Here is a 55,039-nt window from a genome sequence, read left to right on the forward strand (position 1 = left end):
TGGTAGTGTGGCATTCGCCATGCGAGAGTAGGACACTGCCAGGCACCCAACACGAGAAACCCCGCTCATCTGAGCGGGGTTTTTTATTGTCTGAAATTCGTCTTATCTCACCCCTGAAATATCCTTTCGGATGGAGATCCTGTGCTGCTTTCTACCCTGTTGTTCACTCGGCTCTCTCGTGCCGAAACCCGGCGTCAGCCCTGCAATTAGGGTTGTATCTGCCTCATAACTCGGTAGAGTAAAGGCATCTTGGGTTGGCCCGTACTTTCTCATGTTGGTTTCTTTAGTACGGATGCAACTTGGCCTGCTTTTATCAACCTTACGTCAGTGGTATCGATATGGAACAAGTAAACAAGTCCACCTTCAGTGATGTACTGGAATATGTGCGTATGTCCCGTCGTCAGAACAAACTCAAGCGTGAAATTGCGGACAACGAGAAGAAGGTCCGTGACAACCAGAAGCGTGTGCTGCTGCTCGACAACCTGAGCGATTACATCAAACCGGGTATGAGCATCGATGAGGTGCAAGCCATCATCGCCAACATGCGGGCTGATTATGAAGAGCGTGTGGACGACCACATCATCAAGAATGCCGAGCTGTCCAAAGAGCGTAAAGAGCTGAGCACCAAGCTCAAGGCGATGAGCTCCAGCAAATAAGCCTGCTCCCAGTCTTATCAAAACACCGGCCATAGGCCGGTGTTTTGCTTTCAGTCATCAGCTCGGATCTCTCACCGCGCTGCAACAATCGGCTCCCCTTTTTATGATCGCCCTGTTACCATCACTACAAAGCGGTCAATAGTTTTCAAGCCATTGACTTGAAACGACTAAGCTTGAGTGAAACACAATAAATTGCGCAACCATGGTGGGGCTGATATGGGCGCATCAGAACAGACGGATTTGAACAAAGTGGCATCTCAGGATTCATCTGTCCCAAGCGCGGACGGCAAGTACAAGCGCAAGCGTCGTTCCTGGTGGCGCTGGTTGTTCTGCTTTTTCTTTTTGCTGTGCCTGGCTGCGGTGATTGCTCTGGTCGGTTATGAGATGCAGACTTCCCGCCTGCAGTCGCAGGAGATCTCCCGCTATGCGGCCAAGCTGACCTATCAGGTTGAACCGGGCCCCAGCAAGCAGATTGCCTTCCCCGAAGACGGTCCCTTCGACAAGCGGCTCGGTTATGTGCTGTTGCCCATGATGCAGGAGCGCTTGCTGCAACGGGGTTATCAGGTCAGCGAGCAGGTACATTTCTCCGATGCCTTGTATGACTATGCCAGTCGCGGCTTTTTCGTGCCTTATACCGAGAAGGTGCAAGCCGGCCTGACTCTGCACGACTGCCGGGCGGAGCCCTTCTATCAATTCAAGTATCCGACCCACTATTACCCGGATTTTGCCTCCATCCCGCCGCTGGTGATCCAGTCGCTCCTGTTCATCGAGAACCGCGACCTGCTCAGCAATGAACAGCCGCTGGCCAACCCGGCCGTAGATTGGCCCCGTTTTGCCAAGGCGGCCATGTCCCAGGTCGGCAAGGCGCTCGATATGCAGGATCAGTCGGCCGGCGGCAGTACGCTGGCGACTCAGGTCGAGAAGTATCGCCACTCGCCGGATGGCCTGACGCTGTCACCCACCGAGAAGATCCGCCAGATGGCGTCCGCCAGTGTGCGGGCCTACCGGTTGGGGCCCAAGACGCTGGAGGCGCGCAAGCTGGTCGCTTGGGCCTATCTCAACTCGGTCCCGCTCTCTGCAGCTCCTGGCTATGGGGAGGTACACGGCCTGGGGGATGGTCTCTGGGTATGGTTTGGCGCCAATGTGGACGAGGTAAACCGGCTGCTGGACCCTGCGCGCAACCAGGATGCCTCTTTGGCGGAGCAGGGCCTGGCGCTGCGCCAGGTGGTCTCGCTGATGATTGCCCATCGCCGCCCCTCCTACTATCTGGCGCAGGGGCGCGATGCACTGGCGACCCTGACCGACAGCTATCTACGGCTGTTTGTACAGGAAGGGATGATCACGCCGCCGCTGATGGAGGCCGCGCTGAAGGCCAGGGTCTCGTTCCGTGACTTCCTGCAGTCCCCGGCGGTGACCAAGGTCAACAACAACAAGGGTCTGCAAGTTGCCCGCACCCGTCTGAGCCGCCAGCTCGGGGTGCAGCTCTATGATCTGGACCGGCTCGATCTGACGGCCGACACCAGCCTCAACATGCCGCTGCAAAACGAGGTCTCTCGCTACCTGCAGCAGCTGGCCGATCCGACATTTGCAGCCCAGGTCGGGCTGTTTGGTGAGCGCCTGCTCTCGCCGGAGAAGACGGGAGACGTGAAATACAGCTTCACGCTGTTCGAGAAGTCCCCGCAGGGCTTCAAGGTGCGGGTGCAGACCGACAACACGGATCAGCCGTTCGATATCAACGAGGGTAGCAAGCTGGAGCTGGGGTCAACCGCCAAGCTGCGGGTGTTGACCACCTACCTGGAGATCGTCTCCGAGCTGCACGACAACTACGCGGACATGTCGGCCGAGAGCCTGCGCAAGATAGAGGTATCGGAGCAGGACAACATCAGCCGCTGGGCCGTCTCCTACCTGATGACCGCCAAGGACAAGAGCCTGCCACCCATGCTGGAGGCGGCGCTCGATCGCAAATACTCCGCCAGTCCGAACGAGGGATTCTTCACCGGTGGCGGCATGCACACCTTCAACAACTTCCGGCGTGAGGACAATGGCCGCATTCCGGCCATTCGCGACGCGCTGCGCGAGTCCATCAACCTGCCCTTCGTGCGCCTGATGCGTGACATCGTCCGCTACAGCCTCTACCGGGAGGGCAACCGTGCCCAGCTGCTCAAGGATGACAAGGATCCGCGCCGTACCGAGTATCTGGCCAAGTTTGCGGATAAAGAGGGGCAGACCTATCTGCTGCGCTTCTGGCGCAAATACCGTGGCAAGACTGCGGATGAACAGCTTGATACCTTCCTGGATGGTCTCAAGCCCAGCGCCGTGCGCCTGGCCGCCGTACACCGCTACCTGATGCCGGATGCGTCGCAGGAGACTTTTGCGGCCTTCCTGGCGAAGCGTCTGCCGCGGGAGAAGCTGAGCGATCGTCGTATCGAGCAGCTCTATACCAGCTATGGTCCCGGCAAGTATTCGCTGCCGGATCAAGGCTATATCGCCCGGGTGCACCCGCTGGAGCTGTGGCTGCTCTCCTATCTCAAGGAGTTCGACAAGGCGACCTTCGCCGATGCTGTCGAGGCGAGCCGGGACGAGCGGCAAGAGGTCTACAGCTGGCTGTTCAAGACTCGCCACCGCAGCGCCCGCGACAGCCGGATCCGCACCATGCTGGAGGTCGAGGCCTTCCTCGACATCCATCAACGCTGGGCCAGACTGGGCTACCCGTTCGATCACCTGGTGCCGTCGCTGGCAACGGCCCTGGGCAGCTCGGGTGACCGCCCTGCTGCGTTGGCCGAGCTGATGGGGATCATCCAGAACGGCGGCATTCGTGCACCGACCCTGCGCATCGAGCATCTGTCGTTTGCCAAGGGCACGCCGTTTGAAACCGAGTTCCAGCCAGCGCAGACCGAGGGGACCCGGGTACTGCCGGTCGAGGTGGCCACCGCGCTGCGCAACGCGCTGTCGAAGGTAGTGGAAGGGGGCACGGCCAGACGGATTGCCGGTGCCTTCGCCCTGCCGGACGGTACCGTGCTGCAGATGGGGGGAAAGACGGGGACGGGCGACAACCGGATTGAAACGGTCGGCCGCTACGGCAACGTGACCAGCTCGCTGGCTCGCAACCGGACCGCCACCTTCGTCTTCTATCTGGGAGAGGATCACTTCGGCACCCTGACGGCCTATGTGCCGGGTAGCCAGTCCGACAAGTTCCGCTTCACCTCGGCCCTGCCGGTGCAGGTACTCAAGGGGATGGCCCCGCTGCTGATGCCGTATCTGCAGCCAGGCACTCACACCCAGTGCATGGCGGGCAGCTGAGCTGCGGCGACACGAAAACGGGGCCATATCGGCCCCGTTTTATTTCGTACTGTTCATCGCCGGTCGGCGAAGGTGAGTCATCACTTACAGCAGATCTTCGATCTCGCCGCGCAGATACTGGTACATCTCGCGATAGGCCACCGGCGGCTTGTTCAGCTCTCGCTCCTTGTTGGCGGTGCGGATCAGCTGGCGAAGCTTCTGGCGGTCCAGCTCGTGGAACTGGGACATCAGCTCGTTGAGGGCGCTGTCACCTTCATTGATCAGCCGCTCACGCCACTGTTCCAGCCGGTGCAGGCGGGCGTTTACGGTGGAGTGGCGATTCTTGATGATGGAGAGCGCCTCGACGATGGGCTCCACATCGCGGCTGCGCATCAACCGGCCGATGAACTGCAGGTGGCGACGGAAAGACTCGTCTTTCTTCGGCTTGAGCTTGCGGCCCAGCTCGACTGCTTCGGCCAACTCTTCATCCAGCGGGATCTTCTCCAGCTCGCTGTGGCTGAGGGAGACGATCTCTTCCCCCATCTTTTGCAAGGCTTCGGCGTCGCGCTTGAGCTGGCTTTTGCTGGGGCCCCAGTCTTCCCACTCGTTGTCGTCTTGATATTGACTCATCGGTCTCTTGATTCCTGTCATTCACGTTTGGTGGATATGTTACCAGCTTCTCCCGCTGGGCGCAGGGGTCTGATATGCTTAGCCCCTTTCCTTCCTTCATACAGATGTGAGTTATGGATCAGCAAGACCAAATCCGCCAGGATCAAGCCCATCTTGAAGCCGTAGTTGCCGAGGCCCTGGAGATTGCCAAGGGACTGGGGGCCGGGCTTGCCGAAGTCTCCATCAGCAAGCAGACCGGGTTGTCGGTGAACACCCGGGGTTGTGAACTGGAAAGCATCGAATTCAACAAGGACGGGGCGCTCGGCATCGCCGTCTATCGCGATGGCTGCAAGGGTTCCTCCTCCACCACGGATCTGAGCCCGTCGGCCATTCGTGCCGCCGTCGAAGCGGCCATGGAGATTGCCCGGCACACCTCGCCGGATGCGTGCGCCGGTCTGGCTGATGCCGAGCTGCTGGCCTGGGATGCCCCGGATCTGCAACTGTGTCATCCGATCGAGCTGGATCCGCAGCGCGGCATCGAACTGGCCATCGAGTGTGAGCGACTGGCGCTGGGCCGCGATGCCCGCATCAAACACTCCGACGGCGCCGGTTTCTCCAGCCATCTTGGCATCAAGGTGTATGGCAACAGCCATGGCTTCGTCAAAGGCTACGCGGCATCGCGCAACTCCCTGAGCTGCGTGCTGATCGGCGAGCAGGATGGCGACATGCAGCGGGATTACGGCTACTCCTCCAGCCGTACCCTGGACGGACTCTGGAGCCCGCAGCGCATCGCCGACGAGGCGATGGAGCGCACCCTCTCTCGCCTGGGGGCCCGCAAGATCAGCACTCGCCACGCTCCCGTGCTGTTCCATCCCGATACGGCGGCCGGTCTGTGGGGTCATCTGGTGATGGCCATCAGCGGTGGCAATCTCTACCGCAAGTCGAGCTTCCTGCTGGACAAGCTGGGCAAGCAGATCCTGCCCGAGTGGCTCACCATCCAGGAGTTTCCCCACCTGCTGGGGGGACTCGCCAGTACCCCGTTCGATGGTGAAGGCGTGTTGACCCGCGACATGGACATTGTGCGCAATGGCGAGCTGATGAGCTGGCTACTTACCTCCTACTCGGCCCGCAAGCTGGGGCTCACCACCACGGGCCACACCGGCGGCATCCACAACTGGCAGGTTTCCAGCACCGGCCAGGATTTCAATGGCATGCTCAAGGAGATGGGCACCGGCCTGCTGGTGACCGAACTGATGGGGCAGGGAGTCAATATCGTCAATGGCGACTACTCCCGCGGCGCTGCCGGTTTCTGGGTGGAGAACGGCGAGATAGCCTATCCGGTCGAAGAGATCACCATCGCCGGCAATCTGGCCGAGATGTTCAGCCATATCGTGGCGGTGGGCAGCGACGAAGATGAGCGCTCCAGCCTCAAGACCGGCTCGGTGCTGGTCGAGAGCATGAAGCTGGCCGGTCACTGATCCCGGCATCAGCGAATTGCAGCCATGAAAAAGGCCCCTCGCAGTGCGAGGGGCCTTTTTGTATCGGCGTGTTCAGGGGCGGCAATCAGCCCTTGATGCGCTCGATGCGGCCGCCAAGGCCTTGCAGCTTCTGCTCGATGTCTTCGTAGCCACGGTCAATGTGGTAGATGCGATCGACGATGGTGGAGCCTTCGGCGACGAAGCCGGCCAGCACCAGACTGGCGGAGGCGCGCAGATCGGTCGCCATCACCTGGGCACCCTTGAGCTGCTGGGTGTCGCGGCAGATGGCAACATTGCCCTGCAGTTCGATGTCGGCGCCCATCCGGACCAGCTCAGGCACGTGCATGAAGCGGTTCTCGAAGATGGTCTCGGTGACCATGCCGGTGCCCTTGGCTACCGCGTTCAGCACGGTGAACTGGGCCTGCATGTCGGTCGGGAAGGCCGGGTAGGGGGCGGTCTTGATGGTGACCGGCTTGAGGGTACGACCGGTCATGTCGAGGGTGATCCAGTCTTCACCCTTCTCAATCAGGGCGCCAGCCTCTTCCAGCTTGACCAGTACCGCTTCCAGCAGGGTCGGATCGGTCTTGCGGCAGGTGATCTTGCCGCCGGTGACCGCTGCACCCACCAGGAAGGTACCGGTTTCGATACGGTCTGGCTGGACGCTGTAGCTGCCTCCATGCAGACGCTCGACACCGTCGATGGTCAGGGTGTCGGTGCCCGCACCCTGGATCTTGGCGCCCAGCGCATTGAGGAAGTTGGCCAGATCGACCACTTCCGGCTCGCGTGCGGCGTTTTCAATCACAGTGCGGCCGTCAGCCAGGGTGGCGGCCATCATCAGGTTCTCGGTACCGGTGACGGAAACCATGTCCATCAGGATGTGGGCACCCTTCAGGCGGCCGTCGACACGAGCCTTGATGTAACCATCTTCGATGGCAATCTTGGCGCCCATCAGCTCCAGACCGTGCACGTGCAGGTTGACCGGACGGGCGCCGATGGCGCAGCCACCAGGCAGGGAGACGTCAGCCGCGCCAAAGCGGGCGGCCAGCGGGCCCAGCGCCAGGATGGAGGCGCGCATGGTCTTCACCAGCTCGTAGGGGGCGACATGGTTGTTCACCGCGCCGGTCAGTACGGTGACGTTGCCATTCACCTTGGTGGTGGCGCCCAGCATCTCCAGCAGCTTGATGGTGGTGCCCACGTCTTTCAGACGCGGCACGTTGGAGAGGTGGATCTCCTCATCACACAGCAGGGTGGCGAACAGGATCGGCAGAGCGGCGTTCTTGGCGCCAGAGATGGTCACTTCGCCGTTGAGAGTACAACGACCATCGATCTTGAATTTGTCCATTTACGTTTGATACCAAATCAGGAGGGCAGTAGGAATTTACGTTCGCGTTTCCACTCGGCATCGGTAAAAGCCTTGATGGAGAGTGCGTGAATGGCGTTGCTGGCGATCTTGTCCATCAGCGGGGCATAGATGGCCTGTTGCTTCTTGACCCGGCTCATGCCGTCAAACATGTCGCCGACGGCGATCACTTGGTAGTGACTGCCGTCCCCTTTGACATGGACTTCGGACAATGGCAGAGCCTCGAGGAGTATCGCTTCAATTTCAGAGACTTGCATTATGCGTCCTCAGTTGTGAGCGGGGTTGACTGAAACAATCCGGCCACCCCGTACAGGTTGGCCAGAGTATAAAAATCAGTGGAGGCGCCCACCAGTTGCGGTGTGGCGCCTCGTGCCAGAGCGGCTTTGGCCCATTTGACCAGCAGGGCAAGCCCTGCTGAATCCAGGGTGGTGACGTCGCCGAGCTCGATCTGGTCTTCCTGCCACCAGTCGGCCCGCCGTTGCCACAACTCAACGACCTGGGCCGCCTGCAGCTCGCCGCTCAGTCTCATTTCTTGAGTACCAGCGGCTTGGCATTGTGGGCGCGCAGCTGGGCGATCACCGCATCGATGCCGTTCTGGCGGATGAGGCCGCCCAGCTCGTTCTGCTTGGCAGAGAGCAGGCTGATCCCTTCGGCGACCATGTCGAAGGCTTTCCATTCGCCGGTCTTGTTGTTCTTACGCAGTTTGAACTCGAGGAAGATGTCCGGCTTGCCGGCCTCTTTCACGCTGACGTTGACGGCGGTGATGTTGCTGTCACCGGCGGCCTTGCCCGGCTCGACCTTGACGGTCTGCTTGTCAAAATGGGCCAGGGCGTCGGCGTAGGAGCTCACCATGTACTCGGTGAACACCTCGACAAAGGCGTCGCGCTGGGCCGGGGTGGTCTGCTTGATCTGGTTGCCAAGCACCTTGTAGGCGGCGAAGCGGTTGTCCACGTAGGGCAGCAGCTCTTCGCGGATGATCACCCGCAGGTGATCCGGATTGCTCTTCACCTGAGCCTGATCAGCCTTCAGGCGGGCGAAGGTCTGCTTGGCCGCCTGATCCACCAGGGCATAGGGGTCGGTGGCATCGGTGGCTTGTGCTGTCAGGGAAAACAGCATGCTGGTCATCAGGCCCAGCAGCAGGGCGATCTTCTTGAACATAGCTACTCCTTACTTGCTGTCTGATTTGGTGTCGGAAGACTGGCTGTAGAGGAACTTGCCAATCAGATCTTCCAGCACAATGGCGGATTTGGTGTCTTCAATCATGTCGCCATCCTTGAGCATGCTGGTGCCCATCTCCTCATCGGTAAAGCCGGGCATCAGGCCTATGTATTGCTCGCCGAGCAGCCCCGAAGTCAGGATGGAGAGAGTACTGGTCTCGGAGAACTCACCGGCGCTCTTTTGCATCTGCAAAGAGACGATCGGCACTTGGCTCTTGGCGTCCAGAGTGATGTCGCTGACCCGACCGACGACCACGCCGCCCACCTTGACCGGTGAGCGTACTTTCAGGCCGCCGATATTATCGAAATGGGCGCGCAGGGTATAGGTTTCTCCTTCCGGTTTGAAACTCAAACCTGCCACTTGCAGTGCCAACGCCAGAATGGCACCGATGCCGGCCAGCATGAAGGTGCCAACCAGGAATTCTACTTTGCTGAACTTCATCTTTACCTTATCCAAACATGACTGCGGTGAGTATAAAATCCAGGCCGAGCACGGCCAGGGAGGAGTGGACCACGGTACGGGTCGTGGCCTGACTAATCCCGGCCGAGGTCGGCTTGGCATCATAACCGTTAAAGAGCGCAATCCAGGTGACCACCAGGGCAAAGATCAGGCTCTTGATGGCGCCCTGCATGATGTCATCCTGCCAGTCGACGGAGGCCTGCATGGCGGACCAGAAGCTGCCTTCGTCCACCCCCAGCCAGTCGACGCCGACCAGCTTGCCGCCGAAGATGCCGATCAGGCTGAACATGAAGGCCAGCAGCGGCATGCTGATGACCCCGGCCCAGAAGCGCGGCGCGACGACCCGGCGCAGCGGGTCTACCGCCATCATCTCCAGGCTGGAGAGCTGTTCGGTGGCCTTCATCAGGCCAATTTCGGCGGTGAGGGCCGAGCCGGCGCGTCCGGCAAACAGCAGCGCGGTCACCACGGGGCCCAGCTCCCGCAGCAGGGAAAGAGAGACCAGCGGCCCCAGACTCTGCTCGGCACCGAAGTCTTTCAGTACGTTGTAGCCCTGCAACGAGAGCACCATGCCGATGAACAGCCCCGACACCAGAATGATGGCGACCGACTGCACCCCGACCACATACAACTGCTGCACCAGCAGCGGGAAGTGCTTGCGCGGCGCGGGTTTGCCCGCCAACGCGTGAAACAACATGATGGTGGCGCGGCCGATGGCGCTGATGAATCGCACCCCGCTTCGCCCCAGTTTGCTTACCTGGCTTGTCAACATCAGAGATCCTGTAGCAGGTCGCCTGCCGGAAAATGAAACGGAACAGGACCGTCGGGCAATCCTTTCAGGAACTGCTCGACCTCGGGATTGTGCTCCTCGCGCAGCTGGGCCGGCGTGCCGTGCGCCACCACCTTGCGGTTGGCGATGATGTAGGCGTAGTCGGCAATGCTCAGCACCTCTTTCACGTCGTGGGTGACGATGACGGAGGTGATGCCGAGGGCATCGTTCATATCCTTGATGAGCTTCACCAGCACCGCCATGGTGATGGGATCCTGGCCGACGAACGGCTCGTCATACATGATGAGGTCCGGATCCAGCGCGATGGAGCGGGCCAGCGCCGCGCGCCGGGCCATGCCGCCGGAGAGCTCGGACGGCATCAGTCTTGCCGCGCCGCGCAGGCCCACCGCCTGCAGCTTCATCATGACGATGGTGTGGATCAGCTCTTCCGGCAGGCCGGAGTGCTCGCGCAGCGGGAAGGCCACGTTGTCGTACACCGTCATGCCGGTAAACAGGGCGCCGCTCTGGAACAGCATGCTCATCCGCTTGCGCACCTCGTACAGGCGCGAACGGGAGAGGGTGGGGATATCTTCCCCGTCAAACAGGATATGACCGGATTCGGGCTTGAGCTGGCCGCCGATCAACCGCAGCAAGGTAGTCTTGCCGATGCCGCTGGGGCCCATGACCGCAGTGACCTTGCCACGGGGAATGGTCAGGTTTATCCCGTCGTATAACAGCCGATCTCCGTGACTGAAGGTCAGGTCGGAGATGGTGATCAGGTCATCGTTCAAACAATTGTCCATCCGGTGTAAATGAAGAGCGAATTTTATGGGCTAGTCTAGGTCTAAGCAACAGCAAGGAACAACTATTGAACAGCCTGCCTGTCCAGACGCGCGACAGTTTTTTGTAACCAATTGTCTCTCTTTTCCGGTCGGGAAGTATCCGATTCGCTTATCTCGACAGACTTTTTTATAATCCCGCAGCAAATTTCAGCCCGGAGCTGTGCCTTTATGTCTGTAAAGTCTGAAAAAGTGTCTGAACTGTTCGATTTTCGTCGCAGCGCCCGTACCGTGCTGGACATCGAGAAACAAGCGATTGATGGACTCTACCAGTACCTGAACGATGCCTTCGATCAGGCGTGCGAGATGATACTGCGCTGCAGTGGCAAGATAGTGGTCACCGGCATGGGCAAGTCAGGTCATGTCGGAAGCAAGATTGCGGCCACCCTGGCCAGCACCGGTACTCCCGCCTTCTTCCTCCATCCGGGTGAAGCCAGCCACGGCGATCTGGGGATGATTTCCGGCGGCGATCTCATCATCGCCATCTCCAACTCCGGTGAGAGTGACGAGATCCTGGCCCTGTTGCCAGTGCTCAAGCGCCGCGGCATCCCGCTCATCTGCATGACCGGCAACCCGGCCTCCACCATGGCGAAAGAAGCCAACGTGCACCTGTGCATCAAGGTAGAGAAAGAAGCCTGCCCTCTGGGGCTGGCGCCCACATCCAGCACCACGGCAACTCTGGTAATGGGAGATGCGCTGGCGGTGGCCCTGCTGGAAGCCCGCGGCTTTACCGCCGACGATTTCGCCCTCTCTCACCCGGGTGGTTCCCTTGGCAAGCGGCTGCTGCTGCGGGTCGGCGATCTGATGCACAGCGGTGAGCTGTTGCCCCAGGTGGGGATAGATGCCACCATCAGCCAGGCACTGCTGGAAGTGAGTCGCAAGGGGCTCGGCATGACGGCTGTGGCCGATGCCAATGGCCGCCTGGCCGGCCTGTTCACCGATGGCGACCTGCGCCGCATTCTGGACTTGCAGGTGGATATCCACCACACCCCGATCAGCCGCGTGATGACGGTCAACTGTGTTACCGTGGGACCGGAGATGATGGCTGCCGAGGCCGTCAAACTGATGGAAACCAGAAAGATCAACGGATTACTGGTTGTGGATGGCGACAAGCGCCCGCTGGGGGCCTTCAACATGCATGACCTGCTGAAAGCCGGAGTAATTTGATGCAAAACGTACCGACCCTCTATGGTCCGGTGACGCGCAGCCAGTTTGAGAAGGCGGCGCAGATCCGCCTGCTGGTGTGCGATGTGGACGGGGTGCTCTCCAACGGCCTCATCTACATGGGAAATGACGGCGAAGAGCTGAAGACCTTCTGTACCCGCGACGGTGCCGGCATGCGAGCGCTGCTCAACGCCGGGATCGAGATTGCTATCATCACCGGGCGCAACTCCCGCATCGTCAGCGATCGGATGAAGAGCCTGGGGGTGCAGCATCTGGTGCAGGGGGCGGATCAGAAGCTGCCCCACTTCGAGGCGCTGCTGAGCAAGCTGGCACTGACCCCCGAGCAGGCGGCCTACATCGGCGATGACACCATCGATCTGCCGGTGATGCAGGCCTGTGGCCTCGGCATCGCCGTGGCCGATGCCCATCCGCTGGTGCTGGCGCGGGCCGACATGGTGACCCGGCTGGCCGGCGGTGTTGGCGCCGTGCGCGAGGTGTGCGATCTCATTTTGCAGGCCCAGGGGCTGGGTGACTATCAGCCAGAGGCCTCGGTATGAGCAGACAGACCCTGTTGTTCGCCCTGCTGTTCTTGGTTGCGCTGGCCGCCTGGCAGCTCGGCGACATCGAACTGGCGCCGGAGCCGACCACCAAGGTGGAGAATTATCAGCCGGACTTCACCGCCAAGAATCTGGTGACGACCCGCTTCGATGTCGAAGGCCGTCGCACCGAGCGGCTGGAGTCCCGCTACGCGGAGTACTACCAGATCCTCGAGCAGGCCACTTTTGACAAGCCGGTGGTCTACATGTTCGACAAGCAGGGCGAGCCCGAGTGGAAGGTCACTGCCGATACCGGGGTGCTCAACACCGATGACAACGTGATCCTGCGGGACAAGGTGCATCTGGACGGCTTGCTGCCCACCTCTTTCATCTCCACGCTGGATACCCCCTATCTGGAGCTGGATTTGGTGACCCAGAACGTGAGAAGCAATCAGCAGGTCAGCATAGTGGGTAAGGATTTCCAGACCGAGGGCGTTGGCCTGAAGGGTCATCTGGAACGCAAATATTTTGAATTACTGGATCAGGGCCATGCCATCTATTTCAATGAAAAACGCTAATCTGGCCCTCGCGGCCCTGCTGCTGTGCGGCACCGTGAGCGCCAAAGAGTCCGACTTTGCCGAGAGGGTCTATGTGGATGCGGTCAAGCAGGTGGCCGAGATGCAGGACAACCGCATCACCTTCGAGCAGGATGTGACCATCACTCAGGGCACCATCAAGATCAAGGCGGACAAGGTGGTGGTGATCCGCTCCGGCGAGAAGGGGGCCGAGGTGATGACGGCCTATGGCAAGCCTGCCACCTTCTTCCAGATCCTGGACAACGGCAAGCCGGTCAATGCCCATGGCAACAGCATCCGTTATGAGCTGAAAAACCGGTTGGTGACCATCACCGGCAACGGTCAGCTCAAGCAGGAAGATAGCCAGGTCAATGGCGACCTGATCCGTTACGACATCGTCAAACAGAAGATGATTGCCGAGAGCAAGACCCCGAACCAGCGGGTCAAGACAGTGTTCCTGCCGGATCAGGTAGAGAATTTCGACAAGCCGGCCGACCAGAAGAAGCAGGGAAAATAAACCATGGCAGTGTTGAAAGCAGCCGGCCTGCAAAAAAGTTACAAGCGCCGCATGGTAGTGAGCGATGTGAGCCTGGAAGTGGGGACCGGCCAGATCGTCGGGCTTTTAGGCCCGAACGGCGCCGGCAAAACCACCTCCTTCTACATGATCGTGGGGCTGGTGCAGAGTGATGCCGGCCTCATCACCATCGATGATCAGGACATCAGTCTGCAACCCATGCATATCCGTGCCCGCAACGGCATCGGTTATCTGCCGCAGGAGGCCTCCATCTTCCGTCGCCTGTCGGTGTTCGACAACCTGATGGGGGTCATGCAGACGCGCAAGGGGCTGAGCCGCGAAGAGCGGGAGGACAAGGTCCAACAACTGCTGGAAGAGTTCAACATCACCCATATCCGTGACAGCCTGGGGCAGAGCCTGTCGGGTGGGGAGCGGCGCCGGGTCGAGATCGCCCGGGCACTGGCTGCGGAGCCGCGTTTTATCCTGCTGGATGAGCCGTTTGCCGGGGTCGACCCCATTTCTGTGATAGACATCAAGAAGATCATCCAGCATCTCAAAGATAGAGGCCTGGGCGTCTTGATCACCGACCACAACGTCAGAGAGACTCTGGACGTATGTGAGAAGGCCTATATCGTCAGCCACGGCAAGATGATTGCCGAAGGTGCACCGGCCGACATACTGGCCGATGAACAGGTCAAGCGCGTCTATTTGGGCGATCAATTCAGTCTATAGTAAGGGGGCATCTCTTCATTTCCTGTGACGACTGCCTCGCTGAACATAAGGATATCCCGACGTAGATGAAGCCGACATTACAGTTGCGTCTCGGCCAGTCCCTGACCATGACGCCGCAATTACAACAAGCGATTCGTCTGCTCCAGCTCTCCACTCTGGAACTCCAGCAGGAAATTCAGCAAGCGCTCGACAACAACCCCTTGCTGGAGCAAGAGGAAAATGATGTGCAGGAGACCAGCCCGGAAGAGCCGGTCGATGCCAGCCAACTTGACTCCAGCGATGCGATGTCCCAGGACAACATGCCGGACGAACTGCCGGTAGATACCACCTGGGAAGAGGTCTACTCGGCCGGCACGGCTCAGAGCGCGGGCCCGATCCACGACGGTGAAGACAGCATCTATCAGGGCGAAACCACCGAAAACTTGCAGGATTATCTGCTGTGGCAGATGCGCCTGACGCCGTTCAGCGACGTGGATGCCGCCATCGCCCTCGCCATCATCGACGCCATCGACGAATCCGGTTACCTGACGGTGTCGCTGGAAGATATCCAGACTGCGGTAAGCAGCGAGGATGTCGAGGTGGAGCTCGATGAGGTGGAGGCCGTGCTCAAGCGAGTGCAGCACTTCGATCCGGTCGGCATTGCCGCCCGCTCGGTACAGGAGTGCCTGCTGATCCAGCTGGGCCAATACTCCCCGGACCTGCCCTGGCTGCACGAGGCCAAGGAGGTGATCCTCGAGCACATGGATTTGCTCGGCAATCGCGACTACCGCACCCTGGCGCGCAAGACCCGGCTCAAGGAGAGCGACCTCAAGGAGGTGCTGGATTTGATCCAGCAGCTGGAGCCGAGACCCGGCAACGGCGTTATCCAGAGTGAATCCCAGTACGTGATCCCGGATGTTTCCGTGGTCAAGAAGGGCAACAAGTGGGTGGTCGAGCTCAACCCGGACTCGGCCCCGCGCATCCGGGTCAACGAGACCTATGCCGCCATGGCCCGTCAGGCTCGCACCAGCCAGGATACCCAGTTCATCCGTTCCCACCTGCAGGAAGCCAAGTGGTTCATCAAGAGCCTGGAGAGCCGCAACGACACCCTGCTCAAGGTGGCCAGCTGCATCGTCGAGCAGCAGCAGGGCTTTTTCGAATACGGTGAAGAGGCCATGAAACCCATGGTGCTCAACGACATCGCCGAAGCGGTGGAGATGCACGAGTCGACCATCTCGCGGGTCACGACCCAGAAGTACATGCATACGCCGCGCGGCATCTTCGAACTGAAGTTTTTTTTCTCCAGTCATGTCAATACGGAGGGAGGAGGAGAGTGCTCATCGACCGCAATTCGCGCGCTCATCAAGAAGCTGGTGACGGCGGAGAATCCCGCCAAGCCGCTAAGTGATAGCAAGATCGCGGATTTGCTGGCCGAACAGGGTATTATGGTGGCGAGACGCACGATCGCAAAGTACCGTGAATCCTTGTTGATCCCGCCATCCAATCAGCGCAAACGCCTGGTTTAGGCAAAACAAAAGGAAGACGTTATGCAAATTAACCTGACCGGACACCATGTCGAGATCACCGAAGCTCTGCGTGATTATGTGAACAACAAATTTGCCAAACTCGAGCGTCACTTTGACCACATCAACAATGTTCATGTGGTGTTGAGCGTAGAAAAACTGAACCAGATCGCCGAAGCCAAGCTGCATGTCAGCGGGGGTGAGGTGTTCGCCAACTCGCAGCATGCCGACATGTACGCTGCGATTGATACCCTGCTGGACAAGCTGGATCGGCAGATCATCAAGCACAAAGATAAGTTAAATCAAAAATAACCATGCAACTTGAACACATACTGAGTCGGGACTGCACCAAAAGTGCGGTCCCTTGTACCAGCAAGAAACGCGCCCTGGAGATCATCAGCGAGTTAGCCGCTGAGCGCCTGGGGACCTCTCGTCAGGTGCTCTTCGAGTGCCTGCTGGCGCGAGAAAAAATGGGCAGTACCGGGATCGGTGCCGGTATCGCCATTCCCCACGGCCGGATTGGCGACGAGTTTCCGCCGACCGCCATCCTGATGACCTTCGCAGAGCCGATCCCCTTCGATTCCATCGACAATCAACCGGTTGACCTGCTGTTCGCCCTGCTGGTGCCGGAAAGCGAGTGCAAGCAGCACCTCAAGACCCTTTCCCTGATGGCATCCAAACTGGGCGACAAGGCGGTATGCCGCCAGTTGCGCCAGGCAACCAGCGATGAAGAACTCTATCAGATCATGACATCGGCCTGAGATGCAGGCCCTTGCAATGACGCCAAGCGGTGAGGGAACAAGATGCAATTAATAGTGGTGAGTGGGCGCTCCGGCTCGGGCAAGACAGTTGCCCTGCGTGTGCTGGAGGATCTCGGTTATTACTGCGTGGATAACCTGCCGGTCAACCTGCTGCCCCAGCTGATCGTCTCGGTCGAGAGCCAGTATGACAAGCTGGCGGTCAGCATCGACGTGCGCAACTTGCCGGCGAGCCCGGACAAGCTGGAAACCCTGCTGGCCCAGGTTCGCAACGAGGGGCGGGTGGAGTTCTCGAGCTTCTTCTTCGATGCGGAAAACTCCACCCTGCTCAAGCGCTACGGCGAGAGCCGCCGGCTGCACCCCTTGTCACGCAATCAGTTGTCGCTGGATGAGGCGATACGGGAGGAGACCCACCTGCTGGCGCCGCTCTCCTCGACGGCCGACCTGCGCATCGATACCACCAACCTCAGCATTCACGACCTGAGCGAGCTCATCAAGACCCGGGTGCTCGGCAAGAAGGAGAACGAGCTGGTGCTGGTGTTCGAGTCGTTCGGCTTCAAGTACGGCATTCCCAAGGATGCCGACTTCGTGTTCGACGCCCGCTTCCTACCAAATCCGCACTGGATCCCCGAGCTCAAACCCTTCACTGGCAAGGATGAACCGGTGGCCCGCTACCTCTCCAGCCAGCCCGACGTGATGCAGTTCATCCTGCAGATCGAGAACATGCTGGCGACCTGGTTGCCCCATCTGGAGCGCAACAATCGCAGCTATGTGACAGTCGGTATCGGTTGCACCGGTGGCCAGCACAGATCGGTGTTCATTGCCGAGCAGCTGGCCGGCGCCTTCCGCCTGCTGGGCAAGAACGTCCAGATCCGCCACCGCACCCTCGACAAGAGTGCGCCGCAATTTTGATGGACCAATAGGAAGATCAGATGACCGTCTCAGCCTCGGTGGAAGTGAAAAACAAACTGGGCATGCATGCCAGACCGGCCATGATGCTGTTCGAGCTGGTGCAGGGGTTCGATGCCCACGTGTTGCTGCGCAATGAAGAGGGGGTCGAAGCCGACGCGGACAGCGTGATCGGCCTGTTGATGCTGGACTCGGCCCAGGGCAAGCAGGTGGAAGTCCAGGTGGAGGGGCCCGAGGAAGTGGAGGCCCTGGCCGCCGTGGTAGCGCTGTTCACCTCGGGCTTCAACGAGGAGTAACGACCCTCGGCATGCTCAAGGTGCGCTGCGTGCCAGCGCCTTGAAGGCGGCAAAATCCCGACAAGCCAGCAGACTCCTGCTGGCTTTTTCGTTCATCAGCGCCAGGAACAGCTCGTAGAGCCCCATCGCCTCTTCGTAGTCGGCCTTGGCGATGGCCAGCACGAAGACGAGGGTGGCGCTCTCGCCGTTGCCCCAGTCGATCCCCTGCGGGGCCAGCACGGTATAGACCAGGGTGCGGCGAGCCAGCAGGCCGAGGGAGTGGGGCAGGGCAATGCCGTCCCCCAGCATGGTGGAGACTATCCGCTCCCGCTCCTGCAATGATCCCCGAAAGCCGCTCTCCACCAGCTCCTCCGCCTCCAGCTGGCTGCAGATGCGATCAAACAGCGCCGCCTGGCTGAGCGGCTCGGTGACCACCATGAAGTGGTCGGCATCGAAGTACTTGTCGAGCAGGTAGGGGCGGGTGCGATCGACCAGCACCAGCTTGCCGAGCTGCTCCAGCTGGTACTGGGTCGGGAAGGGGGCGACCTGCACCACGGGCACGTTCTTCTCGCCGGCCTTGACGGTGCTGATGACGAAATCCTGCTCGATCCGCGTCAGCCCTTCGTAATCCCGTACCGACTCCAGCATGGTCAGCTGCAACTGGGGATACTCCCGCTTGATCCGGGCCTCCAGCACCCGGAAGGTGGCATTGCCCGCATCGCATAGCAGCAGCGCCTGAGGGCGGCGGGTGTAACCGATGTCGTAGTGGCGCTCCAACCCGACCCCGATGTGGATCACCAGATAGCCTATCTCGTGGTGGGTCAGCCGATAGGGAGTCTGCCTGATCCACTCCGAGATGGCCGCCAGCGTGATGTCGTAGGCGAGGGGGTAGTACTGCTTGATGTGGTCCGCCAGCGGATTGTGGCTGCCGATCTGGTATTTGACCCGCAGCAGCATGGCGCTGATATGGGTCTGCAGGTCGGCTCGCAGTTGCAGATCGCCGCGCAGGTCATAGGGGTAGTGCTGGTGGATGTAGGCCAGCAGATGCTCCACCAGCTGTTCGCTCTCGGCCGCCATGGCCGGGCTGAGCTGAGGGGCATCGGCGGTGAGGCGGGCCTGGATCTGGATGGCGAGACAGGCTATCTCCTCCTCCCCCGGCGGAGTCAGGGTCGGCAGCTCGCCATAGATGTCGCGGGCAACCGCCAGCAGAGGCGCCGTGAGATCCTCGCTGGTGCATTGGCGCAGCTCATGGCCGGCCGCCTGGCGCAGCAGGGCGACGGCACAGTAGATGGCGAGCTGCTGCAGGCTCTCATCGGCCAGGCGCAGCTGATGACGGCCGAGCTGCTCGTGGATGTGATTGCCCACTACCTCCAGCGTCTTGCTGGGGCAGAGGTTGGGCAGCAGGCTCTGCAGCGGGTTGCTGTGCAGCAGCTCCTGATAGAGCAACTGGGTGAGGCAGGCGCGGATGGCCGTCTCGCCCCCCTGGATCCGCATCCCCTGCCTGGGTTTGCTGTCGATGGCGAGCCCGAAGTGGGCGAGCCGCTCCCGTACCTCTGCCATGTCCCCCTGCAGTGCCGCCCGGCTCAGATACCAGGTGTCCGCCAGCTCGTCGAGCTTGATGCCCTGCTCCGCCGTCAACAGCAGGATCTGCAGGTGCAGTACCCGCTCGCGGCTGGTACGGGGCAGCCCGCTCTCCTGCTCCTGGGCCGCCAGCAGCGCCGCGAACAGCTCCTGGTTGTAGATCTTGAGCTGATAGCCGCTGCCGCGCTGGTGGATCAGGTGGGCGCCCCGGGTGGCGATGATCTCGTTCAGGGTCGCCACGTCGGTGCGCACGGTGCGGGTGGAGACACTGAGGCGGCGGGCCAGCTCCTCCTGCGGCAGCGGCTCGGCGTGGAGCAGGAGGAGCAGTTGATGGAATCTGGGGTGGGGCAGCTTGATCATGAGGGGGGAACGGACTCCTGTCGCGGAATGAAACATCGATGTTAACAAGCGGGTCATTAACAAGCCAGGCACCGGTCAGTGATCGGACCGGTGCCTGAGGGCCGTCAGGCCAGCAGCCGCTTCACCGTGGTCAGCAGAGTACGCACGTCCTCGGGACGGGTCTGACCGCTCGCGCTGTCGATGATGGAGCTGTAGACGTGGGGGATCACCTTCTCGACACCGGCATCCAGCGCGATTCGTACTATCTCTTCAAAGTTGTCCAGGTCGATACCGCCGGTGGGCTCCAGCCAGAAGCCGTGGCGAGCACAGGCCTCGGCCACCGCCTGATACTCGGCGCGGCAGGTCAGCCCGCCCATGGGGAAGAACTTGACCGAGCTGCCGCCCATGTCCTTGAGCAGGGCGATGGCGGTGTCGATGGGGACGATGCCGTCAGGCTGCTGGCTACTCAGGGGACCGGTGGAGATCTTCACCATCCCCGGCGTGCCGGTGGGGGAGACAAGGCCATTGACGAGGGTATCAGACTGGCCCAGCAGCGCCCGGCTGGCACCGACGCCGGTGAACACCTGATTGACGTGCTGGGGCTGCAGCTGGCAGGCCAGCTCGGCCACCATGGCGGACTGGCGTGGATCACCGGCCCCCAGCCCGATGGAGAGGGCGTTGTCGATAAGCTTGGCGTACTCCTTCATATCAGCAACTGCGGAGGGAATATCCGGGTAGTTTTTGGAGAGCACACCGACCAGCACGTGGCCCTCGGCGGCCTCATAAATGTCGACGGCATTCTGTCGGGAGCCGGCCAGCACGTTGAGGCAGACCCGATCGCGGTAGTAATTGGGAGTCAAAGACATCAGTTGTTCTCCTGAATGAGGTGGGCAATGGCGGCATGGATCTGGTCGAGCTGGGGCACGGTGACGCTGCGCACATCTATCTCGAGGTGCCCCTCGTTGGCCTTGTAGCAACGGCAGTAGATGGCAGGCGTGCCCTGCTGCAGGCGGGCTACCAGCTGTACCGTGGTCATGCCGATCTGCTGGTGGTCGAAGGCGATGTCGGTGCGGGCGATGTCGCGCCCCGCGCTGTCCCACACCACCTTGGCGCTGATGCCGGGCAACTGGTTGAGGCGCTCGATGAAGGGGGTCATCTTGGCGACCATGGCGGCGCCGCTCTCCTTCTCTTTGGCCAGATAGCGCTCGATGGCGTGGGTGAGGCCGAGGATCCCCTCCTTGCCCACCTTCATGGCACGGCCGATGCCGTTGGCCTGCTGCTTGACCCACTCCACGTACTGGCGCTTGCCGAGCACCAGGCCGCTGGTGGGCCCTTCAATGGCCTTGGCGCCGCTGTAGATGACCAGATCCGCGCCCTGGTTGTAGTAGAGACGCAGATCTTCCTCGGCCGCCGCATCGACGATGAGCGGGAGCCCGTGGGCCTTGGCCACCTCGGCTGCCTCGGCCACCGACAGAATGCTCTTCTGCACGCAGTGGTGAGACTTGATATAGAGGATGGCTGCTGTGTTGGCATTGATGGCGGCGGCCAGCTGGGCGGCAGAGCACTCGTTGGCGTAGCCGGCCTCCACCACCTTGCCGCCACCCAGGTTGACCATGGTGCCGACCGGGGCGCCGAAGTTGACGTTGTGTCCCTTGGGCAGCACGATTTCGCTCGGCACATGGTGGGCATGGGCGTGCAACTGCTCGAGGCGGTAAGGGTCGCCGCGCACGATCACGGCGGCCACCGACTGGGCGATGCCGGCGCTGGCGCAGGAGACCACCACCGCATCTTCCACGTCCAGCAAGCCGGCCAGATAGGCGCCGGTCTTGTTGACCAGATCCTTCACCTCGAAGTAGTGGCCGAGGCCGAAGTTGACCGCGTCGACCACCTCCTGTTCGGGGGTGGAGACGCCGAGAATGGTCATGCGCCCGGAGGCGTTGATCACCGGTTTGAGCTGATATTTCTCATACACAGAAGGCATGGTGTGATTTCCCATAGTGAGTCAGAACCAGTTCGCCACCGACCAGGGCGGCGAGGGGCAGCAACTGCCGATCGCCATTGCGGGCGCCGGCTTCGGTATCGGTAAAGAGGGTGGGGCCGCTGCTCACCTCGAACAGGGTCAGGTCGGCAGCGGCGCCCACCTCGAGTCGCCCCTTGCCGGACAGGCGCAGGGCATCGGCGGCATGGTGGGTGACGCAGGCCAGCACCTGCTCCAGGGTCATGCCGATGGCGAGAAACTTCGACATCACGTGGGCCAGGCTGTAGACCGGCCCCTTGATGCGATTCTTGCAGTAGATGTCGGAGCTGATGGTGCGGGGCAGGATCCCCTGGGCAATGGCCAGCTCCGCCACCTCGAAACTGAAACTGGCGCCGCCGTGGCCGATGTCGAGCAAGAGGCCCCGTTGCATTGCCTCGCGCACCGCCTGGCGCAGTTCGCCGGCCGGGGTCAGGATGCGGTTGGGCTTGCCGTTGAAGCAGTGGGTCAGCAGATCGCCATCGCCCAGCAGGGCGACGATCTCGTCCAGATCCGGCGGCGTGTTGCCCACGTGCACCATCAGCGGCAGCCGACCGTGGGCCTGTTGCAGTGCCTTGGCCATGCGCAGCGGCTGCAGGCCGTTCTCACCCACCACGCTGCCGCTCATTCTCGCCTTGATGCCGACGATGAAGCCGGGGTGGCGGGCTATGGCCGCCGAGGCGAGATCCATGTCGAGGTCCCGGCTGTCGGCCAGCTCGTTCTGGCGCAGCAGGCCGATGCGGGAGATGTTGAGCAGGGCGTGCACCCGGGTCTTGCAACCGGCGGCGAGACGCTGGAAGTCATCCACGTCGTCGGCCCCGGTGCTGCCGGCGTCGATGACGGTGGTGACGCCGGACTCCACGCCCACCTTGTCCGGCTCATCGTGATAGAGGGGGGAAGCGGGATAGCAGTGGGTGTGGCCGTCGATCCAGCCGGCGCTCACATGCATCCGGCCGCCGAGATCCAGGCTCTGCTGCGCCGCGGTCGTCTCCGGCAGGGTGCCGATGGCGGCTATCTTGCCCTGCTGGATGGCGATATCGACGAGCTGGCCATCTCCCTGGCGCCCCGCTTTGATGATCATGTCGTACATGCTAGATGGCCTCTCGAGCGCCGCCCCGCAGGGCGGCGGATGGTTATGCAAGCGCAACCGGGAAGAAGGTGCCGAGTAGCATGGCCCCCAGGATGGCACCGCCGGTGATGGGTTTGCCCCACACGTAGAACAGCAGCGCACCCAGCAGGGAACCGATACCGATCGGAATCGAGGCGCCCATGGCGGAGAGGATGATGAGGGGGCCGAGGAAGCGGCCCGAGCTGTTGCCTGCCCCCATCATGACGTCTGCGCCGTAGGTGGAGTTGCTCTGGTTGATGGTGAACTTGCGCGCCAGGATGATCACGTAGCCGATGGCCAGACCAATTCCCATGCCGGTTGCCAGCGAGGCACCGAAGTTTTCCACCGGATAGACGATGCCAGCCCCCAGCAGCAGGGCGGGCACGCCGAGACCGACCCCGGTCTGGATGGCGCCGCCGATATCCAGGATCCCCACCAGGGAGCCCTCGATGATGCGGGCAAACAGGAAGCTGGCGCCGAAGGCCGCCACCGCGCCGTAGGCACCGGTGTCCATGCCGGCCTTGAGCATGGCGACGAAGGCCACCTCGTTGAAGGCGCCGACCCCGTACAGATAGAACATGTGGGTACCGGCAAAGACCCCGGCCGAGAGCAGGCCGACGAAGATGGGGAAGGACCAGTCGGCGTACCAGAAGTTGTTTTTCAGTTTCTCATCCACGGTGTGACCCCTTATTTGCCGCTCAGCAGGTTATGGACGTTTTCCAGCCACAGGGGAACACCCAGATGGAAGGACTCGATGAGTTTCATGTCGAAGCCGCGGAAGAAGCCGCTCAGCACGAACAGCAGGACGATAGCCGCCATCATCACCTTGGTGACATGGTTCCAGCCGCTCTCTTCTACGCCCTTGCCGATCAGAATGCCGAGCACCAGGCCCGGTACCGCGTTGCCCATGATGAGCTGGGCCAGACCGCCGAAGATGGTGGCCCAGAAACCGGACTTCTTGCCCGCCTCGATGGCGGCCAGCCAGAAGATCACCGGCATGACGGTGTTGACCAGCAGGTTGGCGGCCGGTACCAGCACCTTGACCGCGGTGACCTGCAATGCGGCCGGTACGGCGGCGGCCGTGCTGTTGAGGAAGGCGACCACGATGGCACCTATGATGCCGCCGGCGATGGCCATCTTCTTCGGGTCGTGCAGGGTGGTGGCGAGATCCCGGTTCTTGAACAGCAGTGCCGCCGTGGCCCAGTGCGGAATGATGCGGTGATCCACATCCTGGGTGAAGGCGCCTGCTGCCACGGTGGAGGCCCAGGCGTTGAAGAAGAAGCCCAGACCAAACGAGAAGTGGGAGGCGGGGTCCCCTTCGCAGGAGTTGAGCTCACCCAGGGTACGGAAGGCTCCCATGCCCTGCACGGTCGGCGCGTGGAACATCCGTGCCGCGCCGGCCCCCACCCCGACGCCTACCAGGCCGCCGATGATGAGTGACTTGATAAATATGATTAGAAACATCCAACGTATCCTTCTTGTGGGGTGGTACCCGCGGGCGGCGTCACACCAGGGTGAACGCCACCTGCTCGGCATCCAGGCTGGTGACCTTGACCGTGATCGCCAGCTGGACCCGGAATTCGCGGCGCTGGCGCGGCAGGAAGAAGAACAGGAACTTCTCCACCCGGACCGATTCTTCGGCCTTGAGCACCTGCACCTCGAGCGGCTCGATGCGCAGCATCACCCGCGGGTTGTCCTTGAGCAGCGTTGGCTGCACCTGGCTGAGGGCGGCGGAGAACGCCTGCTGGCGAGTCGACCCCTTGCCGCTGACCATGACCTGGGTGGTGAAGTCCTCTTTCATCAGGCGCGTCCGTGTTTCTTGGCGAAGGCTTCGATCAGCTTCTGACCCAGCTCTTCCTTGTCCATGAAGCCGAAGCCCAGCACCACGCACCCTTCGTTGATGGCGGTCACGCCCTCTTCGATGGAGCGCATGCCGTAACGGCACTTGTAGCCGTACTTGGTCTGCGCCGTGATGGCACCGGCGCCGCCGCTGCCGCAGAAGGAGATGCCGAGATCCGCCTGCTCCTTGTTCATCACGTCACCGAGCTTCATGTCGGCGGCCATGCCGGGGATGATGGTCACGCTGGCACCGGCGGTTTCCGCGCCTGCCCCCACTTTCTGGCCCTTGCCGAGTCGATCACCGATCACGAGTTTGATGGCTGTCATTTAGCTTTCTCCTTTCACTGAGCTGAGTTCGTTTTCTTTGGCAACTTCGAAATGGACGGACAGCAGATGGGCCTCTTCATAGGCCAGCTTGTCCAGCCAGGCGACGACCTGTTCGGCCAGGCGCAGGGAGAGGGGGGAGATCTCCTCGAACAGGCTGAGATCCACCTCCGGCAGCGACTCACCGCTGTAGGAGCGCCACACCATGGCTTTGACGTGGGAGGCCAGCATCTGCTGCTGTACCTCGTTGGGGCGGATGCCCTGCTCGCCGAGCAGGGTGTGGATGCGCGCCAGCGTGTGGTTGGTCTGGCGCAGCAACGCCGGGCTGTCCGGGGTCAGGTTCTGGTCATGGGTCTCTGTGTGCAAGGTCTGCTCTCCAAGGCTGGCAGAAGGGATAGCGCTACCCTAAGCCGGCAGTAGAGGAGAGAGGAGGCACTGTTTTTCCGATTCGAAGCGGAAATTCCCGCACGTTTGGGCTGAAAACGGTGATTTTTGTGGAATGGAGGGGAAAAGGGCTGCTATCGGGGCCGACTTTGTGTGATCGAGGGCGCACTTGGCCCGTCGAGCCGGGCCGAGCAGGCTTGCTGGAAACTGTGAGTCGCCTCACGGATGGGGGAGTGTGGGGGAAGCAAACAGGGGCGGTTGACTGCCCCTGTCAAAGAGAGTTGGCGGGATCAGCTGGCGGTGGCGGCACTCGCGCTGGCCCGGTTCTGGTAGCGCAGATCCTCTTCGATGGTGACCTCAACCTCCAGCGGCTTGCCGTCACGGATCACCGAGATGGTGAGCTTGGTGCCCGGCCGGCTCTCGACGATCTTGTCCATGGCGGTACGTACGCCGCTGATGGCCTCACCGTTGATCTTGAGCAGCACGTCGCCCCGCTTCAACCCGCCTCTGGTGGCCGGGCCGTTGGGATCCAGGCTCTCCACCACCAGGCCGCGCAGGTCGCCCAGATTCATCATGCGGGCAACGATGGGGTTGATCTCGACGCTGGAGATGCCGAGGTAGCCACGGATCACCCGACCGTTGGCGATCAGCTCATCCATGATGCGTTTGGCCAGCTTGTAGGGGATGGCGAAGCTGATGCCGTAGCTCTCCTGGTTGCCGTTGAGGTGGTAGGCGGCGGTGTTGATGCCCACCAGATCGCCGCGGGCGTTGACCAGGGCGCCCCCCGAGTTGCCCTCGTTGATGGCGGCGTCGGTCTGCAGCAGATCCTGCCGGCCGTTGCTGTCCGGGCCCATGCTGGAGAGGCCGATGCGGCCGGTGGCGCTGATGATGCCCTGGGTGATGGTCTGGCCGACGTTGTAGGGGTTGCCGATGGCGAGCACCACGTCGCCCACGTCTGGCAGGCGCTCCGGATCCTGCGGGATCACCGGCAGATTGTCAGACTCGATGTAGAGTACCGCCAGATCGGTCAGCTGATCGGAGCCGACCAGCTCGGCGCTGAATACCCGTCCATCCTGCAGCGCGACGATGATCTGGTCTGCATCGGCGATGACGTGATAGTTGGTCAGCACGTGGCCACGCTGGCTCATGATGACGCCGGAGCCGAGCCCTTGCGGCCTGAGTTCGGCCTGATTGCCCTGGTTGCGGGCGAAGCTGCGGGTATAGATGTTGACGACCGCCGGCCCGGCGCGGTGGGCGGCGTAGGAGAAACTCAGTTCACGGGCATTGGTGATGAGGCCGGGTAGCTGGGCCCCGCCACGGAAATTGGGAAACAGCAGCAACAGAAGAGCCGCCACGGTGAGACCGAAGCCGACAGACTTGCCCAAGTAACTGACTAGAGGGGGGATTTTCATGTCATTCTCATCCGTACATACAGCGCGCAGAGAATAACACTATCGGTGGATAAAAATCACCCGCGGCGAGGGCCGCGGGTGAGAGGGAGTTAACGGATCACCAGATAGAGGGAGGATTCCCCGCGCTGGATGTTCAGCGCCAGCACATCCGGCTTGTTCTTCAACGCCTTGCTCAGCTCTTCCAGCGAGTTGATGCGCAGGCGGTTGACCCCGATGATGATGTCACCCTTCTGCAGGCCGGAAGCGGCGGCTGGCGAGCGCGGATCGATGTCGGCCACGGCCACGCCGGTCACCGGCTCGGCGATGGTGCTCAGCTTGGCCCCTTCCAGAGCTGGGTGCAGGGCGCTGGCCAGGATCTCGCTGTCATCCGCCTTCTTCAGCGTAACCTTGACGGTCTGCTCCTTGCCATCGCGGATGAGGCCCAGAGCGACCTGCTTGTCAGCCCCCATGGTGGCGATCTTGGCGCGCAGTTCACCAAACGAGCGGATGGCCTTGCCATCGATGCTGATGATGATGTCGCCGGCCTTGATGCCCGCCTTGGCTGCGGCGGAGTCAGGCATCACCTGATTGACGAAGGCGCCATCCTTCTTGTTGTAGCCGAAGGTCTTGGCGATTTCGGAGGTGAGCTCGGTGCCGGTGATGCCCAGCTGGCCGCGGCGCACTTCACCGTATTTCACGATCTGCTCGGACAGGTCGCGCACCATGTTGGATGGAATGGCGAAGCCGATGCCGATGTTGCCGCCGTTGGGGCCCAGGATGGCGGTGTTGATGCCGATCAGCTCTCCGCGCAGGTTGAGCAGGGCGCCACCTGAGTTGCCGGAGTTGATGGCCGCATCGGTCTGGATGAAGTTTTCCAGATTTTCGATGTTGAGGCCGCTGCGGCCGAGTGCACTGACGATGCCGGAGGTAACGGTCTGGCCGAGGCCGAACGGGTTGCCGATGGCCAGCGCATAGTCACCGACCCGCAGCTCGTCGGAGTCGGCAAACTTGATCTGCACCAGATCCTCGGCCTTGATTTGCAGCAGCGCGATGTCGGACTGCTTGTCCTCGCCGATCTTCTTGGCGGCGTATTCACGGCCATCCTTCAAATTGACCTTGATCTCGTCCGCCTCGTGCACCACGTGGGCGTTGGTGATCACGTAGCCCTTCTTGGCATCGATGATGACGCCGGAGCCGAGCGCCTGGAAGGGCTGCTCGCTCACCTGTTCGTCGGGCATGTTGGGGCCGAAGAAGAAACGGAACTGTTCCGGCAGACGCTGGCGGGTGATCTTCTTGCCGGAGACTGAAATATTGACCACGGCAGGGGTGACCTGCTCGAGTACCGGCGCCAGGCTCGGCATCTCCTGATTGTTCGCCAGCAGAGAGGGCAGTGCAGCCTGTACAGGGGCCGCAGACATGGCGATACCGACACTGAGGGCTAACACACTGAGCACAGAAAGAGGTTTACGCATATGAAAAACAGCTCCCAGAAAAAGTTGCAATGCAATCGTCAAGGTCTGACCACGCTACCGCGCAATTAGTTCCGCAGGGAACTAACTGGACTGCTTGAGCAGACCGGAGGCCCCTGCATAGTCACGGGGTGGTACGCCCGGTTCTTCATTGGCCGGGACATCGCTGCTCTCGTCGAGCAGAGTTTCACGGAACAGCGGCTCCTGAGCCTTGGCCAGGAATTTGCTCTGCTCCGCCATATGGCGATAAAGGGTCTGGTACTGCTCGGCCAGCTGCTCCATCAGGGCGGCGCTGTCGGCGAAGTGGGTATTGATCTGGCCCTGGTAGCTTTCAAGTTCCTTGTGAGCCTTCTTCAGTTCTTGTTCCAGACGGCCGGCATCCCGGCTGCGCACTGTGAAGCGTCCGATGATGACGCCGATAATCAAGGCGGCGACAGCCAGCAGGATCCCGTTTAACAGACTCATAGATGCTCCTTGTTACAGCTAAATCAATGTGGGTTGATGCGGCCAAAGCGGCCGCTACGCCTTGATGGCACTATACCGTGCACCCCGAGAGCGTGATACCATTTTGTCCTTCATTCAGGGACTTGAAGGCAATCGACAGGATGACCCCGCAGCAAAAGTATCAGCAGGATTTGCAGCGCCCCGGCTTCGTGGCCGACCCCGCCCAGGCGATGGCAGTGGCCCGTCTGGAGCGACTCTATCAGGATTTGTGCCAAACCCCGACTCCGACCAGATCCCGTGGCCTGCTGGGCTGGCTGCAAAAGCCGAAACCCCGCGTGTCCATCATGGGTTTATATATGTGGGGCGGAGTGGGCAGAGGCAAGACCTGGCTGATGGATACTTTTTTCGACAGCCTGCCGGGAGAGCGCAAGCTGCGCATTCACTTCCACCGTTTCATGCACCGGGTGCACGATGAGCTCAAGGGGCTGACCGGTCAGGCCGATCCGCTCAAGTTGATCGCCAGCAAGCTGGCCGGCGAGACCGACGTCATCTGCTTCGACGAATTTTTCGTCTCCGACATCACCGACGCCATGTTATTGGGAACCCTGTTCCAGGAGTTGTTCGGCCACGGGGTGGTGCTGGTGGCGACCTCGAACATACCGCCGCAGGACTTGTATCGAAATGGCTTGCAGCGCGCCCGTTTTCTACCGGCGATTGCACTCATCGAGCGCCATTGCGAGATACTTAACGTGGACGGCGGCACCGACTATCGCCTGCGCACGCTGGAGCAGGCGGAGATTTATCACTTCCCGCTGGATCAGCAGGCAAAATCCAATCTGGATCGTTATTTTGGACAGTTAACCGGGCTGGAAGAGGCCCGGGCGGGCAGTGTCGAGATCAATCACCGTCAGCTGACGTCGCTGGGGATGGGAGAAGGTGTGCTCTATATGGAATTCGAGCAACTTTGCTGTACTCCCCGCTCACAGGGCGATTACATCGAGCTGGCGCGGCTGTTTCACACCGTCCTGCTGGCCAATGTGCAGCCAATGGGGGCGGGCACGGATGACGCGGCGCGCCGCTTCATCGCCATGGTGGACGAGTTCTATGAGCGGCACGTCAAGCTGATCATATCGGCGGCGGTGCCGATGCAGGAACTCTATGGCAACGGGCTGCTGAATTTCGAGTTCAAACGTTGTCTTTCACGGCTTCAGGAAATGCAATCGCACGAATACCTTGCCAGAGTGCACCTTCCTTAGTCACAATACCGCGCCTGCCAGTCGGATGGGCATCTGCGGCAGGTAGGGCCGGGCGACATTTGCTAGCTTCATGGCAGTGAAATTAGCAGGTGATATTTAAGGCAACTTCACTTATAATCGCCCGGCCCACGTTACAGCTGTCGATAAGACAGCAACACTTTAAGCTTTACTTGTATTCGAAGGGGTACAGGTAGGCCATCGTTTGTTGTTTGTGGGAGAGCCCCCATAAGCAATTGGGTCTGTAACAGGTAATTGGGTTTAACTTAATGAAAACTTTCGTTGCCAAGCCAGAAACCGTAAAACGTGACTGGTACATTGTGGACGCAGAAGGTAAAACTCTGGGTCGTATCGCAACCGAGATCGCTGCTCGTCTGCGTGGTAAGCACAAAGCTGAGTACACTCCGCACGTTGACACCGGTGATTACATCATCGTTGTAAACGCTGAGAAGGTACACGTAACCGGTAAGAAATTTACCGACAAAATGTACCATGCTCACTCCGGTTTCCCGGGTGGTATCAAGTCCATCAGCTTCGACAAGCTGATTCAGCGTAAACCGGAAATGGTAATCGAAGCTGCCGTCAAAGGCATGCTGCCGAAGGGTCCGCTGGGCCGTGCCATGTTCCGTAAGCTGAAAGTTTACGCAGGCGCCGAGCACGCTCATGCTGCTCAGCAACCTCAAGTACTGGATATCTAACGGGAACTGGCAACAATGGCAGAAAATCAATACTACGGTACCGGCCGTCGCAAAAGCTCCACTGCTCGCGTATTTATCAAAGCGGGTAGCGGTAAAATCGTAATCAACCAGCGCTCCCTGGAGCAGTACTTCGGCCGTCCGACTGCCCGCATGGTAGTTCGTCAGCCGCTGGAACTGGTTGAGATGACCGAGAAACTGGACCTGTACATCACCGTTAACGGTGGTGGCATCTCCGGTCAAGCTGGTGCGATCCGCCACGGTATCACTCGTGCTCTGATGCAGTACGATGAAACCCTGCGTTCCGAACTGCGTAAAGCAGGCTTTGTTACTCGCGATGCCCGTAAGGTTGAGCGTAAGAAAGTCGGTCTGCACAAAGCTCGTAAGCGTCCGCAGTACTCCAAGCGTTAATTCGCTTTTGGTACGCACTCTCGCGAGTGTCAAAAAAGCCTGGCCATGTGCCAGGCTTTTTTTATTGGTAATATTACCAACGGCATTGCTAACACCACGTCACAAAAGACAAAAAATTGTGTATTTATTGTTTTTGACCTTCGCTTCTCTTTCTTGTCAAGTTGTTATCTTTTCTTTAAAATTCCCTCGGTTTTTCTGTGACAATTGTAACTCCGCTTCCGCCGCTGTTGTCACGGAAGAAAGGGGAACAGGGACACAATAAGAATGTGCGGAGTCCACATGGGAGAGTTTTTGGATGAGCAATGCGCCAGTTGATACCGGTCGCCGCAGATTTCTTACCTGGTCAACGGTCGCCGTTGGTGGGGTAGGAGCTGCTTTTACCGCAGTGCCGTTTATTAAGTCATGGAACCCGAGTGCCAAAGCCAAAGCGGCGGGTGCTCCGGTCGAAGTGGATATCAGTAAGTTGGAACCAGGCCAGCTCATCCGTGTTGAGTGGCGAGGCAAGCCGGTCTGGGTGGTGAAACGTACCAAGCAGACGCTGGATGCCCTGGCCGCGCACGACGACAAGTTGCGCGATCCGGCTTCCGACGAGCCCCAGCAACCCGACTATGCCCACAACGGTTACAGATCCATCAAGCCGGAGATCTTCGTGGCCGTCGGTATCTGCACTCATCTGGGCTGCTCCCCCTCCTATCTGCCGGACAGCTTTGGCGAGCAGGTGCAGGGCGTGACCTCAGGCTTCTTCTGCCCCTGTCATGGCTCCAAGTTCGACATGGCTGGTCGAGTGTTCCAGGGGGTGCCAGCACCCTTGAACCTGGTCATTCCGCCGTACAAATATCTTAGCGACACCACCATCCTGGTCGGTGCCGATGGCAAGGAGGCCTGACCATGTTTGCCAAACTGATGGGCTGGATTGACTACCGCTTTCCGCTCACTGCCATGTACAACGACCACATGGCCAAGTACCCGGCGCCCAAGAACCTGAACTTCTGGTACTTCTTTGGCTCGCTCGCCATGCTGGTGCTGGTCAACCAGATCATCACGGGCATCTGGCTGACCATGAACTACAACCCCTCCGCCGAAGGTGCCTTCGCCTCCGTGGAGTACATCATGCGGGATGTGGACTACGGCTGGTTGTTGCGCTACATGCACTCCACCGGTGCATCCGCCTTCTTCATCGTGGTCTATCTGCACATGTTCCGCGGCATGATCTACGGTTCCTACCAGAAGCCGCGCGAGCTGCTGTGGATCTTCGGCATGCTGATCTTCCTCTGCCTGATGGCGGAAGCCTTCATGGGCTATCTGTTGCCGTGGGGCCAGATGTCGTTCTGGGGAGCCCAGGTCATCATCTCGCTGTTTGGTGCCATTCCGGTCATCGGTGACGATCTGACCCTGTGGATCCGCGGTGACTACGTCATCTCCGGCGCTACCCTGAACCGCTTCTTCGCGCTGCACGTCATCGCCCTGCCGCTGGTACTGGTGATGCTGGTTGCCATGCATATCCTGGCGCTGCACGAAGTGGGTTCCAACAACCCGGACGGCATCGACATCAAGAAGCACAAGGACGAGAACGGCTGGCCGCTGGATGCGGTGGCATTCCACCCCTACTTCACCGTCAAGGACATGATCGGGGTTGCAGGCTTCCTGTTCCTGTTCTGCGCCATCATCTTCTTCAAGCCGGACATGTGGGGTTATTTCCTCGAGAAGCCGAACTTTGAAGTGGCCAATGGTCTGAAGACCCCGGCGCACATTGCCCCGGTCTGGTATTTCACCCCCTTCTACGCCATCTTGCGGGCGGTGCCTGACAAGCTGCTGGGCGTCATCATGATGGGGCTCTCCATCGTAGTGCTGTTCCTGCTGCCCTGGCTGGATCGCTGCAAGGTACGTTCGGTGCGTTATCGCAGTACCCTGCACAAACTGAACATCGCCCAGTTCGTGGTCTGCTTCATCATTCTCGGGGTGCTCGGCGTTTTGCCATCGACTCCGACCCTGACGCTGATCGCCCAGATCTGTACCCTGGGTTATTTCGGGTTCTTCGTCCTGTTGTTCTTCTACAGCAAGAATGAAAGCACCAAGCCGCTGCCGGAGAGGGTGACATTTAAATGAAAAGAATAATTTTTGCAGTGCTGACCCTGCTGCCGTCGCTGGTGTTTGCCAACACCGGGGCTGTGCACCTGGACAAGGCCAACTACGACCTGAACGACAAGGCGTCGTTACAGCGTGGTGCGGCAACCTTCATGAACTATTGCTTTGGCTGTCACAGCACCCAGTACCAGCGTTACAACCGGGTGGCGGCAGACATCGGTATTCCGGAAGATCTGATGGCGGCCAACCTGATCGTCAATGGTGCCAAGATCGGCGATCTGATGGAAAACTCGGTGCCGGACAAGGATGCGGCCAAATGGTTTGGCGCCCCGCCCCCCGATCTGACCCTGGTTGCCCGGGTACGTGGTGCCGACTGGATTTACACCTACCTGCGTTCTTTCTACGTGGATGAGACCCGTCCGTTTGGCGTGAACAACGTGGTATTCCCGTCCGTGGGCATGCCCCATGTGCTGGAGCCGCTGCAAGGCACGCCCCGCGCCGAGTTCGCGACCCACACCGTCGACGGAGTGGAAGTACAGCAGGTTGTCAGTGTCAAATCTGACGGCAACGGTGAAATGAATAACGAAGAGTATGATCAGACGGTACTGGATCTGGTAAACTTCTTGGTCTACTCGGCTGAACCGGTACAACAGGAGCGCGAACGCATGGGCTTCTGGGTACTTGGCTTCATCGTGATCTTCTTCATCTTCACTGTGCTGTTGAAGAAGGAATTCTGGCGCGACGTTCACTAAGCGACCAGATCCGGGTAATATAATGCACGGCAATGAAGACCAAGAGGCTTCATTGCCGTTTCTGCTTTTTAATGACGGGAGGGTTCAATGGCTGTAGCTGCCAATAAGCGTTCGGTAATGACGCTGTTTTCCGGTGCCAACGATATGTTCAGCCATCAGGTGCGCATTGTCCTGGCGGAGAAGGGTGTTAGCGTAGATATCTGCCAGGTTGACCCAAGCAACCTGCCGGATGAGCTGGCCGAGCTGAACCCCTACAACACCGTACCGACCCTGGTCGATCGCGAGCTGGCGTTGTACACCTCACGCATCATCATGGAGTATCTGGACGAGCGCTTCCCGCACCCGCCCCTGATGCCGGTCTACCCTGTGGCCCGCGGCAACAGCCGTCTGATGATGCATCGCATCGAGCTGGACTGGTATTCTCTGGCCGACAAGATCATGGCGGGTACCGACGTGGATGCGGCACGTGCCGAACTGCGGGACAACCTGCTGGCCATCGCGCCGATCTTCGGTGAAATGCCCTATTTCATGAGCGAAGAGTTTGGCCTGGTCGACTGCTACATGGCCCCGCTGCTGTGGCGTCTGCCGAGCCTCGGCATCGACTTCACCGGTCGTGGCGCCAAAGAGCTGAAGGCCTACATGGTGCGTCTGTTCGAGCGTGAGTCTTTCCAGGCTTCCCTGACTGAAGCCGAACGCGAGATCCGTGCCGGCGTATGAGCATGGAACCGACAATGACACCCAGTCGCCCGTACCTGCTGCGGGCGTTCTTCGACTGGTTGCTGGACAATGACCTGACCCCGCATCTGGTGGTCAACGTCAACATCCCTCATGTGATGGTGCCGATGCAGTTTGTCCAGGATGGACAGATAGTGCTGAATATCGCACCCCGTGCGGTAGGGCAGTTCCACATGGACAATGAAGCCATCAGCTTCAGCGCCCGTTTTGGTGGTGTCTCCCAGCAGGTTTACATCCCGATGGCGGCCGTATTGGCCATCCATGCCCGGGAAAACGGCGTGGGAACCCTGTTCCCGCCTGAGCCGGGTTATGACCTCTGGCTGGAGCAAGCCGAAGCACCGGTGGAACCCGAGCCGGAACCGCCGCGTCCGAGCGGTCGTCCGACCCTGAAGGTCATCAAATAAAAAACGCAGCCAACTGGCTGCGTTTTTTTATGCCGAGCGTCGGTAGTCAGTGTTAGTTCTGGGCGAACTCGAAGGCCTTGATCACGCGCTTCACGCCGCTGACGTGGCGGGCGATCTCGACGGCATGATCCCCTTCCTGGCGGGTCACCAGGCCAATCAGGAATACCTCGCCGTTCTCGGTGACCACCTTGACCTTGGCACTGTCAAAATTCTTGGCGCCCAGCATGTCTGCCCGCACCTTGGAGGTGATCCAGGAGTCGTTGCTGCGAACCCCTATGCTGACCGGCTGGCCGAGGCGCAATTCGTTGTAGACGTGGCGCACCCCCTCGATGCGGGCCACTATCTTGCCAGCTTCGAGCTTGTAAGCGTCAGAAGGTGTCTGACCGACCAGCAGCACGCGGCCGTTGTTGCTGTAGACGCTGATCTTGCTGGCCGCGCTGAGCGGCTTGTTGTCAGCCAGCAGGTTGGCCGCTTTCAGCTCGATAGCCTGATCATCCCACTGGGCGCCCAGGGTGCGGCGATCGCCGGAGGCTTTGGCGGTGCCGGCGGCACCGCCTACCACTACGGCCGCGCAGCCTTGCAGCAGCAGGGTACCGGCCAGCAGGCCGAGCAGGAGCATTTGCTTGTTCATGGTTTCAATCTTCCTGTTGCGGGAAAAGAGTCTGGTCGATGAGATCACACAGGCAGTGCAGGGTCAACAGGTTCACTTCCAGAATGCGGGGTCGACGAGCCGACGGTACCCGAATCTCCACATCGTTGGGGCCGAGCAGGCCGGCGATCTCGCCGCCATCGCCACCACCCAGCACCACTATGGTCATGTCGCGGGAGAGGGCTGCCTCGGCTGCCTTGATCAGGCTGCGGCTGTTACCCGTGGTGGTGATGACCACCAGGATGTCGCCGGGCTGACCGAGCGCCCGGATCTGCTTGGCATACACCTCTTCAAAACCGTGGTCGGTGGCGATGGCGCTGATGGTAGCCATGTCAGGAGTCAGCGCCATGCCGGGCAGGGAAGGGCGCTCGGTTTCGTAGCAGTTGACCAATTCCGAGATGAACAGCTGGGCCAGCGCTGCGGAAGGACCGTTGCCGCATGCCATCACCTTGTGGCCATTGAGCAGACAGATGGTCAGCATCTGGGCTGCGGTATGGATGGCATCCGGCAGCGCCTCGGCAGCGGCTATCTTGGTCTGGATGCTCTCGGTGTAGTTCTCTTTGATGCGGTCAGTCATGGGGTCCTCTTAAAATGCGTTCTGGATCCAGTCTGGCTGGTCGCCCTCGAACGCGATCACATCGAATCGGCAGGCCTGGCTGGCCTCGTTGATGGCATGTTGCTTGAAATAGTGGCGCGCTGCTAGCACGATCTTGTGCTGCTTGCGCCGGGTGACCGAGGCGGCTGCGCCGCCATGGCTGGTCTGGGCGCGATAGCGGACCTCAACAAACACCAGGGTCTCCCCCTGGCGCATGATGAGATCGATCTCGCCACCCCGGCAGCGGTAGTTGCGGGTCACGGGCTGCAGGCCGCGGGCCTGCAACCAGCGTTCCGCTAGCTGCTCAAAGTGCTGTCCCTTGCTCGGTGCTGACGGGAACAGGTTCTGCCACTGCTGGTGCATCCGTGCCAATAGACCCTTCATGGGGGGCTCCCTCGAGCTGAGGCATGGCACTGTCGCTGACCAGCTTGCCATTCTGGTAGGTAGCCCAGTCCAGTACCCGCACTATGTTGCCGCTGGCATCCACGCTCAACTGGCCGCTCATGCCCGGCTGCTGCATGGCATTGACCTTGCGCATCTGCTGCAGGTTTTCTGCTAGCGCCACGGCATCGTAGCCCAGGGCGAAGAGGCGCAGCAGGTCACCCTGGGTTTGCGGCCAGAGCAGGGCGATCTGTTCGCGCTGCTTCTCGTAACCACCCAGCAGCAGCGGCATGTCGGAGATATGCATGCCGTTGAGCTCGGAGGCCACTTCGGTGGTGGCGCTGTCATAGCTGCGCGAGCTGCTGTAGATCGGCAGGCTGCCCATCGGATTGACCGAGATGTCCACATACGGCTTGATCATCCGGGTCTCCAGGCTGTTGGCGACCACATAGACCACGTCGATGCTGCGCGGCGCCGTGTCAGCAAGCTGTACCACTTCACCGGCCCGGGCGGTGGAGCGACCGCTCAGGGCGTTCTTGACCATGCCCTGCACTTCGTTGCGAGCGCCGAAGGTGGCGACGACCGGCTTGTCCTGGCTCACGGTGGCCCAGGCCTGTTCGAACGCCTTGATGCTGCCATAACCGATCCGCCCCTGGGCGGCGATCAGCAGCGGCTTGCGATAGCCCTGACCGTAGAGGTACTGGGCGGCCTGCGCTGCATCGGCGGCGGCGGAGAGGGAGAAGTAGAAGGTGTTGTCATTGACGATCGGCTTGTCCAGTTCGTTGAGAGCCAGCACCGGCACGGTCGGATTGGACTTGAGCAGCTCCTCGACCCGGTCTTTGAGCAGCGGGCCGATGATCATGTTGGCCCCTTCCTGAATCGCCTGTTTGTAGAGCTCGCCCATCGACTTGGTCTGGGTGTCGTAGAAGTTCAGGGTGAACTGGCCCTGATTCTCCTTGTAAGACATCAGCATGCCGTTGCGGATGGCGGCGCCCTGCGGTTCCAGATTGCCGGAGAGCGGCAGGAACACGGCGATCTGCTGAAGGGTATTGATGTTGCTGGTCGCCAGATCACCCAGACCCGCCGGCATGTCTTTCTGGGCCGGGTGGTTCGGGAAGGTCTGCTTCCAGCCAGCGAGCTGGCGTGCCAGCTGATTGGGCTGGGCGCCAAACTCGTTCACCAGCGCCGCCAGTCGCAGCCAGCCGGTAGTCACGTCGGGAGCCGGCGCCTCTTCCAGTGCCTGCAGGGTGGAGGGGGTCATGCTTTTGAGGAGTGACCAGATTTGCTGGTGATTGGTCGCCAGCTCATTTTGGGCCAGATAGGGCTCCAGCAGGATCAGCGACTTGGCGGCACCGAACTTGTTGTTGATGTCCAGTTGCAGCACCACCCGCTGGCGATACCAGTCCTTCTGGGTATCGGCATCCAGCTCCACCTCGGGTTTGCCCTCCAGTAGGATCAGCGCTTGGTTGGCGTTGCCCTGGGCGAGCAGCAGGTGAGCCTGCAACAGTTGCAGCTGGGCTTTTTGCTCGGCGCTCTGGCCCTGCTTCTGCAGTTGCTGGAACAGGGCCGCTGCCGGCTTGGCCTGGCCGAGCGCCAGATAGCTGCGCGCCGCCATCACCTGCCAGGTGAAGGCTTCGGCCGGTTTGGCCGGATCCACTTGTGCTAGATACCACTGGGCATTCTTGGTCAGATCCGAGAAGGCCGACGGCATGCCGGATTGTCCGGCTGATTGATTGGGCTCCGACGCACAGGCGGCAAGCAGTACTGCCGCGAGTAGGATGCCGAAGAGTCGTGATACACTTAGCTGCTTTGTAACCCGGTTCAAGTTCATTCCCCGACCAGTGTTGAAATTCTCCATAGTGTAAACGGGCCAATATGGCGACACAATTGTCGGGACACTCGGAGCTCCCATGAGTGACATCCCAACCCTGTACATAGTCCCCACTCCGATCGGCAATCTGGCTGACATTACCCAGCGTGCATTGGACATTTTACGCAGTGTCGATCTGGTGGCAGCCGAGGATACCCGCCATACCGGCATCCTGCTCAGCCACTATCAAATCTCGGTGCCCACCTTCGCGCTGCACGATCACAACGAACAACAGAAGGCGGACGTGCTGATCGGCCGGATAAAAGAGGGCAAGAGCGTGGCCCTGGTCTCCGATGCCGGTACGCCGCTCATCAGCGACCCTGGTTATCACCTGGTCACCCGTTGTCGCGAAGCCGGGGTCAAGGTGGTGCCGCTGCCCGGCCCCTGCGCCGCCATCACGGCGCTCAGCGCTGCTGGCCTGCCCACCGACCGGTTTGCTTTCGAAGGTTTCCTGCCGGCCAAGAGCAAAGGGCGTGACGATCGCCTGCAGGCTGTTATCGAAGATACCCGTTCGCTGGTGTTCTACGAATCCCCGCGCCGGGTACAGGATACGGTGGAAGCGATTGCTCGCATCCTTGGCGAGCGCCAGGTGGTTGTGTGTCGTGAACTGACCAAAACGTTCGAATCGATCCACGGTTTGCCCGCTTCCGAGATGCTGACCTGGCTTGGCGAAGATGAAAACCGCTGCCGCGGCGAGATCGTACTGGTGGTCGCGGGCGCCAATAAAACGGAAGAGGAGCTGCCGGCCGAGGCGATCCGTACCCTTGGGCTGCTAGTGGCCGAACTGCCGCTCAAAAAAGCGGCGGCGCTCACCGCCGAGATCCACGGGGTCAAGAAGAACGCGCTCTACAAGTACGGCCTCGAACATCACTGAGGCGGGCAGATGCAGGCCGGAGGCCAGCCTTGGCGTTCTCTCGAGTGCGATTAACTCGGTCAAAACTCAATTGCAGGTTTACCCGAGGTGCCGGACAAGGCTATAATCCGCGCCCGGAGTTGGCTGGGCAATCGCTGCTTCGTCGTTGTGTCCTTCGGGACAGACGGGCGGAGGGGAGGAAAGTCCGGGCTTCATAGGGCAGGGTGCCAGGTAACGCCTGGGGGGCGTGAGCCTACGACCAGTGCAACAGAGAGCAAACCGCCGATGGCCCGCAAGGGATCAGGTAAGGGTGAAAGGGTGCGGTAAGAGCGCACCGCGCGACTGGCAACAGTTCGTGGCACGGTAAACTCCACCCGAAGCAAGACCAAATAGGCCCCTATTGGCGCGGCCCGCGTTGGGGGCGGGTAGGTTGCTTGAGCCAGTGAGCGATTGCTGGCCTAGAGGAATGATTGCTACCCGGGGCAACCCGGTACAGAACCCGGCTTACAGGCCGACTCCGACCTATTCCTGAAGAGCCTTGCGATTTATCGCGAGGCTCTTTTTTTATTGGCGAGAAAAATAGCGGCTTGTATTGAAAGATATATGCGTTGACGGATAGTGAGATGGTCGGCTCTATACATATAGATCAGTTGGTTATGGTTTTTTCATACACAATGCCTGAGCTATGTGGGGGCCTGTGAATCTGAGCGGATCATTCCGCTGCTTATTCGTTCACCCTGCTGAGCTTTTAATTCTTCGCAATTAATCGGATTGCCGTAAACACAAATAACTTGTGGAAAATCAACTCATTTAATCCTCGCTGCTGAAACGCTGCGTCAATATGTTCCCCATGCCCGAGATCCTCGCTTGAAAAGCCCTCAGCACGTCCTTAAACTTCAAGGTGGGGAAAAGTGGATCAAAGTGGTTTTTATCGGGCGGTTTGCCCCCTTTAACTCATTTTCAGGGACTGCAATTTGTTGCGTGGTGCGCATGCCATCACCCTCGACAGCAAGGGGCGATTGGCGATTCCGACCAAGTACCGTGATTGGCTGCGCGACGAAAGCGAGGGCCAGCTGGTCTGCACCATCGATATTGCCCATCCCTGCCTGCTGCTTTACCCCCTGAACGAATGGGAAGAGATCGAGCGCAAGCTCAAGACGCTCTCCAGCATGAATCCCCTTGAGCGCCGCCTGCAGCGGTTGTTGCTCGGGCATGCGACCGAATGCGAGCTGGACGGCAATGGCCGTCTGCTGCTCAGTCAGCCACTGCGCAGCCATGCAGGGCTGGACAAGAAGATCATGCTGGTGGGCCAGCTCAACAAGTTTGAGCTGTGGGATGAAGCCCGCTGGCAACAACAGGTCAATGATGACATTCAGGGCCTGCCCGAAGACGACTGGGCAAGCTCGCCACGACTACAGGATTTCTCTTTATAAATGACCCAAGCCGCTGAACACATCACAGTGCTGCTGCACGAAGCCGTTGAAGGGCTGGCCATCAAGCCGGACGGCATCTACGTCGACGGTACGTTTGGCCGGGGTGGTCACTCTCGTCTCATTCTCCAGCAGCTTGGCCCCAACGGCCGGCTGATCGCCATCGATCGGGATCCCCAAGCCATTGCCGAAGCGGCCAAGATCCAGGATCCCCGTTTCGAAATCGTGCACGGCCCCTTCTCCGGCATTGCCTCCTATCTGGATGAGCGCGGCCTGCTGGGCAAGGTAGACGGTTTCCTGCTGGATCTGGGGGTCTCTTCTCCCCAGCTGGACGATGCCGAGCGCGGTTTCAGCTTCATGAAGGACGGTCCGCTCGACATGCGGATGGATCCCACCTCCGGTCAGAGCGCCGCCGAATGGCTGGCTCGCGCCGATGTGGACGACATCGCCTGGGTGCTGAAGACCTTTGGCGAGGAGCGTTTCGCCAAGAAGATCGCTCGTGCCATCGTGCACGACCGCGTGACCGAGCCCTATGTGCGCACACGCCAACTGGCGGAGATGATTGCCCGGGTCAATCCGAGCAAGGAGAAGGGCAAGCACGCCGCCACCCGCAGCTTCCAGGCCATCCGCATCTACATCAACAGCGAGCTGGACGAGATCGAAACCGCGCTCAACGGTGCGCTGGAAGTATTGGCACCACATGGCCGTCTGTCAGTGATCAGCTTCCACTCGCTGGAAGATCGGCTGGTGAAGCATTTCATTCGCAAGCACGAGAAAGGGCCGGAAGTGCCGCATGGCATTCCGTTGACCGAGGCCCAGCTGGCCGGCGGTCGCAAATTGAAGTCGGTCGGCAAGGCGCTCAAGCCTTCCGAGCACGAAGTCAGCGAAAACAGCCGATCCCGCAGCTCGGTGCTGCGGGTCGCCCAGCGGTTGGCGGAGTAAGCCATGAGCGAGGTGCGCGTTCATCTGGCCAGGGAGATCCTCGGTGATCTCTGGCGGCACAAGCTGCAGGTGGTGCTGGCCATCGCCGTGCTGATCACCGCCTTTGCGGTGATCCTGGTGACCAACATGACCCGCGGTCTGACGGCCAAGCAGAACGACCTGATGGCCGAAGAGGATCGCCTCAACATCGAATGGCGGCACCTGTTGCTGGAGCAGGGCACGCTGGCCGAGCACTCCCGGGTGGCGAGTCTGGCCATGGACAAGTTGCAGATGGCTCGCCCGCTGGTGACCACCGAGAAGGTAATTACACAACCATGAAACGCAAGGCTTCCGCCAAGGCCCAACCCAAGGTCAAAGCTCCGTCACTCTATCCGTGGCGCTTTCGCACGCTGGTGTTCTTCATCGGCATTGCGTTTGCCGGCTTGATCCTGCGACTGGCCTGGATCCAGGTGATCGACCCGGATCGGCTGCGCCAGGAAGGGGACATGCGTTCGCTGCGTACCACTTCCACTCAGGCGGTGCGCGGCATGATCACCGATCGCAACGGCGAACAGCTGGCGGTTTCGGTGCCTGTTGAGGCTGTCTGGGCCGATCCCAAGACGGTGCATGAATCCGGCGCCATCCATAACGAGCGGGCCTGGCTGGCCTTGTCCGCCGTGCTCAAGCTCGACATCAACACTCTCAAGCACCGTATCTCCAACCCGAGCAAGCGCTTCGTCTACCTGCAGCGCCAGGTGACGCCGGCGGTGGCGGAATACATCAAGGGCCTCAAGCTGGGTGGCATCTATCTGCGCCCCGAAGCGCGCCGTTTCTACCCGACCGGCGAGATCAGCGCCCACCTGGTGGGGGTAACCAACATCGACGGCAGCGGCATCGAGGGGATCGAGCGCAGCTACAACGAGTGGCTGACAGCGACTCCCGGCGAGATGCGGGTGCGCAAGGACAGACAGGGCCGGGTCATCGAGCGGCTTGGTCTGGTGAAAGAGGGCAAGAACGCCAACGATCTGCAGCTGAGCATCGATCAACGGGTGCAGGCGCTGGCCTACCGGGCGCTCAAGCGCGCCACCGACGAGAACAAGGCGACCTCCGGCTCCATGGTGATGCTGGACGTCAAGACCGGCGAAGTGCTCGCCATGGTCAACACCCCCTCCTACAACCCCAACAACCGCGGCCAGTACCAGAGTTTCCGGGTGCGCAACCGGGTGGTGACCGATACCTATGAACCGGGCTCCACCGTCAAGCCGCTGATCCTGCTCAGCGCCCTGCAGGCCGGCGTCACCAGCTGGAAGGACACCATTCCGGGCGGCCCGCTGTTTATCGGGGCCAAGCAGATCCGCGACGTGAGTATCCACAAGGCCACCAACCTGTACGACATCCTGCGCTACTCCTCCAACATCGGCATGTCGCGCATTGCGCTGCGGATGCCGGCGCAGGAGATGATCAACACCCTCAGCATGGTGGGCTTCGGGATGGATACCGGCAGCGGCCTGATGGGTGAGAGCAGCGGCATGCTGCCCCAGCGCCGGCGCTGGTCCGATATCGAACGGGCCACCCTGTCGTTCGGCTATGGTCTGCGGGTCACCCCGCTGCAGCTGGCCTCCGCTTATGCCACCCTGGCCAACAAGGGCAAGCGGGTGCCGCTCTCCATCGTCAAGGTGACCGAGCCACCCAAGGGGGAGCAGGTCATCGATCACAACAACGCCACCGCCATGCTGCAGGCGCTGGAGTACGTGGTCAGCAATGCCATTCCCAAAGCGCAGATCCCCGGTTACCGGGTCGGCGGCAAGAGTGGTACCGCCAAGGTCGCGGTCGCAGGTGGCTACGGCAAGGACTACATGGCCTGGTTCGCCGGTTTCGCCCCGGCCAGCAATCCCCGTTTCGTCATGGTAGTGGTGATCAACGAGCCCAAAGGCGACGCCTACTACGGTGGCGCCGTGGCGACGCCGCCGTTTGCCGAGGCCATGGGCGGGGTACTGCAGCTCTTCAATATTCGTCCCGACGCGGTACCGCCTGCGGTGCCCACCAAACTTGCCCGTACGGAGGCTTCCAATGTTGTCCCGCGCACTTGATCAACTGATGCGCCCCTTTGGCATTACTGCCCCGGCGCTCGCGCTTACCGACATCCAGCTGGACAGTCGGCGGGTCGGGCCCGGTTGTCTCTTCGTGGCGATTCGCGGGCATCAGGTGGATGGCAGACGGTTTATCGAACAGGCGGTGGCTCAGGGAGCGACCGCCGTACTGTTTGAAGAGGACGGTGAATTCGTGGCCCCGGCACTGAGCGTGCCTTGTCTCGGGATCCCGGATCTGCCAGCCAGGCTCTCCGAGCTGGCTGGCTATTGCTACGACCAGCCGGCCAGCAAGCTGGATCTGGTGGGCATCACCGGCACCAACGGCAAGAGTACCACGGCGCTGCTGGTGGCCAACTGGCGCACCCTGCTGGGGGGCAAGGCCGGGGTGATGGGCACCATCGGCAACGGTCTGTTCGGCGATCTGGTGGAAGCGGAAAACACCACCGGCAGCGCGGTGCAGGTGCAGGCCAATCTGGCCGCTCTGCAAGCGCAGGGGGCGGATCTGGTGGCGATGGAGGTGTCCAGCCACGGCCTGGTACAGCATCGCGTCGCGGCCCTGCCGTTTGCCGCCGCCGTATTCACCAACCTGAGCCGGGATCATCTGGACTATCACGGCACCATGGAGGCCTACGGCGCCGCCAAGGAAGAGCTGCTGAAACTGGTGGACGAACCCTGCGCCGTGCTCAATGCCGACGACCAGTTGGGCCGCCAATGGCTGGCTGCCTATCCGGCTGCCGTGGCGTTCAGCGTGCACGGCCCGGTGGCCGGTCACCCGGGGCGACAGCTGACGGCGCAGGATCCCCATTTCCACCAGCAAGGTTTTCGCACGCAGATTAACTCCAGCTGGGGGAATGGTGTATTATCCGCCCCCTTGCTCGGGCGCTTCAACGTCAGCAACGTGCTGGCTGCGATGGGCGCCATGCTGGTGCTCGGTTATGACTTCGACGAGTTGCTGGCCAGCGCGCCGCAACTGCAGCCAGTAACCGGCCGCATGGAGTGCTTCGGTGGCGGCAAGGCGCCGCTGGCCGTGGTCGATTATGCCCACACGCCGGATGCGCTGGAGAAGGCCTTGCAGGCCCTGCGGGTGCACTGTGAAGGGCGGCTCTGGTGTCTGGTGGGCTGTGGTGGCGACAGGGATCGCGGCAAGCGTCCCATGATGGCCGCCATGGCAGAGCTGCATGCAGATCGCGTGATCCTGACCGATGACAATCCCCGTACCGAGGAGCCGGCCCGGATCATGGCCGACATGGTGGCGGGTCTTCGCGATCCCGGTGCAGTGCAGATCGAGCACGACAGGACCAAGGCAATCCAGCTGGCACTGAGCCAGGCGAGCAAACAAGACATCATCTTGGTGGCCGGTAAGGGTCACGAGGATTATCAGATCATTGGAACCGACAAGCGGCACTATAGCGACCGGGAAACCGTCGCGGCCGCCTTGCACACATTATTGGAGTCATTCGCATGATGACCCTCAGGCTTGCCGAGCTGGCGCAGGTACTCGATGCCCGTCTGATTGGTGAAGACGGAGCGATCACGGCTGTCAGCACCGACACCCGTACCCTGGGCGCAGGCGCACTGTTTGTTGCGCTGCGCGGCGAGCGTTTCGATGCCCACGATTTCTGCGAGCAGGCCGTGGCCGCCGGGGCATCGGCCCTGCTGGTCGAGCGTGAACTGCCGTTGGCAATCCCCCAGCTGGTGGTGACCGACAGTCTCAAAGGACTGGGTCGCCTCGGTCGGTTGGTACGCGAGCGGATCAACCCGAAAGTGCTGGCCATCACCGGTAGCTGCGGCAAGACCACGGTGAAGGAGATGGCGACGGCCATCCTGCGTCAGGAAGGGGAAGTGCTGGCCACCGCCGGCAACTTCAACAACGAAGTAGGGGTACCGCTGACCCTGCTGCGCCTCGAGCCGCAACACCGTTTTGCGGTGATGGAGCTGGGGGCCAACCACCCGGGCGAGATCGCCTGGACCACCTCGCTGGCCAAACCCGATGCCGCCATCATCAACAACGTGGCGGCTGCCCACCTGGAGGGTTTCGGCTCGCTGGAAGGGGTATTCCATGCCAAGAGCGAAATCTTCGAGGGGCTGGGCGAGGGCGGTACTGCCATCGTCAATGCCGACAACGAATTCTGGCCGAAGTGGCAGGCGCGCGGGATCCACTGTGCCTTCTCCATCGAGGATCAGCGTCAGCCGTTCCACGCCAGCAACGTGGTGATCAATCAGCAGGGTTGTGCCGAGTTCGTCATGGTGACCCCGCAGGGCGAAGTGAGCCTGACCCTGGCCATCCCGGGCCGCCACAACGTGGCGAACGCCCTGGCCGCCGCCGCCGGCACGCTGGCGCTCGGCGCCTCGCTCACCTCGGTCAAGGCCGGGCTCGAGCAGATGGCACCGGTCAAGGGCCGTTTCTGTGTCCAGCGCTGGGGTGGTCTCACTCTGGTGGACGACACCTACAACGCCAGCGTGGAGTCCGTGCTGGCGGGCATCGATGCCCTGACCGCCATGAGCGGCTATAGGGTGCTTGTGTTCGGTGACATGAAGGAGTTGGGTGAGGAGTCCGCCGAGCAGCACGCCCGGGTCGGACGCCACGCCAGCGAGCGCGGCCTCGATGCCGTGCTGACCGTAGGGGAACAGAGTCGCCACACCGCAGATGCCGCGGCTGGCCGACATTTCGATAACAAGGCGTCGTTGTTTGAAGTGCTTGCGCAAATGATAAATACACATCAAGAAATCGCGATCCTGGTCAAGGGGGCCCGCGGCTCCCGCATGGAAGATATCGTCGAGATGGTCAAAGACCGTCAGGAGTCAGCCACATGCTAGTCTGGCTGGCGGAACTGCTCACCCCGCACTTCACCTTCTTCAACGTCTTCTCCTACCTGACGTTTCGCGCCATCCTGTCGATCATCACCGGCCTGGTGGTGGCGCTCTGGATGGGGCCACGGCTCATCCGTCGCCTGCAGATCCTCAAATTCGGCCAGGTGATCCGCAATGACGGACCCGAGTCGCACCTGAGCAAGAAAGGCACCCCGACCATGGGTGGCCTGATGATCATCGCCGCCATCTTCATCTCGGTGCTGCTCTGGTGCCGCCTCGACAACCCCTATGTCTGGCTGGTGCTGTTCGTGCTGGGTGCCTATGGCGCCATCGGTTTCGCCGATGACTACCTCAAGGTGGTGCGCAAGAACACCGACGGCCTGATCGCCCGCTGGAAGTACTTCTGGCAATCCGCCGTTGCGCTGGGGGTGGCCGTGTTCCTTTATGCAACCGCCACTCACGACGGTCAGACCCAGCTGGTGGTGCCCTTCCTCAAGGATGTGATGCCGCAACTCGGGCTGATGTTCATCGTACTGACCTACTTCGTCATCGTCGGCACCTCCAACGCGGTCAATCTCACGGATGGCCTGGATGGTCTGGCCATCATGCCGACCGTGATGGTGGCGGGGGGCTTCGCCTTCATCGCCTGGGCCACCGGCAACGTCAATTTCGCCAACTACCTGCATATTCCCTATGTGCCCTATACCTCCGAGCTGGTGATCGTCTGTACCGCCATCGTCGGGGCGGGTCTGGGTTTCCTCTGGTTCAACACCTACCCGGCCCAGGTGTTCATGGGGGACGTGGGCTCCCTGGCGCTGGGCGGCGCGCTCGGCACCATCGCCGTGCTGGTGCGTCAGGAATTTTTGCTGGTGATCATGGGCGGCGTCTTCGTGATGGAGACCGTCTCGGTGATCCTGCAGGTGGGGTCCTACAAGCTGCGCGGCGTGCGCATCTTCCGCATGGCACCGATCCATCACCACTATGAGAAGAAGGGCTGGCCGGAGCCGCGCGTCATCGTGCGCTTCTGGATCATCACTCTCATGTTGGTGCTGCTCGGCCTCGCCACCCTGAAGGTGAGGTAAGCCATGGTCATCATCATCGGACTCGGCAAAACCGGACTCTCCTGCGTCGACTATTTCCTCGGCCGTGGCGTGACGCCGCTGGTGATGGACACCCGCGCCAACCCGCCCGGCAGGGATCAACTGCCTGCCGAGGTGGAACTCATCCACGGGCTGGATGGCGAGCTGCTCAAGCAGGCGCACATGATAGTGGCGAGCCCGGGCATAGCCCTGGCAACGCCCGAACTGCAAGCGGCCGCCGAGTTCGGGGTGCGCATCGTCGGCGACATCGAGCTGTTCGTGCGCGAGACCCAGGTGCCGGTGATCGCCATCACCGGCTCCAACGGCAAGAGCACGGTCACCACCTTGGTGGGCGAGATGATCGCCGAAGCCGGCCTCAAGGTCGGGGTAGGTGGCAACATAGGCACGCCGGCGTTGGAGCTGCTCAAGCAGCCGATGGATCTCTGCGTGCTGGAGCTCTCCAGCTTCCAGCTGGAGACCACCCACAGCCTGCGCGCCGCCGCCTCCGTGGTATTGAACCTCAGTGAGGACCATATGGATCGCTATCAGGGCATGGCCGACTATCGCGCCGCCAAGATGGAGATTCATCAGCACTCCCAGCACATCCTGATCAATCGCGACGATGCCCAGACCCTGCCCGACGTGGGCCATGTGTGGCAGAGCTTCGGCCTTGACTGCAACGGCTATGGCCGCTGCGAGCTGGATGGCCGTCACTGGCTGACCCTGCACGGCGAGCCGTTGCTGGCGGTGGACGAGATGAAGATCGTCGGCGCCCACAATCAGGCCAACGCACTGGCCGCCATGGCCCTGTGCGATGCGGTCGGCATCCCGCGCGAGCCGCAGTTGCGAGTGCTGCGTCGGTTCGAGGGGCTGCCCCACCGTGCCCGCTTCGTGCGGGAGGTGAACGGGGTGCGCTGGATCAACGACTCCAAGGCCACCAACGTGGGGGCGACACTGGCTGCCGTTGCCGGGGTGCGCGAATCGGTGAAGGGCCGTCTGCTGCTGCTGGCCGGTGGTCAGGGCAAGGGCCAGGATTTCGGCCCGGTGCAGGCGCTGCTCGGCAGCCAGATCGATCACATGTACTGTTTCGGCCAGGATGCCGAGGTGCTGCTGGCGTTGGGCGAGCAGACCGAGCGGGCCGCGGATCTGGATGCAGCGGTCGCCAAGGCGGCTGCCGATGCCAGACCCGGCGACTGGGTGCTGCTGGCGCCGGCCTGCGCCAGCCTGGACCAGTTCAAGTCTTTCGAAGCGCGCGGTGATCGTTTCACCGAGCTGGTACAGAAGTTATGAACGCCTTTCGCGCAGTCGCAGGCTTCTTGCAGCGCTGGTTGTTGCCGGCGCGCCCTGCCGGTCTCTATGACCGGCAGCTGGTCGTGCTGGCGCTGGCGCTGATGGCGGTGGGTCTGGTGATCGTAGCCTCCGCCTCGATTCCAGAGGGGATCGCCATCAACAACGATCCCTTCATGTTCGTGAAGCGTCACGGCCTGTTTCTGCTGATGGCGCTCGGCATCTCCTGGTTCGTGCTGCAGGTGCCGATGGCGCGCTGGCAGCACTACAACGGCCCCATGCTGCTGCTGGCCATCGTCATGCTGGTGCTGGTGTTGCTGGTGGGCCGCAGCGTCAACGGCTCGGTGCGTTGGTTGCCGCTTGGCCCCTTCAACCTGCAGCCGGCCGAGTTCGGCAAGCTGGCACTGTTCGTCTATCTGGCGGGCTACCTGGTACGCCGTCAGAGCGAGGTACGCGAGCGTTTCATCGGTTTCATGAAGCCGATGGCGGTGTTGTTCGTGGTGGCCATCCTGCTGCTGGCCCAGCCTGATCTGGGTTCGGTGGTGGTGATGTTCGTCACCTCGCTCGGCATGCTGTTTCTGGCCGGTGCCCGCTTGGTGCAGTTCATCGGTCTCATCCTGGTGGGGGTGAGCGCCGTGGTGACCCTGATCATCGCCGAGCCGTACCGGATGCGGCGGGTGACCTCCTTCCTCGACCCCTGGGCCGATCCGTTCGGCAGCGGCTACCAGCTGACCCAGTCGCTGATGGCATTCGGCCGTGGCAGCTGGTTTGGCGAGGGGCTCGGCAACTCCATCCAGAAGATGGAGTACCTGCCGGAGGCACACACCGACTTCGTGTTCGCCATCCTGGGTGAAGAGCTGGGCTATGTGGGCGTGCTGGGTGCGCTGTTTCTCATCTTTGCGCTGGCAATCAAGGCGCTCAAGCTGGGGCACCAGGCGCTGGTGGCTGAGCGACTGTATGAAGGCTATCTGGCCATTGGCATCGGCATCTGGTTCAGCTTCCAGACCTTCGTCAATGTGGGGGCAGCCAGCGGCATGATGCCGACCAAGGGGCTGACCCTGCCGCTGGTCAGTTATGGTGGTTCGAGCCTCATCATCATGATGGTGGCGGTGAGCATGTTGATTCGTATCGATTTCGAGTTGCGCCAGGCCAGTGCCCAGGCGCGCGTGCGGGAGGTTTAGTGAGCAAGACGCTGTTGGTGATGGCAGGCGGTACCGGGGGCCATGTGTTCCCCGGCTTGGCCGTGGCTGATCGCCTCAAGGCCCAGGGCTGGACCATTCACTGGCTCGGCACCGCCGACCGGATGGAGGCCGAGCTGGTGCCTGCCCATGGTTACCCCATCTCCTTCATCGATATCCAGGGGGTGCGTGGCAACGGCATCAAGCGTCTGCTGGTGGCGCCCTATCGCATCGTCAAATCCGTGCTGCAGGCGCGCCGGGTGCTCAAGACCATTCGTCCCGACGTGGTGCTCGGCATGGGTGGCTTTGCCTCCGGCCCGGGTGGCGTGGCGGCCTGGCTGTCCGGCATTCCGCTGCTGCTGCACGAGCAGAATGCTGCCGCAGGCCTGACCAACAAGCTGCTGGCTCGCCTCGCCAAGCGGGTACTGATGGCATTTCCGGGCGCCTTCGCGCCGAGCCGTCGCACCGCCGTGGTGGGCAACCCGGTACGCCCCGAAGTGGTGGCGCTGCCGGATCCTCAACTGCGCAGCGGGGCAGAGCCACTGCGGCTGCTGATCGTCGGTGGCAGCCTGGGGGCCCGGGTGCTCAACGAGCAGGTGCCGCCAGCGGTGGCGGCGGCCGGCGTGCCCATCGAGGTGCGTCACCAGTGCGGCAAGGGCAATCGGGATGCCGTGGCCGAAGCCTACGCCAAAGAGGGCGTTGCGGCCGAAGTGAGCGAATTTATCAAGGATATGGCCGATGCCTACGCCTGGGCCGATCTGGTGGTGTGCCGGGCGGGGGCGCTGACCGTCTCCGAAGTGGCTGCCGCCGGGGTCGCCGCCATTTTTGTACCGCTGCCTCACGCAGTGGATGATCACCAGACCCGCAACGCCCTGACCCTGGTCGATGGCGGTGCGGCTGAATTCCTGCCCCAATCCGAGCTGACGACAGCCTCGCTGGCTGCCCGTCTTTCCTGGCTTGCCGGGCGCAGGGAAACCCTATTGAACATGGCCCAGGCCGCCCGTCGCGTGGCCATTACCGATGCCGCAGAGCGGGTTGCCGACGAGTGCAAACGCCTGGCGACCGGGCAGATTGAGAGAGAACTATGACCAAGGTTGAACTGGCAAAACTGCGTACCGTTATCCCTGAAATGCGCCGCGTGCGTCGCATCCACTTCATCGGCATTGGTGGTGCCGGGATGGGGGGTATCGCCGAAGTACTTGCCAACGAAGGGTATCAGGTAACCGGCTCGGATCTGGCCCGCAATGCGGTGACCGAGCGACTCGAGTCCCTTGGCGCCCACATCTTCGTCGGTCACAGTGCCGAGCACGTGAACGAGGCGAGCGTGGTGGTGGTCTCCACCGCCATCAAGCAGGACAACCCCGAGCTGCTGGCCGCCCGCGAGCTGCGCATTCCCGTGGTGCGCCGCGCCGAGATGCTGGCCGAGCTGATGCGCTTCCGCCACGGCATCGCCATCGCCGGCACCCATGGCAAGACCACCACCACCAGTCTGGTGGCGAGCATCTATGCCGAAGCGGACCGGGATCCGACCTTCGTCATCGGCGGTTTGCTCAACAGCGCCGGCACCAATGCCCGCCTGGGCAGCAGCCGCTATCTGATTGCCGAGGCGGACGAGAGCGACGCCTCCTTCCTGCATCTGCAGCCGATGGTCTCCATCGTGACCAACATCGAAGCGGATCACATGGATACTTATGGTGGCGACTTCTCCAAGCTGAAGGCCACCTTCATCGACTTCCTGCACAACCTGCCGTTCTACGGGCTGGCCGTGGTGTGCGTGGATGATCCGGTGATCCGCGGCATGTTGCCGGAGATCGCTCGTCCTACCATCACCTACGGCCTGAGTGATGATGCCGACGTGCAGGTACTGGACTTCGTGCAGACCAGCAACCGCAGTCGCTTCCGGGTACGCCGCAAAGATGCCGGCGAGCTGGAGGTGACTCTCAACCTGCCCGGTATCCACAACGCGCTCAATGCCGCCGCGGCGATTGCGGTCGCCACCGAGGACGGGATCGGCGATGATGCCATCATCCGGGCGCTGGCCAAGTTTGAAGGGGTGGGTCGCCGCTTCCAGCAATATGGCGAGTTCGAGACCGGTCGCGGCAAGGCAATGCTGGTGGACGACTACGGTCACCACCCGAGCGAGGTCAAGGTCACCATCAACGCAGCTCGCGCCGGCTGGCCCGAAAAGCGGTTGGTGATGGTGTTCCAGCCGCACCGCTATACCCGTACCCGCGATCTTTACGAAGATTTCGCGGATGTGCTCTCCAAGGTGGACGTGCTGGTGATGCTGGAGGTTTATGCCGCCGGTGAAGAGCCGATTCCGGGCGCCGATGGCCGTGCCCTGTGCCGCTCCATCCGCTCCCGCGGCAGCCTGGAGCCCATCTTTGTCGCGACGCCGGACGATGTGCCGGCGGTGCTGGCCGGGCTGGTCGGCGAGGGCGATCTGGTACTGACCCAGGGGGCAGGGAACGTCGGCGCACTGGCTCGCCGTCTCGGCGAGATGAAATTGAGCATCGAGAGCATGAAATCCGGCGCCTGAGGGCCCAATGAGTATTTTGACCGCCAAGCCGGGGCCTATATAATGGCGAACCGGTCTGCAAAGGGCCGGCATGGCGCGTTAAACGGGGATCGATCGGGTGGAGGCAAGGGCACAAGGGCGCACCAAGGGGGGCTTCATCGCCGGGGTGGGATTTTTCATCCTGGTCATGTGGGGCCTCTACCAGACCGCGCTGGATGTTAAAGATTGGCTGACGGATGCCAATCGGTTGCCCATGAGCGAGCTGTTGCTGCAGGGGCAACACCAGTATTTGCAAACCGATGAACTGCGCAGCGCCGTGCTGGATGGCGCCGAGTTGCGCAACTTCTTCGAGTTGGATGTGAACGAATTGCAGGCGCGCTTGAACGCCTTGCCTTGGGTGGCCCAGGTCTCGGTACGCAAGAAGTGGCCCAACAAGATCAAGGTCTACCTCACCGAACAGGCGGTTGCGGCCCGCTGGAATGGTAACCGCTTCGTCAACACCAAGGGTGAGGTGTTCAGTGCGCCGGACAGGGTGAAGACCCCTCTGATGCAGCTGTCCGGGCCAGAAGATCAGGCCGTCAAGGTGCTGGAGGCCAGCCGCCAATACGAGGCGCAGCTGGCGGCCAGAGGGTACAAGCTGCTGGGGGTGAATCTGACCCCCCGCCATGCCTGGGAACTGACCCTGGATGGCAACATTCAGCTGTTTTTGGGGCGCTCGGATATCGCGCTTCGACTGCAGCGGTTTATCGATGCCTTTCCGGTCATCGAACCTCGTGAGCGGGTTGCTTACGTGGATCTTCGATACGACACCGGAATGGCAGTTGGCTGGAAGAAGAACGAAGAGAAAGTGAATGACCAAAACCGCAGATAGAAATCTGATTGTCGGGCTGGATATCGGCACAACCAAGGTGGCGGTTCTGGTTGGCGAAGTGCTGCCAGACGGTGAGCTCAATGTCATCGGCATGGGCAGTCACGCCTCTCGCGGCATGGACAAGGGCGGGGTCAACGATCTTGATTCCGTGGTCAAGTCCCTGCGTCGCGCGGTGGAAGAGGCTGAAATGATGGCCGACTGCCAGATCAGCTCCGTCTATCTGGGGTTGTCCGGCAAGCATATCGACTGTCGCAATGAAACCGGCATGGTGCCCATCTCCGACGAAGAGGTGACTCAGGAAGACGTGGACAACGTCATCCACACCGCCAAGTCGGTACGGTTGTCCGATGAGCTCCGGGTTCTTCACGTGCTGCCCCAGGAGTTCGCCATCGACTACCAGGAAGGGATCAAGAACCCGGTCGGCCTCTCCGGCGTGCGGATGGCGGCCAAGGTGCACCTGATCACTTGCCACAACGACATGGCTCGCAACATCGAGAAATGCGTGGAGAAGGTGGGTCTGCGGGTGGATCAGCTGATCTTCTCCGCACTGGCATCCAGTTACGCCGTGCTGACCGAGGACGAGAAGGAGCTGGGTGTCTGCGTGGTGGACATCGGTGGCGGCACCATGGACATGTCGCTGTTTACCGGCGGTGCCCTGCGTCACACCAAGGTGATCCCGTACGCCGGCAGCACGGTGACCAGCGACATCGCCTATGCCTTCGGCACTCCGCCGCTGGACGCGGAGGCGATCAAGGTGCGCTATGGCTGCGCCCTCGGCCGGCTGGTCAGCAAGGAAGACAATATTGAAGTACCCAGTGTCGGCGGTCGTCCGGCGCGCAGCCTGCAGCGGCAGACACTGGCTGAAGTGATTGAGCCCCGTTACACCGAGTTGCTCTCCATGGTGAATGATGAGCTGGTGCGGGTACAAAGCGAATTGAAAGCGCAGGGGGTCAAGCATCAGCTTGCAGCCGGTGTGGTCTTGACCGGCGGCGCTGCCCAGATCGAAGGCATTGTGGAGTGCGCAGAGCAGATCTTCCAGAGCCAGGTCCGGGTAGGGGAGCCCATGAATATCCGGGGATTGAGTGATTATGTGCAGGCGCCTGTGTACTCGACCGCGGTCGGGTTGCTGCAGTATGGCCGCACCCATCAATCCACCGGTAGTAGCAAGGAATATGCCGCCAAGGCAAGCGTAGGTGGGCTGGTCAAACGGGTCAGCAACTGGTTGCGTGGCGAGTTCTAAAAGATTTTGCTGAGTCAGGCAAATAAAGCGGAGAGACAACATGTTTGAATTTATGGATAGCCACACTGACGAAGCCGTCATTAAAGTGATTGGTGTGGGTGGCGGCGGCGGCAACGCGGTCGAGCACATGGTTCGTCAAAACATCGAAGGCGTTGAATTCATTACCGTCAACACCGACGCCCAGGCTCTGCGTAACTCCAGCGCCAACACAACCCTGCAGATCGGCGGTGGCATCACCAAGGGTCTGGGTGCCGGAGCCAATCCGGAAGTGGGTCGTGATGCGGCCATGGAAGATCGGGAAGCGCTGCGCGAGCTGCTGACTGGCTCCGACATGGTGTTCATCGCCGCCGGCATGGGTGGCGGTACCGGTACCGGTGCTGCACCGATCGTGGCCGAAGTTGCCCGCGAG

60 protein-coding genes and 1 other RNA gene (1 of these 61 cut by a window edge) are annotated in these 55,039 nt (G+C 61.1%); 37 read left to right on the forward strand and 24 right to left on the reverse strand.

Translation table 11 applies throughout. From position 1 onward, the window contains the following. Nucleotides 1–338 precede the first annotated feature (338 nt). Together tmaR and AACQ43_RS13535 are read left to right on the forward strand one after the other, a co-directional pair. On the forward strand, nt 339–656 hold the full coding sequence (gene tmaR, locus AACQ43_RS13530) for a PTS system regulator TmaR (protein WP_016352207.1): 318 nt from the start codon (nt 339–341) through the stop codon (nt 654–656). A 216-nt stretch (nt 657–872) separates the two neighbouring features. Beyond that, on the forward strand, nt 873–3,956 hold the full coding sequence (locus tag AACQ43_RS13535) for a transglycosylase domain-containing protein (protein WP_168967621.1): 3,084 nt from the start codon (nt 873–875) through the stop codon (nt 3,954–3,956). An 84-nt stretch (nt 3,957–4,040) separates the two neighbouring features. Here the strand turns inward: AACQ43_RS13535 and yjgA are convergent, their stop codons facing one another. Then, entirely contained in the window at nt 4,041–4,565 is a 525-nt protein-coding gene (gene yjgA, locus AACQ43_RS13540; protein ID WP_010635921.1) for a ribosome biogenesis factor YjgA, read from the reverse strand. A gap of 113 nt (nt 4,566–4,678) precedes the next feature. On the opposite strand from yjgA, the gene pmbA reads away from it, so the two are divergent. Continuing rightward, a complete protein-coding gene (gene pmbA, locus AACQ43_RS13545) occupies nt 4,679–6,022 on the forward strand; it encodes a metalloprotease PmbA (protein ID WP_168967622.1) in 1,344 nt (447 codons plus the stop codon). 85 nt (nt 6,023–6,107) lie between these two features. On the opposite strand, the gene murA is transcribed toward pmbA, so the two are convergent. The 7 genes from murA to mlaF are packed head-to-tail and all read right to left on the reverse strand — an operon-like array spanning nt 6,108 to nt 10,628. Beyond that, complete coding sequence (murA, locus tag AACQ43_RS13550; RefSeq protein WP_076362004.1) at nt 6,108–7,364, reverse strand: UDP-N-acetylglucosamine 1-carboxyvinyltransferase; 1,257 nt, start codon at nt 7,362–7,364, stop codon at nt 6,108–6,110. Between the two features lie 17 nt (nt 7,365–7,381). Further along, complete coding sequence (gene ibaG / locus AACQ43_RS13555) at nt 7,382–7,639, reverse strand: BolA family iron metabolism protein IbaG (protein WP_005306001.1); 258 nt, start codon at nt 7,637–7,639, stop codon at nt 7,382–7,384. Continuing rightward, nucleotides 7,639–7,911, reverse strand: a complete 273-nt coding sequence (locus tag AACQ43_RS13560) for an STAS domain-containing protein (protein ID WP_016352203.1) — start codon at nt 7,909–7,911, stop codon at nt 7,639–7,641. The genes ibaG and AACQ43_RS13560 overlap by 1 nt, the downstream gene beginning before the upstream one ends. Beyond that, nucleotides 7,908–8,540, reverse strand: coding sequence for a phospholipid-binding protein MlaC (mlaC, locus tag AACQ43_RS13565; protein WP_011707621.1), 633 nt, complete (start codon nt 8,538–8,540; stop codon nt 7,908–7,910). The genes AACQ43_RS13560 and mlaC overlap by 4 nt, the downstream gene beginning before the upstream one ends. A gap of 9 nt (nt 8,541–8,549) precedes the next feature. After that, complete coding sequence (gene mlaD, locus AACQ43_RS13570) at nt 8,550–9,041, reverse strand: outer membrane lipid asymmetry maintenance protein MlaD (RefSeq protein WP_101149962.1); 492 nt, start codon at nt 9,039–9,041, stop codon at nt 8,550–8,552. Between the two features lie 7 nt (nt 9,042–9,048). Continuing rightward, the gene (gene mlaE, locus AACQ43_RS13575) at nt 9,049–9,828 is read right to left on the reverse strand and encodes a lipid asymmetry maintenance ABC transporter permease subunit MlaE (RefSeq protein WP_011707619.1); all 780 of its coding nucleotides are present in this window, start codon (nt 9,826–9,828) and stop codon (nt 9,049–9,051) included. Then, nucleotides 9,828–10,628, reverse strand: coding sequence for a phospholipid ABC transporter ATP-binding protein MlaF (gene mlaF / locus AACQ43_RS13580; RefSeq protein ID WP_011707618.1), 801 nt, complete (start codon nt 10,626–10,628; stop codon nt 9,828–9,830). Before mlaF ends, mlaE begins: the two co-directional genes overlap by 1 nt. Before the next feature lie 207 nt (nt 10,629–10,835). Here mlaF and AACQ43_RS13585 point away from each other — a divergent pair, with 207 nt between their 5' ends. From AACQ43_RS13585 to npr, 10 genes are all read left to right on the forward strand, one after another. Next, nucleotides 10,836–11,831, forward strand: a complete 996-nt coding sequence (locus tag AACQ43_RS13585; protein ID WP_043119482.1) for a KpsF/GutQ family sugar-phosphate isomerase — start codon at nt 10,836–10,838, stop codon at nt 11,829–11,831. Next, a complete protein-coding gene (gene kdsC / locus AACQ43_RS13590) occupies nt 11,831–12,385 on the forward strand; it encodes a 3-deoxy-manno-octulosonate-8-phosphatase KdsC (RefSeq protein ID WP_011707616.1) in 555 nt (184 codons plus the stop codon). Before AACQ43_RS13585 ends, kdsC begins: the two co-directional genes overlap by 1 nt. Continuing rightward, nucleotides 12,382–12,942, forward strand: coding sequence for an LPS export ABC transporter periplasmic protein LptC (lptC, locus tag AACQ43_RS13595; protein WP_016352199.1), 561 nt, complete (start codon nt 12,382–12,384; stop codon nt 12,940–12,942). The genes kdsC and lptC overlap by 4 nt, the downstream gene beginning before the upstream one ends. Next, nucleotides 12,929–13,456 (forward strand): lipopolysaccharide transport periplasmic protein LptA, encoded by a 528-nt coding sequence (gene lptA / locus AACQ43_RS13600; protein WP_168967850.1) that lies wholly within the window; start codon nt 12,929–12,931, stop codon nt 13,454–13,456. Before lptC ends, lptA begins: the two co-directional genes overlap by 14 nt. Before the next feature lie 3 nt (nt 13,457–13,459). Further along, entirely contained in the window at nt 13,460–14,185 is a 726-nt protein-coding gene (gene lptB / locus AACQ43_RS13605) for an LPS export ABC transporter ATP-binding protein (RefSeq protein WP_011707613.1), read from the forward strand. A 65-nt stretch (nt 14,186–14,250) separates the two neighbouring features. After that, the gene (locus tag AACQ43_RS13610) at nt 14,251–15,690 is read left to right on the forward strand and encodes an RNA polymerase factor sigma-54 (protein ID WP_146061459.1); all 1,440 of its coding nucleotides are present in this window, start codon (nt 14,251–14,253) and stop codon (nt 15,688–15,690) included. A 21-nt stretch (nt 15,691–15,711) separates the two neighbouring features. Further along, complete coding sequence (hpf, locus tag AACQ43_RS13615; RefSeq protein ID WP_005305957.1) at nt 15,712–15,999, forward strand: ribosome hibernation promoting factor; 288 nt, start codon at nt 15,712–15,714, stop codon at nt 15,997–15,999. Nucleotides 16,000–16,001: 2 nt separating this feature from the next. Then, nucleotides 16,002–16,448: a PTS IIA-like nitrogen regulatory protein PtsN gene (gene ptsN, locus AACQ43_RS13620; protein WP_005305951.1), complete on the forward strand. Its 447-nt coding sequence runs from the start codon at nt 16,002–16,004 to the stop codon at nt 16,446–16,448. Between the two features lie 42 nt (nt 16,449–16,490). Beyond that, complete coding sequence (gene rapZ / locus AACQ43_RS13625; protein ID WP_011707611.1) at nt 16,491–17,357, forward strand: RNase adapter RapZ; 867 nt, start codon at nt 16,491–16,493, stop codon at nt 17,355–17,357. Between the two features lie 20 nt (nt 17,358–17,377). Further along, on the forward strand, nt 17,378–17,650 hold the full coding sequence (npr, locus tag AACQ43_RS13630; RefSeq protein ID WP_005305943.1) for a PTS phosphocarrier protein NPr: 273 nt from the start codon (nt 17,378–17,380) through the stop codon (nt 17,648–17,650). A 15-nt stretch (nt 17,651–17,665) separates the two neighbouring features. Here the strand turns inward: npr and AACQ43_RS13635 are convergent, their stop codons facing one another. From AACQ43_RS13635 to AACQ43_RS13690, 12 genes are all read right to left on the reverse strand, one after another. After that, nucleotides 17,666–19,570 (reverse strand): BglG family transcription antiterminator, encoded by a 1,905-nt coding sequence (locus AACQ43_RS13635; RefSeq protein ID WP_168967623.1) that lies wholly within the window; start codon nt 19,568–19,570, stop codon nt 17,666–17,668. 104 nt (nt 19,571–19,674) lie between these two features. Further along, complete coding sequence (dagF, locus tag AACQ43_RS13640; protein ID WP_168967624.1) at nt 19,675–20,415, reverse strand: 2-dehydro-3-deoxy-phosphogluconate aldolase; 741 nt, start codon at nt 20,413–20,415, stop codon at nt 19,675–19,677. Further along, complete coding sequence (locus tag AACQ43_RS13645; RefSeq protein ID WP_168967625.1) at nt 20,415–21,530, reverse strand: DgaE family pyridoxal phosphate-dependent ammonia lyase; 1,116 nt, start codon at nt 21,528–21,530, stop codon at nt 20,415–20,417. The genes dagF and AACQ43_RS13645 overlap by 1 nt, the downstream gene beginning before the upstream one ends. Next, a complete protein-coding gene (locus AACQ43_RS13650; protein ID WP_168967626.1) occupies nt 21,514–22,653 on the reverse strand; it encodes an amidohydrolase/deacetylase family metallohydrolase in 1,140 nt (379 codons plus the stop codon). The genes AACQ43_RS13645 and AACQ43_RS13650 overlap by 17 nt, the downstream gene beginning before the upstream one ends. 43 nt (nt 22,654–22,696) lie before the next feature. Then, the gene (locus AACQ43_RS13655; RefSeq protein ID WP_011707606.1) at nt 22,697–23,347 is read right to left on the reverse strand and encodes a DUF4310 family protein; all 651 of its coding nucleotides are present in this window, start codon (nt 23,345–23,347) and stop codon (nt 22,697–22,699) included. A gap of 11 nt (nt 23,348–23,358) precedes the next feature. Beyond that, entirely contained in the window at nt 23,359–24,135 is a 777-nt protein-coding gene (locus AACQ43_RS13660) for a DUF4311 domain-containing protein (RefSeq protein ID WP_016352193.1), read from the reverse strand. Nucleotides 24,136–24,175: 40 nt separating this feature from the next. Next, on the reverse strand, nt 24,176–24,472 hold the full coding sequence (locus AACQ43_RS13665; RefSeq protein WP_168967627.1) for a DUF4312 family protein: 297 nt from the start codon (nt 24,470–24,472) through the stop codon (nt 24,176–24,178). Next, complete coding sequence (locus AACQ43_RS13670) at nt 24,472–24,837, reverse strand: glycine-rich SFCGS family protein (protein ID WP_011707603.1); 366 nt, start codon at nt 24,835–24,837, stop codon at nt 24,472–24,474. The genes AACQ43_RS13665 and AACQ43_RS13670 overlap by 1 nt, the downstream gene beginning before the upstream one ends. Then, nucleotides 24,838–25,200, reverse strand: coding sequence for a transcriptional regulator (locus AACQ43_RS13675; protein WP_168967628.1), 363 nt, complete (start codon nt 25,198–25,200; stop codon nt 24,838–24,840). Nucleotides 25,201–25,508: 308 nt separating this feature from the next. Beyond that, nucleotides 25,509–26,630 carry an outer membrane-stress sensor serine endopeptidase DegS gene (gene degS, locus AACQ43_RS13680; RefSeq protein ID WP_011707601.1) on the reverse strand — a complete coding sequence of 374 codons (1,122 nt, stop codon included), beginning with the start codon at nt 26,628–26,630 and terminating at the stop codon, nt 25,509–25,511. An 89-nt stretch (nt 26,631–26,719) separates the two neighbouring features. Further along, nucleotides 26,720–28,081 carry a Do family serine endopeptidase gene (locus tag AACQ43_RS13685; protein WP_168967629.1) on the reverse strand — a complete coding sequence of 454 codons (1,362 nt, stop codon included), beginning with the start codon at nt 28,079–28,081 and terminating at the stop codon, nt 26,720–26,722. Nucleotides 28,082–28,162: 81 nt separating this feature from the next. Continuing rightward, nucleotides 28,163–28,543, reverse strand: a complete 381-nt coding sequence (locus tag AACQ43_RS13690) for a YhcB family protein (protein WP_011707599.1) — start codon at nt 28,541–28,543, stop codon at nt 28,163–28,165. Nucleotides 28,544–28,683: 140 nt separating this feature from the next. Between AACQ43_RS13690 and zapE the strand changes: the two genes are divergently transcribed. The 8 genes from zapE (at nt 28,684) to AACQ43_RS13730 (ending at nt 34,857) form a co-directional block, all read left to right on the forward strand. Further along, on the forward strand, nt 28,684–29,778 hold the full coding sequence (gene zapE / locus AACQ43_RS13695; protein WP_168967630.1) for a cell division protein ZapE: 1,095 nt from the start codon (nt 28,684–28,686) through the stop codon (nt 29,776–29,778). A 266-nt stretch (nt 29,779–30,044) separates the two neighbouring features. After that, nucleotides 30,045–30,473, forward strand: coding sequence for a 50S ribosomal protein L13 (gene rplM, locus AACQ43_RS13700; RefSeq protein ID WP_005336289.1), 429 nt, complete (start codon nt 30,045–30,047; stop codon nt 30,471–30,473). A gap of 15 nt (nt 30,474–30,488) precedes the next feature. Next, nucleotides 30,489–30,881, forward strand: coding sequence for a 30S ribosomal protein S9 (gene rpsI, locus AACQ43_RS13705; RefSeq protein WP_005336286.1), 393 nt, complete (start codon nt 30,489–30,491; stop codon nt 30,879–30,881). Between the two features lie 295 nt (nt 30,882–31,176). Further along, entirely contained in the window at nt 31,177–31,767 is a 591-nt protein-coding gene (gene petA / locus AACQ43_RS13710) for a ubiquinol-cytochrome c reductase iron-sulfur subunit (protein WP_011707597.1), read from the forward strand. Between the two features lie 2 nt (nt 31,768–31,769). Further along, complete coding sequence (locus AACQ43_RS13715) at nt 31,770–32,987, forward strand: cytochrome b (RefSeq protein ID WP_011707596.1); 1,218 nt, start codon at nt 31,770–31,772, stop codon at nt 32,985–32,987. Continuing rightward, nucleotides 32,984–33,718: a cytochrome c1 gene (locus AACQ43_RS13720; RefSeq protein WP_011707595.1), complete on the forward strand. Its 735-nt coding sequence runs from the start codon at nt 32,984–32,986 to the stop codon at nt 33,716–33,718. Before AACQ43_RS13715 ends, AACQ43_RS13720 begins: the two co-directional genes overlap by 4 nt. An 87-nt stretch (nt 33,719–33,805) precedes the next feature. After that, a complete protein-coding gene (gene sspA, locus AACQ43_RS13725) occupies nt 33,806–34,435 on the forward strand; it encodes a stringent starvation protein SspA (RefSeq protein WP_011707594.1) in 630 nt (209 codons plus the stop codon). Then, on the forward strand, nt 34,432–34,857 hold the full coding sequence (locus tag AACQ43_RS13730; RefSeq protein WP_017409380.1) for a ClpXP protease specificity-enhancing factor: 426 nt from the start codon (nt 34,432–34,434) through the stop codon (nt 34,855–34,857). Before sspA ends, AACQ43_RS13730 begins: the two co-directional genes overlap by 4 nt. Before the next feature lie 52 nt (nt 34,858–34,909). Here the strand turns inward: AACQ43_RS13730 and dolP are convergent, their stop codons facing one another. The 4 genes from dolP to AACQ43_RS13750 are packed head-to-tail and all read right to left on the reverse strand — an operon-like array spanning nt 34,910 to nt 38,193. Beyond that, the gene (dolP, locus tag AACQ43_RS13735; RefSeq protein ID WP_024945441.1) at nt 34,910–35,488 is read right to left on the reverse strand and encodes a division/outer membrane stress-associated lipid-binding lipoprotein; all 579 of its coding nucleotides are present in this window, start codon (nt 35,486–35,488) and stop codon (nt 34,910–34,912) included. Between the two features lie 4 nt (nt 35,489–35,492). Further along, nucleotides 35,493–36,083 carry a D-sedoheptulose-7-phosphate isomerase gene (locus tag AACQ43_RS13740; protein WP_005305871.1) on the reverse strand — a complete coding sequence of 197 codons (591 nt, stop codon included), beginning with the start codon at nt 36,081–36,083 and terminating at the stop codon, nt 35,493–35,495. 9 nt (nt 36,084–36,092) lie between these two features. Next, a complete protein-coding gene (locus tag AACQ43_RS13745; protein ID WP_073351968.1) occupies nt 36,093–36,485 on the reverse strand; it encodes a YraN family protein in 393 nt (130 codons plus the stop codon). Beyond that, a complete protein-coding gene (locus AACQ43_RS13750) occupies nt 36,406–38,193 on the reverse strand; it encodes a penicillin-binding protein activator (RefSeq protein WP_060390597.1) in 1,788 nt (595 codons plus the stop codon). Before AACQ43_RS13750 ends, AACQ43_RS13745 begins: the two co-directional genes overlap by 80 nt. A 199-nt stretch (nt 38,194–38,392) precedes the next feature. Between AACQ43_RS13750 and rsmI the strand changes: the two genes are divergently transcribed. The 16 genes from rsmI to ftsZ form a co-directional block, all read left to right on the forward strand. After that, nucleotides 38,393–39,226: a 16S rRNA (cytidine(1402)-2'-O)-methyltransferase gene (rsmI, locus tag AACQ43_RS13755; protein WP_060390598.1), complete on the forward strand. Its 834-nt coding sequence runs from the start codon at nt 38,393–38,395 to the stop codon at nt 39,224–39,226. Between the two features lie 115 nt (nt 39,227–39,341). Then, an RNA gene (rnpB, locus tag AACQ43_RS13760) (RNase P RNA component class A) lies at nt 39,342–39,728 on the forward strand. Nucleotides 39,729–40,179: 451 nt separating this feature from the next. After that, a complete protein-coding gene (mraZ, locus tag AACQ43_RS13765; protein ID WP_130631551.1) occupies nt 40,180–40,638 on the forward strand; it encodes a division/cell wall cluster transcriptional repressor MraZ in 459 nt (152 codons plus the stop codon). Further along, a complete protein-coding gene (gene rsmH / locus AACQ43_RS13770; protein WP_076361986.1) occupies nt 40,639–41,577 on the forward strand; it encodes a 16S rRNA (cytosine(1402)-N(4))-methyltransferase RsmH in 939 nt (312 codons plus the stop codon). Nucleotides 41,578–41,580: 3 nt separating this feature from the next. Then, on the forward strand, nt 41,581–41,895 hold the full coding sequence (gene ftsL / locus AACQ43_RS13775; RefSeq protein WP_005305726.1) for a cell division protein FtsL: 315 nt from the start codon (nt 41,581–41,583) through the stop codon (nt 41,893–41,895). Next, nucleotides 41,892–43,646: a penicillin-binding transpeptidase domain-containing protein gene (locus AACQ43_RS13780; protein WP_016352182.1), complete on the forward strand. Its 1,755-nt coding sequence runs from the start codon at nt 41,892–41,894 to the stop codon at nt 43,644–43,646. Before ftsL ends, AACQ43_RS13780 begins: the two co-directional genes overlap by 4 nt. Beyond that, nucleotides 43,627–45,111 carry a UDP-N-acetylmuramoyl-L-alanyl-D-glutamate--2,6-diaminopimelate ligase gene (gene murE, locus AACQ43_RS13785; RefSeq protein WP_168967631.1) on the forward strand — a complete coding sequence of 495 codons (1,485 nt, stop codon included), beginning with the start codon at nt 43,627–43,629 and terminating at the stop codon, nt 45,109–45,111. Before AACQ43_RS13780 ends, murE begins: the two co-directional genes overlap by 20 nt. Continuing rightward, nucleotides 45,108–46,463 (forward strand): UDP-N-acetylmuramoyl-tripeptide--D-alanyl-D-alanine ligase, encoded by a 1,356-nt coding sequence (murF, locus tag AACQ43_RS13790; protein WP_076361983.1) that lies wholly within the window; start codon nt 45,108–45,110, stop codon nt 46,461–46,463. Before murE ends, murF begins: the two co-directional genes overlap by 4 nt. Continuing rightward, nucleotides 46,457–47,539: a phospho-N-acetylmuramoyl-pentapeptide-transferase gene (gene mraY, locus AACQ43_RS13795; RefSeq protein WP_011707583.1), complete on the forward strand. Its 1,083-nt coding sequence runs from the start codon at nt 46,457–46,459 to the stop codon at nt 47,537–47,539. The genes murF and mraY overlap by 7 nt, the downstream gene beginning before the upstream one ends. A gap of 3 nt (nt 47,540–47,542) precedes the next feature. After that, complete coding sequence (gene murD, locus AACQ43_RS13800; protein WP_168967632.1) at nt 47,543–48,826, forward strand: UDP-N-acetylmuramoyl-L-alanine--D-glutamate ligase; 1,284 nt, start codon at nt 47,543–47,545, stop codon at nt 48,824–48,826. Beyond that, nucleotides 48,823–50,004 carry a cell division protein FtsW gene (gene ftsW / locus AACQ43_RS13805; RefSeq protein WP_168967633.1) on the forward strand — a complete coding sequence of 394 codons (1,182 nt, stop codon included), beginning with the start codon at nt 48,823–48,825 and terminating at the stop codon, nt 50,002–50,004. The genes murD and ftsW overlap by 4 nt, the downstream gene beginning before the upstream one ends. Beyond that, nucleotides 50,004–51,089, forward strand: coding sequence for an undecaprenyldiphospho-muramoylpentapeptide beta-N-acetylglucosaminyltransferase (murG, locus tag AACQ43_RS13810; RefSeq protein WP_029302060.1), 1,086 nt, complete (start codon nt 50,004–50,006; stop codon nt 51,087–51,089). The genes ftsW and murG overlap by 1 nt, the downstream gene beginning before the upstream one ends. After that, the gene (gene murC, locus AACQ43_RS13815; protein WP_010635950.1) at nt 51,086–52,540 is read left to right on the forward strand and encodes a UDP-N-acetylmuramate--L-alanine ligase; all 1,455 of its coding nucleotides are present in this window, start codon (nt 51,086–51,088) and stop codon (nt 52,538–52,540) included. Before murG ends, murC begins: the two co-directional genes overlap by 4 nt. A gap of 97 nt (nt 52,541–52,637) precedes the next feature. Then, nucleotides 52,638–53,390 carry a cell division protein FtsQ/DivIB gene (locus AACQ43_RS13820; protein ID WP_017409434.1) on the forward strand — a complete coding sequence of 251 codons (753 nt, stop codon included), beginning with the start codon at nt 52,638–52,640 and terminating at the stop codon, nt 53,388–53,390. After that, entirely contained in the window at nt 53,371–54,630 is a 1,260-nt protein-coding gene (ftsA, locus tag AACQ43_RS13825) for a cell division protein FtsA (protein WP_005305690.1), read from the forward strand. The genes AACQ43_RS13820 and ftsA overlap by 20 nt, the downstream gene beginning before the upstream one ends. 40 nt (nt 54,631–54,670) lie before the next feature. Then, nucleotides 54,671–55,039: the 5' portion of a cell division protein FtsZ gene (gene ftsZ / locus AACQ43_RS13830; RefSeq protein WP_005305686.1), read on the forward strand. The gene runs 783 nt beyond the window's last position; only the first 369 of its 1,152 coding nucleotides appear in the window; the start codon lies at nt 54,671–54,673; its stop codon lies beyond the right edge, outside the window.

This window comes from Aeromonas sp. DNRA1 (genome assembly GCF_963888745.1).
GTDB lineage: Bacteria > Pseudomonadota > Gammaproteobacteria > Enterobacterales > Aeromonadaceae > Aeromonas > Aeromonas hydrophila.

Excerpts from the sequence above, each read along its gene's own strand:
- murE (WP_168967631.1), top strand. The coding sequence starts at position 43,627 with ATGTTGTCCCGCGCACTTGATCAACTGATGCGCCCCTTTGGCATTACT.
- ibaG (WP_005306001.1), bottom strand. The coding sequence starts at position 7,639 with ATGCAAGTCTCTGAAATTGAAGCGATACTCCTCGAGGCTCTGCCATTG.
- lptB (WP_011707613.1), top strand. The coding sequence starts at position 13,460 with ATGGCAGTGTTGAAAGCAGCCGGCCTGCAAAAAAGTTACAAGCGCCGC.
- AACQ43_RS13740 (WP_005305871.1), bottom strand. The coding sequence starts at position 36,083 with ATGACTGACCGCATCAAAGAGAACTACACCGAGAGCATCCAGACCAAG.
- mraY (WP_011707583.1), top strand. The coding sequence starts at position 46,457 with ATGCTAGTCTGGCTGGCGGAACTGCTCACCCCGCACTTCACCTTCTTC.
- tmaR (WP_016352207.1), top strand. The coding sequence starts at position 339 with ATGGAACAAGTAAACAAGTCCACCTTCAGTGATGTACTGGAATATGTG.
- AACQ43_RS13685 (WP_168967629.1), bottom strand. The coding sequence starts at position 28,081 with ATGCGTAAACCTCTTTCTGTGCTCAGTGTGTTAGCCCTCAGTGTCGGT.
- ftsL (WP_005305726.1), top strand. The coding sequence starts at position 41,581 with ATGAGCGAGGTGCGCGTTCATCTGGCCAGGGAGATCCTCGGTGATCTC.
- rplM (WP_005336289.1), top strand. The coding sequence starts at position 30,045 with ATGAAAACTTTCGTTGCCAAGCCAGAAACCGTAAAACGTGACTGGTAC.
- rapZ (WP_011707611.1), top strand. The coding sequence starts at position 16,491 with ATGCAATTAATAGTGGTGAGTGGGCGCTCCGGCTCGGGCAAGACAGTT.
- zapE (WP_168967630.1), top strand. The coding sequence starts at position 28,684 with ATGACCCCGCAGCAAAAGTATCAGCAGGATTTGCAGCGCCCCGGCTTC.
- AACQ43_RS13670 (WP_011707603.1), bottom strand. The coding sequence starts at position 24,837 with ATGACAGCCATCAAACTCGTGATCGGTGATCGACTCGGCAAGGGCCAG.
- ftsW (WP_168967633.1), top strand. The coding sequence starts at position 48,823 with ATGAACGCCTTTCGCGCAGTCGCAGGCTTCTTGCAGCGCTGGTTGTTG.
- mlaF (WP_011707618.1), bottom strand. The coding sequence starts at position 10,628 with ATGGACAATTGTTTGAACGATGACCTGATCACCATCTCCGACCTGACC.
- AACQ43_RS13750 (WP_060390597.1), bottom strand. The coding sequence starts at position 38,193 with ATGCCGTCGGCCTTCTCGGATCTGACCAAGAATGCCCAGTGGTATCTA.
- ftsA (WP_005305690.1), top strand. The coding sequence starts at position 53,371 with ATGACCAAAACCGCAGATAGAAATCTGATTGTCGGGCTGGATATCGGC.
- mlaD (WP_101149962.1), bottom strand. The coding sequence starts at position 9,041 with ATGAAGTTCAGCAAAGTAGAATTCCTGGTTGGCACCTTCATGCTGGCC.
- AACQ43_RS13715 (WP_011707596.1), top strand. The coding sequence starts at position 31,770 with ATGTTTGCCAAACTGATGGGCTGGATTGACTACCGCTTTCCGCTCACT.
- AACQ43_RS13610 (WP_146061459.1), top strand. The coding sequence starts at position 14,251 with ATGAAGCCGACATTACAGTTGCGTCTCGGCCAGTCCCTGACCATGACG.
- dolP (WP_024945441.1), bottom strand. The coding sequence starts at position 35,488 with ATGAACAAGCAAATGCTCCTGCTCGGCCTGCTGGCCGGTACCCTGCTG.
- murD (WP_168967632.1), top strand. The coding sequence starts at position 47,543 with ATGGTCATCATCATCGGACTCGGCAAAACCGGACTCTCCTGCGTCGAC.
- AACQ43_RS13730 (WP_017409380.1), top strand. The coding sequence starts at position 34,432 with ATGAGCATGGAACCGACAATGACACCCAGTCGCCCGTACCTGCTGCGG.
- murC (WP_010635950.1), top strand. The coding sequence starts at position 51,086 with ATGACCAAGGTTGAACTGGCAAAACTGCGTACCGTTATCCCTGAAATG.
- rsmI (WP_060390598.1), top strand. The coding sequence starts at position 38,393 with ATGAGTGACATCCCAACCCTGTACATAGTCCCCACTCCGATCGGCAAT.
- npr (WP_005305943.1), top strand. The coding sequence starts at position 17,378 with ATGACCGTCTCAGCCTCGGTGGAAGTGAAAAACAAACTGGGCATGCAT.
- lptA (WP_168967850.1), top strand. The coding sequence starts at position 12,929 with ATGAAAAACGCTAATCTGGCCCTCGCGGCCCTGCTGCTGTGCGGCACC.
- pmbA (WP_168967622.1), top strand. The coding sequence starts at position 4,679 with ATGGATCAGCAAGACCAAATCCGCCAGGATCAAGCCCATCTTGAAGCC.
- AACQ43_RS13665 (WP_168967627.1), bottom strand. The coding sequence starts at position 24,472 with ATGAAAGAGGACTTCACCACCCAGGTCATGGTCAGCGGCAAGGGGTCG.
- AACQ43_RS13645 (WP_168967625.1), bottom strand. The coding sequence starts at position 21,530 with ATGCCTTCTGTGTATGAGAAATATCAGCTCAAACCGGTGATCAACGCC.
- ptsN (WP_005305951.1), top strand. The coding sequence starts at position 16,002 with ATGCAACTTGAACACATACTGAGTCGGGACTGCACCAAAAGTGCGGTC.
- lptC (WP_016352199.1), top strand. The coding sequence starts at position 12,382 with ATGAGCAGACAGACCCTGTTGTTCGCCCTGCTGTTCTTGGTTGCGCTG.
- AACQ43_RS13780 (WP_016352182.1), top strand. The coding sequence starts at position 41,892 with ATGAAACGCAAGGCTTCCGCCAAGGCCCAACCCAAGGTCAAAGCTCCG.
- AACQ43_RS13535 (WP_168967621.1), top strand. The coding sequence starts at position 873 with ATGGGCGCATCAGAACAGACGGATTTGAACAAAGTGGCATCTCAGGAT.
- AACQ43_RS13720 (WP_011707595.1), top strand. The coding sequence starts at position 32,984 with ATGAAAAGAATAATTTTTGCAGTGCTGACCCTGCTGCCGTCGCTGGTG.
- AACQ43_RS13585 (WP_043119482.1), top strand. The coding sequence starts at position 10,836 with ATGTCTGTAAAGTCTGAAAAAGTGTCTGAACTGTTCGATTTTCGTCGC.
- hpf (WP_005305957.1), top strand. The coding sequence starts at position 15,712 with ATGCAAATTAACCTGACCGGACACCATGTCGAGATCACCGAAGCTCTG.
- rpsI (WP_005336286.1), top strand. The coding sequence starts at position 30,489 with ATGGCAGAAAATCAATACTACGGTACCGGCCGTCGCAAAAGCTCCACT.
- AACQ43_RS13635 (WP_168967623.1), bottom strand. The coding sequence starts at position 19,570 with ATGATCAAGCTGCCCCACCCCAGATTCCATCAACTGCTCCTCCTGCTC.
- dagF (WP_168967624.1), bottom strand. The coding sequence starts at position 20,415 with ATGTCTTTGACTCCCAATTACTACCGCGATCGGGTCTGCCTCAACGTG.
- rsmH (WP_076361986.1), top strand. The coding sequence starts at position 40,639 with ATGACCCAAGCCGCTGAACACATCACAGTGCTGCTGCACGAAGCCGTT.
- degS (WP_011707601.1), bottom strand. The coding sequence starts at position 26,630 with ATGAAAATCCCCCCTCTAGTCAGTTACTTGGGCAAGTCTGTCGGCTTC.
- murF (WP_076361983.1), top strand. The coding sequence starts at position 45,108 with ATGATGACCCTCAGGCTTGCCGAGCTGGCGCAGGTACTCGATGCCCGT.
- murA (WP_076362004.1), bottom strand. The coding sequence starts at position 7,364 with ATGGACAAATTCAAGATCGATGGTCGTTGTACTCTCAACGGCGAAGTG.
- AACQ43_RS13745 (WP_073351968.1), bottom strand. The coding sequence starts at position 36,485 with ATGAAGGGTCTATTGGCACGGATGCACCAGCAGTGGCAGAACCTGTTC.
- sspA (WP_011707594.1), top strand. The coding sequence starts at position 33,806 with ATGGCTGTAGCTGCCAATAAGCGTTCGGTAATGACGCTGTTTTCCGGT.
- AACQ43_RS13690 (WP_011707599.1), bottom strand. The coding sequence starts at position 28,543 with ATGAGTCTGTTAAACGGGATCCTGCTGGCTGTCGCCGCCTTGATTATC.
- AACQ43_RS13650 (WP_168967626.1), bottom strand. The coding sequence starts at position 22,653 with ATGTACGACATGATCATCAAAGCGGGGCGCCAGGGAGATGGCCAGCTC.
- yjgA (WP_010635921.1), bottom strand. The coding sequence starts at position 4,565 with ATGAGTCAATATCAAGACGACAACGAGTGGGAAGACTGGGGCCCCAGC.
- AACQ43_RS13560 (WP_016352203.1), bottom strand. The coding sequence starts at position 7,911 with ATGAGACTGAGCGGCGAGCTGCAGGCGGCCCAGGTCGTTGAGTTGTGG.
- petA (WP_011707597.1), top strand. The coding sequence starts at position 31,177 with ATGAGCAATGCGCCAGTTGATACCGGTCGCCGCAGATTTCTTACCTGG.
- AACQ43_RS13660 (WP_016352193.1), bottom strand. The coding sequence starts at position 24,135 with ATGTTTCTAATCATATTTATCAAGTCACTCATCATCGGCGGCCTGGTA.
- mlaE (WP_011707619.1), bottom strand. The coding sequence starts at position 9,828 with ATGTTGACAAGCCAGGTAAGCAAACTGGGGCGAAGCGGGGTGCGATTC.
- kdsC (WP_011707616.1), top strand. The coding sequence starts at position 11,831 with ATGCAAAACGTACCGACCCTCTATGGTCCGGTGACGCGCAGCCAGTTT.
- mlaC (WP_011707621.1), bottom strand. The coding sequence starts at position 8,540 with ATGTTCAAGAAGATCGCCCTGCTGCTGGGCCTGATGACCAGCATGCTG.